This window comes from uncultured Mailhella sp. (assembly GCF_944324995.1).
Taxonomy (GTDB): Bacteria; Desulfobacterota; Desulfovibrionia; order Desulfovibrionales; family Desulfovibrionaceae; genus Mailhella.
Window position 1 is genome coordinate 344,520 of record NZ_CALUYL010000001.1, and the last position, 56,561, is coordinate 401,080.

52 protein-coding genes and 1 other RNA gene (2 of these 53 cut by a window edge) are annotated in these 56,561 nt (G+C 62.6%); 20 read left to right on the forward strand and 33 right to left on the reverse strand.

The features are described from left to right. On the forward strand, window positions 1-1,065 hold the 3' portion of the coding sequence (gene secF / locus Q0K02_RS01450) for a protein translocase subunit SecF (protein WP_294484271.1). 51 nt of this gene lie to the left of the window's left edge; the window shows 1,065 of its 1,116 coding nt (coding positions 52-1,116); the start codon falls outside the window, past its left edge; the stop codon is at window positions 1,063-1,065. A 434-nt stretch (window positions 1,066-1,499) separates the two neighbouring features. Here secF and Q0K02_RS01455 read toward each other — a convergent pair whose 3' ends face one another. Together Q0K02_RS01455 and Q0K02_RS01460 are read right to left on the reverse strand one after the other, a co-directional pair. After that, window positions 1,500-2,648, reverse strand: a complete 1,149-nt coding sequence (locus Q0K02_RS01455; protein WP_294484272.1) for an ATP-grasp domain-containing protein — start codon at window positions 2,646-2,648, stop codon at window positions 1,500-1,502. 7 nt (window positions 2,649-2,655) lie between these two features. After that, complete coding sequence (locus Q0K02_RS01460) at window positions 2,656-3,627, reverse strand: oligopeptide/dipeptide ABC transporter ATP-binding protein (protein ID WP_294484273.1); 972 nt, start codon at window positions 3,625-3,627, stop codon at window positions 2,656-2,658. Between the two features lie 277 nt (window positions 3,628-3,904). On the opposite strand from Q0K02_RS01460, the gene Q0K02_RS01465 reads away from it, so the two are divergent. Both Q0K02_RS01465 and mdoH read left to right on the forward strand, forming a co-directional pair. Continuing rightward, window positions 3,905-5,515 carry a glucan biosynthesis protein G gene (locus Q0K02_RS01465; protein ID WP_294484274.1) on the forward strand — a complete coding sequence of 537 codons (1,611 nt, stop codon included), beginning with the start codon at window positions 3,905-3,907 and terminating at the stop codon, window positions 5,513-5,515. 99 nt (window positions 5,516-5,614) lie between these two features. Next, window positions 5,615-8,080: a glucans biosynthesis glucosyltransferase MdoH gene (gene mdoH, locus Q0K02_RS01470; protein ID WP_294484275.1), complete on the forward strand. Its 2,466-nt coding sequence runs from the start codon at window positions 5,615-5,617 to the stop codon at window positions 8,078-8,080. 617 nt (window positions 8,081-8,697) lie between these two features. Here mdoH and infB read toward each other — a convergent pair. Genes infB through Q0K02_RS01490 form a run of 4 tightly spaced genes read right to left on the reverse strand, consistent with a single transcriptional unit; the run spans window position 8,698 to window position 13,932 of the window. Then, window positions 8,698-11,784 (reverse strand): translation initiation factor IF-2, encoded by a 3,087-nt coding sequence (gene infB, locus Q0K02_RS01475; protein WP_294484277.1) that lies wholly within the window; start codon window positions 11,782-11,784, stop codon window positions 8,698-8,700. Further along, on the reverse strand, window positions 11,777-12,019 hold the full coding sequence (locus Q0K02_RS01480; RefSeq protein WP_294484278.1) for a DUF448 domain-containing protein: 243 nt from the start codon (window positions 12,017-12,019) through the stop codon (window positions 11,777-11,779). The genes infB and Q0K02_RS01480 overlap by 8 nt, the downstream gene beginning before the upstream one ends. 3 nt (window positions 12,020-12,022) lie before the next feature. Continuing rightward, window positions 12,023-13,303, reverse strand: coding sequence for a transcription termination factor NusA (gene nusA / locus Q0K02_RS01485; RefSeq protein WP_294484279.1), 1,281 nt, complete (start codon window positions 13,301-13,303; stop codon window positions 12,023-12,025). Continuing rightward, window positions 13,300-13,932, reverse strand: a complete 633-nt coding sequence (locus Q0K02_RS01490) for a ribosome maturation factor (protein WP_363315654.1) — start codon at window positions 13,930-13,932, stop codon at window positions 13,300-13,302. Before Q0K02_RS01490 ends, nusA begins: the two co-directional genes overlap by 4 nt. Window positions 13,933-14,433: 501 nt before the next feature. On the opposite strand from Q0K02_RS01490, the gene Q0K02_RS01495 reads away from it, so the two are divergent. Together Q0K02_RS01495 and nrdD are read left to right on the forward strand one after the other, a co-directional pair. Continuing rightward, complete coding sequence (locus Q0K02_RS01495) at window positions 14,434-16,722, forward strand: anaerobic ribonucleoside triphosphate reductase (RefSeq protein ID WP_294484280.1); 2,289 nt, start codon at window positions 14,434-14,436, stop codon at window positions 16,720-16,722. Between the two features lie 11 nt (window positions 16,723-16,733). Then, entirely contained in the window at window positions 16,734-16,919 is a 186-nt protein-coding gene (gene nrdD / locus Q0K02_RS01500; RefSeq protein ID WP_294484282.1) for an anaerobic ribonucleoside-triphosphate reductase, read from the forward strand. An 867-nt stretch (window positions 16,920-17,786) separates the two neighbouring features. On the opposite strand, the gene nrdG is transcribed toward nrdD, so the two are convergent. From nrdG to Q0K02_RS01560, 12 genes are all read right to left on the reverse strand, one after another. After that, window positions 17,787-18,317, reverse strand: coding sequence for an anaerobic ribonucleoside-triphosphate reductase activating protein (gene nrdG / locus Q0K02_RS01505; protein ID WP_294484283.1), 531 nt, complete (start codon window positions 18,315-18,317; stop codon window positions 17,787-17,789). A 1-nt stretch (window position 18,318) separates the two neighbouring features. Next, window positions 18,319-19,203 (reverse strand): hypothetical protein, encoded by an 885-nt coding sequence (locus Q0K02_RS01510; RefSeq protein WP_294484285.1) that lies wholly within the window; start codon window positions 19,201-19,203, stop codon window positions 18,319-18,321. A 169-nt stretch (window positions 19,204-19,372) separates the two neighbouring features. Beyond that, complete coding sequence (locus Q0K02_RS01515) at window positions 19,373-19,642, reverse strand: hypothetical protein (protein ID WP_294484286.1); 270 nt, start codon at window positions 19,640-19,642, stop codon at window positions 19,373-19,375. Window positions 19,643-19,704: 62 nt separating this feature from the next. Then, complete coding sequence (locus tag Q0K02_RS01520) at window positions 19,705-21,411, reverse strand: putative sulfate exporter family transporter (protein WP_294484287.1); 1,707 nt, start codon at window positions 21,409-21,411, stop codon at window positions 19,705-19,707. Between the two features lie 242 nt (window positions 21,412-21,653). Then, window positions 21,654-22,313, reverse strand: a complete 660-nt coding sequence (locus Q0K02_RS01525) for a tetratricopeptide repeat protein (protein WP_294484290.1) — start codon at window positions 22,311-22,313, stop codon at window positions 21,654-21,656. Further along, entirely contained in the window at window positions 22,310-22,714 is a 405-nt protein-coding gene (locus Q0K02_RS01530; protein WP_294484291.1) for a hypothetical protein, read from the reverse strand. The genes Q0K02_RS01525 and Q0K02_RS01530 overlap by 4 nt, the downstream gene beginning before the upstream one ends. A 2-nt stretch (window positions 22,715-22,716) precedes the next feature. Next, window positions 22,717-23,385 carry a YkgJ family cysteine cluster protein gene (locus Q0K02_RS01535; RefSeq protein ID WP_294484293.1) on the reverse strand — a complete coding sequence of 223 codons (669 nt, stop codon included), beginning with the start codon at window positions 23,383-23,385 and terminating at the stop codon, window positions 22,717-22,719. A 196-nt stretch (window positions 23,386-23,581) separates the two neighbouring features. Next, entirely contained in the window at window positions 23,582-23,905 is a 324-nt protein-coding gene (locus Q0K02_RS12350) for a 4Fe-4S dicluster domain-containing protein (RefSeq protein ID WP_346665535.1), read from the reverse strand. A gap of 18 nt (window positions 23,906-23,923) precedes the next feature. Then, window positions 23,924-25,363, reverse strand: coding sequence for a threonine synthase (thrC, locus tag Q0K02_RS01545; protein WP_294484297.1), 1,440 nt, complete (start codon window positions 25,361-25,363; stop codon window positions 23,924-23,926). A 103-nt stretch (window positions 25,364-25,466) separates the two neighbouring features. Next, window positions 25,467-26,249 carry an imidazole glycerol phosphate synthase subunit HisF gene (hisF, locus tag Q0K02_RS01550; protein ID WP_294484510.1) on the reverse strand — a complete coding sequence of 261 codons (783 nt, stop codon included), beginning with the start codon at window positions 26,247-26,249 and terminating at the stop codon, window positions 25,467-25,469. A gap of 1 nt (window position 26,250) precedes the next feature. Then, entirely contained in the window at window positions 26,251-26,886 is a 636-nt protein-coding gene (gene hisH, locus Q0K02_RS01555; protein WP_294484299.1) for an imidazole glycerol phosphate synthase subunit HisH, read from the reverse strand. 38 nt (window positions 26,887-26,924) lie between these two features. Beyond that, a complete protein-coding gene (locus Q0K02_RS01560) occupies window positions 26,925-27,104 on the reverse strand; it encodes a hypothetical protein (protein WP_294484301.1) in 180 nt (59 codons plus the stop codon). Window positions 27,105-27,341: 237 nt separating this feature from the next. On the opposite strand from Q0K02_RS01560, the gene Q0K02_RS01565 reads away from it, so the two are divergent. Further along, entirely contained in the window at window positions 27,342-28,382 is a 1,041-nt protein-coding gene (locus Q0K02_RS01565; RefSeq protein WP_294484304.1) for an aspartate-semialdehyde dehydrogenase, read from the forward strand. 849 nt (window positions 28,383-29,231) lie between these two features. Here Q0K02_RS01565 and hisG read toward each other — a convergent pair. The 6 genes from hisG to Q0K02_RS01595 form a co-directional block, all read right to left on the reverse strand. Continuing rightward, entirely contained in the window at window positions 29,232-30,137 is a 906-nt protein-coding gene (gene hisG, locus Q0K02_RS01570) for an ATP phosphoribosyltransferase (RefSeq protein WP_294484306.1), read from the reverse strand. A gap of 10 nt (window positions 30,138-30,147) precedes the next feature. Then, window positions 30,148-30,552 carry a phosphoribosyl-AMP cyclohydrolase gene (gene hisI / locus Q0K02_RS01575; protein WP_294484307.1) on the reverse strand — a complete coding sequence of 135 codons (405 nt, stop codon included), beginning with the start codon at window positions 30,550-30,552 and terminating at the stop codon, window positions 30,148-30,150. 72 nt (window positions 30,553-30,624) lie between these two features. Next, window positions 30,625-32,187, reverse strand: coding sequence for a ribonuclease Y (rny, locus tag Q0K02_RS01580; protein WP_294484308.1), 1,563 nt, complete (start codon window positions 32,185-32,187; stop codon window positions 30,625-30,627). 147 nt (window positions 32,188-32,334) lie between these two features. Next, window positions 32,335-32,516: non-coding RNA, 6S RNA (gene ssrS / locus Q0K02_RS01585), on the reverse strand. 28 nt (window positions 32,517-32,544) lie between these two features. After that, entirely contained in the window at window positions 32,545-32,832 is a 288-nt protein-coding gene (locus Q0K02_RS01590; RefSeq protein WP_294484309.1) for a cell division protein ZapA, read from the reverse strand. Between the two features lie 14 nt (window positions 32,833-32,846). Continuing rightward, on the reverse strand, window positions 32,847-33,110 hold the full coding sequence (locus Q0K02_RS01595) for a cell division protein ZapB (protein ID WP_294445633.1): 264 nt from the start codon (window positions 33,108-33,110) through the stop codon (window positions 32,847-32,849). A 270-nt stretch (window positions 33,111-33,380) separates the two neighbouring features. Here Q0K02_RS01595 and Q0K02_RS01600 point away from each other — a divergent pair, with 270 nt between their 5' ends. Beyond that, on the forward strand, window positions 33,381-34,079 hold the full coding sequence (locus Q0K02_RS01600; RefSeq protein WP_294484311.1) for a hypothetical protein: 699 nt from the start codon (window positions 33,381-33,383) through the stop codon (window positions 34,077-34,079). Window positions 34,080-34,747: 668 nt separating this feature from the next. On the opposite strand, the gene Q0K02_RS01605 is transcribed toward Q0K02_RS01600, so the two are convergent. The 5 genes from Q0K02_RS01605 to Q0K02_RS01625 form a co-directional block, all read right to left on the reverse strand. Next, the gene (locus Q0K02_RS01605) at window positions 34,748-35,392 is read right to left on the reverse strand and encodes a redox-sensing transcriptional repressor Rex (protein WP_077074016.1); all 645 of its coding nucleotides are present in this window, start codon (window positions 35,390-35,392) and stop codon (window positions 34,748-34,750) included. 68 nt (window positions 35,393-35,460) lie between these two features. Next, window positions 35,461-35,778: an ATP synthase F0 subunit C gene (atpE, locus tag Q0K02_RS01610; protein WP_294484313.1), complete on the reverse strand. Its 318-nt coding sequence runs from the start codon at window positions 35,776-35,778 to the stop codon at window positions 35,461-35,463. 65 nt (window positions 35,779-35,843) lie between these two features. Beyond that, window positions 35,844-36,569: a F0F1 ATP synthase subunit A gene (gene atpB / locus Q0K02_RS01615; RefSeq protein ID WP_294484316.1), complete on the reverse strand. Its 726-nt coding sequence runs from the start codon at window positions 36,567-36,569 to the stop codon at window positions 35,844-35,846. A 28-nt stretch (window positions 36,570-36,597) separates the two neighbouring features. Then, complete coding sequence (locus tag Q0K02_RS01620; protein ID WP_294484318.1) at window positions 36,598-37,032, reverse strand: hypothetical protein; 435 nt, start codon at window positions 37,030-37,032, stop codon at window positions 36,598-36,600. Next, complete coding sequence (locus Q0K02_RS01625) at window positions 37,019-37,558, reverse strand: AtpZ/AtpI family protein (RefSeq protein WP_294484321.1); 540 nt, start codon at window positions 37,556-37,558, stop codon at window positions 37,019-37,021. The genes Q0K02_RS01620 and Q0K02_RS01625 overlap by 14 nt, the downstream gene beginning before the upstream one ends. Window positions 37,559-37,738: 180 nt before the next feature. Between Q0K02_RS01625 and Q0K02_RS01630 the strand changes: the two genes are divergently transcribed. From Q0K02_RS01630 to priA, 11 genes are all read left to right on the forward strand, one after another. After that, on the forward strand, window positions 37,739-38,161 hold the full coding sequence (locus Q0K02_RS01630) for a peptidylprolyl isomerase (protein ID WP_294484323.1): 423 nt from the start codon (window positions 37,739-37,741) through the stop codon (window positions 38,159-38,161). Between the two features lie 76 nt (window positions 38,162-38,237). After that, complete coding sequence (locus Q0K02_RS01635; RefSeq protein WP_294484326.1) at window positions 38,238-40,457, forward strand: glutamine synthetase III; 2,220 nt, start codon at window positions 38,238-38,240, stop codon at window positions 40,455-40,457. A 13-nt stretch (window positions 40,458-40,470) separates the two neighbouring features. Then, entirely contained in the window at window positions 40,471-41,754 is a 1,284-nt protein-coding gene (purD, locus tag Q0K02_RS01640; RefSeq protein ID WP_294484328.1) for a phosphoribosylamine--glycine ligase, read from the forward strand. Between the two features lie 74 nt (window positions 41,755-41,828). Further along, on the forward strand, window positions 41,829-42,323 hold the full coding sequence (gene purE / locus Q0K02_RS01645) for a 5-(carboxyamino)imidazole ribonucleotide mutase (RefSeq protein WP_294484330.1): 495 nt from the start codon (window positions 41,829-41,831) through the stop codon (window positions 42,321-42,323). Between the two features lie 207 nt (window positions 42,324-42,530). After that, entirely contained in the window at window positions 42,531-43,562 is a 1,032-nt protein-coding gene (locus Q0K02_RS01650) for an alpha-hydroxy-acid oxidizing protein (protein ID WP_294484332.1), read from the forward strand. Between the two features lie 234 nt (window positions 43,563-43,796). Further along, the gene (gene acpS, locus Q0K02_RS01655) at window positions 43,797-44,177 is read left to right on the forward strand and encodes a holo-ACP synthase (protein ID WP_294484333.1); all 381 of its coding nucleotides are present in this window, start codon (window positions 43,797-43,799) and stop codon (window positions 44,175-44,177) included. Window positions 44,178-44,288: 111 nt separating this feature from the next. Continuing rightward, window positions 44,289-45,953 (forward strand): NAD(P)H-hydrate dehydratase, encoded by a 1,665-nt coding sequence (locus tag Q0K02_RS01660; protein WP_294484336.1) that lies wholly within the window; start codon window positions 44,289-44,291, stop codon window positions 45,951-45,953. Next, window positions 45,938-46,483 (forward strand): tRNA (adenosine(37)-N6)-threonylcarbamoyltransferase complex ATPase subunit type 1 TsaE, encoded by a 546-nt coding sequence (gene tsaE, locus Q0K02_RS01665; protein WP_294484339.1) that lies wholly within the window; start codon window positions 45,938-45,940, stop codon window positions 46,481-46,483. The genes Q0K02_RS01660 and tsaE overlap by 16 nt, the downstream gene beginning before the upstream one ends. Window positions 46,484-46,515: 32 nt before the next feature. After that, entirely contained in the window at window positions 46,516-47,721 is a 1,206-nt protein-coding gene (locus Q0K02_RS01670; RefSeq protein WP_294484342.1) for an aspartate kinase, read from the forward strand. Between the two features lie 97 nt (window positions 47,722-47,818). Further along, the gene (locus Q0K02_RS01675; protein WP_294484344.1) at window positions 47,819-48,169 is read left to right on the forward strand and encodes a DMT family protein; all 351 of its coding nucleotides are present in this window, start codon (window positions 47,819-47,821) and stop codon (window positions 48,167-48,169) included. 45 nt (window positions 48,170-48,214) lie between these two features. Then, window positions 48,215-50,668, forward strand: coding sequence for a primosomal protein N' (gene priA, locus Q0K02_RS01680; RefSeq protein ID WP_294484346.1), 2,454 nt, complete (start codon window positions 48,215-48,217; stop codon window positions 50,666-50,668). 179 nt (window positions 50,669-50,847) lie between these two features. On the opposite strand, the gene Q0K02_RS01685 is transcribed toward priA, so the two are convergent. The 4 genes from Q0K02_RS01685 to Q0K02_RS01700 form a co-directional block, all read right to left on the reverse strand. Beyond that, window positions 50,848-51,276, reverse strand: coding sequence for a hypothetical protein (locus Q0K02_RS01685; protein ID WP_294484349.1), 429 nt, complete (start codon window positions 51,274-51,276; stop codon window positions 50,848-50,850). Between the two features lie 18 nt (window positions 51,277-51,294). Beyond that, the gene (locus Q0K02_RS01690; protein WP_294484352.1) at window positions 51,295-52,245 is read right to left on the reverse strand and encodes an aminotransferase class IV; all 951 of its coding nucleotides are present in this window, start codon (window positions 52,243-52,245) and stop codon (window positions 51,295-51,297) included. 192 nt (window positions 52,246-52,437) lie between these two features. Continuing rightward, the gene (locus tag Q0K02_RS01695) at window positions 52,438-52,743 is read right to left on the reverse strand and encodes an integration host factor subunit alpha (RefSeq protein ID WP_294484361.1); all 306 of its coding nucleotides are present in this window, start codon (window positions 52,741-52,743) and stop codon (window positions 52,438-52,440) included. Further along, on the reverse strand, window positions 52,718-53,191 hold the full coding sequence (locus tag Q0K02_RS01700) for an HIT family protein (RefSeq protein ID WP_294484364.1): 474 nt from the start codon (window positions 53,189-53,191) through the stop codon (window positions 52,718-52,720). The genes Q0K02_RS01695 and Q0K02_RS01700 overlap by 26 nt, the downstream gene beginning before the upstream one ends. Window positions 53,192-53,300: 109 nt before the next feature. Between Q0K02_RS01700 and Q0K02_RS01705 the strand changes: the two genes are divergently transcribed. Continuing rightward, window positions 53,301-54,371 (forward strand): radical SAM protein, encoded by a 1,071-nt coding sequence (locus Q0K02_RS01705; RefSeq protein WP_294484367.1) that lies wholly within the window; start codon window positions 53,301-53,303, stop codon window positions 54,369-54,371. A 169-nt stretch (window positions 54,372-54,540) separates the two neighbouring features. Continuing rightward, a protein-coding gene (gene topA, locus Q0K02_RS01710; protein ID WP_294484372.1) for a type I DNA topoisomerase crosses the window boundary here: on the forward strand, window positions 54,541-56,561 show its 5' portion. It continues 295 nt past the right edge of the window; only the first 2,021 of its 2,316 coding nucleotides appear in the window; its start codon is at window positions 54,541-54,543; its stop codon lies off the right edge, out of view.

Here is a 56,561-nt window from a genome sequence, read left to right on the forward strand (position 1 = left end):
CGCCGCATAGCCTACAGCATCTCCGGCTTCTTCATCATTCTCGGCCTGATCGCCATCTTCTGGAACGGCGGTCTGCGCTACGGCGTGGACTTCGCCGGCGGCGTCATGGTGCAGATTGAATTCGCCCAGCCCATTCCCGACGAACAGGTGAAAACCGCCCTGAAGGACGTCGATCTGCCCGGCCTCACCGTACAGCAGGTCGATACCGAAGACCGCGACTATCTGCTGCGCTTCTCCATGCCCGCGGCGGAAAATCAGGACCTGCGCGAGCAGGTGTCCTCCGCGCTGAAGTCCAGCATTCCCGACAACCCCTCCACCATCCAGCGCCTGGAATCCGTGGGCCCCAAGGTGGGCAACGATCTGCGCAACATGGCCATCGAGGCCCTGTTCTACGCCGTGCTGCTCATCACCGTGTACATCTCCGGCCGCTTTGAATACAGCTGGTTCATGGCCGGAGCCATGGCCATCGTGCTCTGGGCCGCCGTGTACGGCGCTTCCTACCTCGGATTCAACCGGCTGTGGGGCGTGGCCATCGGCATGATCATCACGCTCCTCTGCTGCTGGAAACTCAAGCTCAACTTCGCCCTGGGCGCCATTCTGGCCCTCATTCACGACGTGATCGTCACGCTCGGCCTGCTCACCCTGCTCGGCGTGGAAATAGACCTCAACGTCATTGCGGCTCTGCTCACCCTCGTGGGCTACTCCATCAACGACACCATCGTCGTGTACGACCGCATCCGTGAAAACCTGCGCGCCGTGCCCGCAGACGCCCATCCGAAGCCCACCATGGGGCAGATCATCAACAAGTCCGTGAACCAGACGCTCTCGCGCACCATCATGACCTCCGCCACCACGCTGGTGGCCAGCCTGGCCCTGTACCTGCTCGGCGGCAACGTCATTCACGACTTCGCCCTCACCATCACGCTCGGCATCGTGTTCGGCACCTTCTCCTCCATCTTCGTGGCCTCGCCCATCCTCATCGCCTTCGGCGACGTGGATCTCTACCACTCCAAGACGAAGCAGAAGGACGACTACGAACGCCCCGGCGAACACGGCATCGTGTAGCGCCGCCGCGCCCGCAGCGCTTTTTCCTCCGCTTTCCCCCGGGAAGGCGGAGGATTTTTTATGCCGAAACGTCGGGAGAAAACGGACGCGAGAGACTCCGGCCGACGGGATGCGCCGTCTCCCGCGCGAGCTCCGGCCACCCGCAGCCAGCCTGAACGCCCGCGTATCGTGTCTGCCCGTCAGGGCGTCGCGCGTGAACCTCGATCTGAACTTCCGCTGTGCCTCGCTCCTTCGCCGTGCTGTACACTCGCCGACTGACGCGCCATTTCTCCCAAAGCTCGACCGGCCGCTCCCCTTCCGGCTCTGCCTTCCTAGCCGTGCTCACGCGCCCGCAACTCTCCTTCCGACACCTTAAAAAACATACGACGCAGCAGACGCAAAAAAAAGAGCGGCATTCCGTGGGAAAGCCGCCCTTTTCTTTGCGTTTACCGCAATCAGTCGAGATACTCGGTCAGATCGCTGCGCAGAATGTGATCCAGTTCCGCGCGGTCGGAAGCGAGCGTCTCGGTGAACAGGAAGCCGAACACCGGGCCGGTATGATAGTCGATGGGACGAAGCTCCATCACGTTGCGGAAAGAGGCGCGGAGCTTCTCGTAGTTGAACACGTCGGAAGGCTTGAGGCTCGCCGGCGGATTCAGCACGATGAAGGAATAGATCTTGTCTTCCTTGCCCTTCAGCAGAGTGTCCCAGTCGGGACGGACGTTCCGCAGAAAATAGTCGTAGGTGCGGAAGCCGTAGGCGTGCAGGGAAAGATCGGTAAGGCACCAGCCCGCAAAGCGCAGCGGATTGGCCTCGATGGGAATGATGCGGCCGTTGTCCACGCGCAGTTCCAGATGAATGGGCAGATTGCGCGCGCCCATTTCCTCGTTCATGCGGTTGAAGAACTCAGTGAACGGCTCAAGATGCTCCCGGATGATGGACGCGCCGGAGCAGTACAGTCTGTCGCTCACGTCGTCCGCCGAAGCGAATTCGTGATGGAAGATGTTCACGATGACGGCCCGGCCTTCGTCGTCGTAGTAGAAATCGACCGCATATTCCTCGCCGCCGATGTACTGCTCAAGGATGAAGCGGCTGCTCGCCACCACGCTTTCGTCGTAGTGCTTCTTCCAGTCGTCGGAGTGCAGACGGATGTCTTCCAGCGCCTTCTTCCAGTCGTCCTCGCTGAATATGGTGTACACGCCCACGCTGAAAAAGCCCACGGAAGGCTTGAGAATGAAGGGCGTCTTCAGTTCGCTGAAGTCGATCTTGTCGAGATCGGCCGTCTCGACTTCGCGGAACAGGAAGTCGGGATAGATTTTCGCAAGCATGCGGCGAAAGGCGGCCTTGTCCTTGCACAGGGCTATGCCCTTCTGCAGGCCCTTGTCGGGCGAATGCTTCAGCACCCAGGAAAGGGAATTTTCGCAGGTGGTGTAGATGCGGTCGCCCTGCGCGAGCAGCGCGTCGGCCTCTTCGTCGGAAACGAGACGGAACGCGCCTTCGGGCGCGGCGGCCAGCGCGGCTTCGTTGCGGAGCACGGGCGTGCGGCTTTCAACAAGATAATCCCGAAGTTCCCGGGACACGTACTGTTTGTCAAGAATGATCATGCAGTCCTCACAGAGGGAAGTGGCAGCGCACGGCATGCCCTTGGTTGACGGCAACAAGCGGAGGCTCTTCTTCCCGGCACTGCGGCCTTGCGTGCGGGCAGCGGGGATGAAAGGCGCATCCGGCAGGCGGAGAAAGCGGACTCGGCATTTCTCCGGAAAGAATTGCGCCCCGGCCGCGGCGGGACGGATCCCGCGACGGCGCGGCGGCCATGAGCGCTTCCGTGTAGGGATGCGCGGCATGGGAAAAAAGTTCGTCGCAGGAAGCCATTTCCACAAGACGCCCGAGGTACATGACGGCCACCCGGTCGCTCATGAAGCCGATGACGCCGAGATCGTGGGAAATGAACAGGTAGCCGAGGCCCATGTTCTGCTGCATGTCCTTCAGAAGATTCAGCACCTGCGCCTGCACCGAGGCGTCCAGCGCGGAAACGGGCTCGTCGCACACCACCGCGCCGGGCCGCGCCACAATGGCTCTGGCCACGGCCACGCGCTGACGCTGTCCGCCGGAAAACTCGTGCGGATACCTGTCGATGTGCTCGGGCTGAAGCCCCACCTGCACAAGAATCTCCTGCACCTTTTCCCGCCATTCGGCCCGCGACAGGGGCCGTCCGGCGGCCTGCGCGGCGAGGCGCAGCGGTTCGGCAATGCTGGCTCCCACGCTCTGGCGCGGATCGAGCGAGGAAAACGGATCCTGAAAAATCATCTGAATGCGGCTTGCGCGCTCCAGAGGCGACCATTCGCCGATGGGACGCCCCGAAAGCAGCACCTCGCCGGAAGTGGGCGAAAGCAGCCCCACGGCCATGCGGGCGAGCGTGGACTTGCCGCAGCCCGATTCTCCCACAAGACCCAGGGTTTCTCCGGCGGAAAGCTGGAAGCTTACCTCGTTCACGGCCTTCACGCTTGCCGGACGGGGATCGAAAAAGCCCCGCCGCACGGCAAATTCCCGGCTCACCCGTTTCAGTTCCAGCAACGCATCCATAGAAATTCCCGTGTAGTTCCTGTTCGTCGAGGGGCGAACGTTCCGCCCGGGCGACATCCTATCTTAGCCTTCCCCGTGCCGCAAGGGGATAAAATCTCTGGACATGGAGCCGTTCCGGCTTTAAGTAGGGAGGAAGGAGAGGAACCGCTGAGACATTTTGTGCTTCATGCCGACAAGCCGACCGCCGCTGCGGCCATGTCCACGCGGCTCCTTTTGCATTCCAGGCTCCACACTCATTGACGGACAGCAAATCCCAATACTCAGGGAGTTACTTCCTATGTTTCACCGCATGATTTCTTCTTTCTGCCTGCTTGCGGCTCTTTTTGCGGCTCCTCTTTCCGCCGGAGCCGCGGCGCCCTTCGGCTTTGCCGACGTGCAGGCCAAGGCGCAGGATCTCGCCGGAACAAAGTACGTTCCCACCACGCCCGTGCCGGAATTTCTCACCAAGCTCAATTACGGCGAATGGAGCGGCATACGCTACCTGCCGGAAAAGGCGCTCTGGGCCGAGGAGAATCTGCCCTTCACGGTGCAGTTCTTCCACCCCGGACTGTACTACGACAGAACGGTGCGCGTACACATCGTCAACGACGAAGGCGTGGAAGACGTGGCCTTCGATCCTTCGCTGTTCCAGTACGGCAGCGAAGATCTGGCAAAGCAGGTCGCCCAGACCAAGGACATGAACTTTGCCGGATTCCGTCTGCACTATCCGCTGAACAAGCCCGAATACAAGGACGAAGTGGCCATTTTCCTCGGCGCGTCCTACTTCCGCGCGCTGGCCGCGGATACGCACTACGGCATCTATTCCCGCGGGCTCGCCCTGGACACCGCCACGGCGCAGGGCGAAGAGTTCCCCTACTTCAAGGAATTCTGGATCGTGAAGCCCGCCGCCGACGCCAAGGACATCACCATCTACGCGCTCATGGACAGCGAAAGCATGGCCGGAGCCTATCGCTTCGTCATCACGCCCGGCTCTCCCACGGTCATGGACGTGAAATGCGCGCTCTTCACCCGCAAGGACGCCAAAAACATTCAGAAAATCGGCCTCGCTCCCCTCACGAGCATGTTCTTCTACGGCGAAGAGAAAAACGGCCGCCCCGGCGACTACCGTCCCGAAGTCCACAATTCCGACGGCCTGCTCTTCGTGAACGGCGACAAACACTGGTTCTGGAGCCCGCTCGCCAACTTCAAGCGCCTCAGCGTGAACACCTTCCCGCTTCAGAATCCGCGCGGCTTCGGCCTTCTGCAGCGCGACAGCGACTTCAAGAGCTATCAGGACATCGAGGCCGCCTATGAACGCCGTCCCTCCCTGTGGGTGGAACCCCTGGGCGACTGGGGCCCCGGCACGCTGAACCTGGTGGAAATTCCCACGGAAGACGAAATGCACGACAACATCGTGGCCTTCTGGACGCCCGACAAGCCCCGCGACAAGAACAATCCCGATCAGCCGGAAGCGGAACTGCGCTATCCCGACACGCAGATGTACAGCTGGAAGCTCTACTGGATGCAGCCCCAGACCCAGCAGCACGACCGCGGACAGGTGACCTCCACCCGCGTTTCCCGCAACGGCGACACCATGACCTTCCATGTGGATTTCGCCGGCGGCGAACTGGCCACGCTCCCCGCGGACACCGGCCTTTCGAGCATCGTGGAAACGCCCGAACCCATTCCGCTGCTGGAAAAGAAGCTGCTGCGCAATCCGGCCACGGGCGGCTGGCGGCTCACCTTCACCGTGCGTCTTCCCAAGGAGGAAGGCGTCATTCAGAGCCTCATGGCCGCGCGCAAGGGGCCCGTCATGCTGCGCTTCCGCGCCCTGCTCAAGAAGGGTGAAAACCTGCCCGATCCTCTGACCGAAACCTGGATCTACGACTGGCAGCTGCAGCAGCAGTAATCCGCCTCTGCGGGAACACGCCCGTTCCCGGAGCGCGGAGTGCAGGGAGAGGTTTTTCCTGCCGCCCCGCCTCCGTCAACCTCTTCAAAAGGTCTTCGCATGAACGCCTATCAGGATATGGATTTCCGGGTCCGCGACCGCATTCTGCTCTATGCGCGCGGGCTGAACCTCTCGCCGAAGGCCAGCGTGGAACTCGCGCTGGAAAGCCTGAAACGCTGCGAATCCGATCATCCGAGCTACCATGAGGCCCTCGCCTGCCTCCACGCCATTCTGGCGGAAAAAGGCCGTGAACTCATTCCCGGCGACGAAGCGCCGCACCTCGTGTCCGCCCCGGGCATGACCCGCAGCTCCATGCTGGCCGAAGAACTCGACCGCACGCCGTGGCTGAGCATCTTCAAAAAAACGCTGAGCAGACTGTTTCGCATCTTCCGCCCCTCGGGCATGGCCGCCCGCGCCTCCTGGAAGGACAGCGCCGACAGGCAGCGCCAGCAGCTGGAATGGGAACGCGTGGCTGGCCGCCGCCGCACCCTGCTCATGACGCTGATTCTCGTGCCCGCCGTCATCGGCGCGTACCTCATGTACAGCATTCTGCCGCAGCAGGGCATTGAAGCCGTCAAAATCATGACGGCCGTGCTGTTCGCCATCCTGTTCGGATGGATTTCCATCGGCTTCTGGATGTGCGTGGCGGGCTGCTGGGTGCTCTCCCACAAGGTGGACCGCTTCACCCCCACGCGCGGATGCGACGCCGTGAACATTCCCGACACGACCCGCACCGCCATTCTCTTCCCCGTGTACAACGAGGACACCCGCAAATACATGGCGGGCATTGCCGCCACCTGGCATTCCCTGGTGCAGACCGGCGAAAGCGACAAGTTCGACATCTTCATTCTCAGCGACTCCACCAGTCCCGACTCCTGGGTGGCCGAAGAGGAAGCCTGGTACGAATTCTGCCAGAGAGAAAACGTGTTCAACCACATTTTCTACCGTCGCCGCCGCAACAACACCAAGCGCAAGAGCGGCAACGTGGCCGACTTCTGCCGCCGCTGGGGCGCGCAGTACAAGTACATGATCGTGTTCGACGCCGACAGCGTCATGAGCGGCCGCACCATGGTGCGCATGGTGAAGTCCATGGAACTGCATCCCGAAATGGGCATGATCCAGACGCCGCCGCTCGCCGTGAACATGAACAGCCTCGTGGCCCGCGTGCAGCAGTTTGCGAACCATCTCTACGGCCCCGTGTTCGCCACGGGCCTGCACTTCTGGCTGCTCGGCGACGCCCAGTACTGGGGACACAACGCCATCATACGCGTGGAGCCTTTCATCAAGCACTGTCAGCTGCCCACCCTGCCCGGACGCGGCCCCCTCGCCGGCGACATTCTGAGCCACGACTTCGTGGAATCCGCCCTCATGCGGCGCGCAGGCTACGGCGTGTGGCTCGCCTACGACCTCGACGGCTCCTGGGAAGAAAGTCCGCCCTCGCTCATCGACGAACTCATACGCGACCGCCGCTGGTGTCAGGGCAACCTGCAGCACAGCCGTCTCATCTTCTCGGGCGGCATCTTCCCCACGCATCGCGCGCTGTTCATCAACGGCATCATGTCCTATGCCTCGGCCCTGCTGTGGCTGTTCTTCCTGGTGTTCAGCTCCATTCAGGCCGTCACGGAAGCCTTCATTCCGCCTTCCTACTTCCCGAACGGCCCCACGCTGTTCCCCGTGTGGCCCACCTGGTATCCCAAATGGGCCCTGCTGCTGCTCGTGAGCACCTGCATCATGCTGTTCATGCCCAAGATTTTCGCCATCATTCTCACGCTGCGCAAAGGCGGAGCCAAAAACTTCGGCGGAGCCTTCAGCATGTGCATGAGCGTGCTCGGCGAAGTGCTCATTTCCACGCTGCTCGCCCCCGTGCGCATGCTCTTCCACAGCTTCTTCGTGGTCACCACCCTGCTCGGCTGGAAGGTCTCGTGGAACACCCAGAACCGCAGCGACACCGGCACAAGCTGGAGCGACGCCATCCGCTTCCACTGGTGGGGCACGCTCATCGGCCTTTTGTGGGGCGGCGTCATGTGGCTCATCAATCCGGGCTTTTTCATCTGGTTCTCGCCCATCGCCGTCGGCCTCGTGTTCTCCATTCCGCTTTCGGTGTTCACCAGCCGCGTGAGCTGGGGCCTGGCCGCCAAACGCATGGGCCTCTTCATCACCTCCTCCGAGCTCAAGGCCGAGCCCGAACAGGCCGACATGCACAAAGAACTCGAACGGCCCGACCGCTATTCGCCCTTCACCATCGCGCGCGACAAGGGCTTCACGCGCGCCGTGGTCATTCCCCGCGTCCACGCGCTGCACATCGCCCTCATCCGTCGCCGCAAGTGGGAACGCCCCATCGGCGAAGAACGCGAAAAGACGCGCCGCGCCCTGCTGGCCAAGGCTCTGGAAACCGGGCCGCGCGGCCTTTCCAAGCAGGAGAAGTCGGCGCTGCTCATGGATCCTCGCCTCTTGAACGAACTGCACAGGAACGTCTGGCAGCTGGATCCGGAAAAGGGGCACGACTGGGGCGTGGCGCAGAACTGACGCCGCTTCCCTCGGCAAGCCTCGGCAAAAACGCCGACGACATCCGCTTCACCATCATGGCCGATCCCGCAACGGGGTCGGCCTTTTTTCGTCTTCGAGGCCGCGCACGAACGACGCGCCGGAAAAGCAGCGCCGCAGGACGCCGGACTCACGGCAGATGCGCGCAGAAGGCGGGGCCAGCCTGCCGGGAAAGCGTTCGGACACAAGAACGCCGCGCTGACCACCGGACACGCGCAGGTCTTGCCGGAAACCGGGAAAGCTTCGGGAATTTGCGCCGGAAATTTCTCCGCTCCCTCAGCACGCTTTCTCCCCCGTGCGCCGCGCCGAAGAACTCGGAACGGGAGGCAAGCGGTCCCCATCGACTCCGGCGCCGACGCGCCTTCCAGAGCCCCTCTCCGCCGCTCTCCCGCGCTCTGCGCTTCCCTGAGTCTCTTTGCTCAGGTCTTTCGGCTCCGCGCCGCGCAGGGCGCTCCACGGCCCGCAGATTTTTGCAGGCGGATTTTCTCGCGCAAATGCCGAGCGACAAAAAAGGGCGGAAAGATCGCTCCTTCCGCCCTTCAGGGTATGTCATTGTCAGACGGCAGACGCCGCCCGTTCAACGCGTGTGTTTAGGATCATCAGTCCAGAGAGGCCGCTTCCTCCACCACTTCAAAGGCTTCGATGACGTCGCCGACCTTGATGTCGTGGAAGTTGTCGAGGCCCACGCCGCATTCAAGGTTGCGCACGACTTCGCGGGCGTCGTCCTTGAGGCGCTTGAGGGAAGCGATCTTGCCGGTGTACACCACCACGCCGTCGCGCAGCAGGCGCACGTTGGCGGTGCGGGTGAGCTTGCCGTCCGTAACCATACAGCCCGCAATGAGGCCGACCTTGGGCACGGAGAAGGTCTGACGCACTTCGGCCTGACCGAGATACACTTCCTTGGACACGGGAGCCAGCAGGCCGGCCATGGCGCTCTTGATCTCGTCCACCAGCTTGTAGATGATGTCGTAGAAGCGGATGTCCACCTGTTCCTGCTCGGCCACTTCCTTGACCTTGGCCGTGGGACGGACGTTGAAGCCGATGATGATGGCGTTGGACGCCGCAGCCAGCATGACGTCGGATTCCGAAATCGCGCCCGCGCCTCCGTGGATGATGTCGATGCGCACCTTGTCGGTGCTGAGCTTGCGCAGCGACTCGGTAATGGCTTCCAGAGAGCCCTGCACGTCGGCCTTGAGCACCACGTTGAGCACCTGCGTTTCCTGCGCGTCCGCGCTCTGCTTGAGGAAGTTTTCAAGGGTCACGCGGGACACCTTGGCCAGTTCCTTTTCGCGCAGCTTGGTGGCGCGGGATTCGGCAATGCGGCGGGCCGTCTTTTCGTCTTCAAGACACACGAACTCGTCGCCGGCTTCCGGCACGCCTTCAAAGCCCTGAATTTCCACAGGCATGGAAGGTCCGGCTTCCTTGATCTTGCGGCCCTGATCGTTGAAGAGCGCGCGCACGCGGCCGGAGAACACGCCGCACACGAACACGTCGCCCTGATGCAGCGTGCCTTCCTGCACCAGCACGGTGGCCACGGGGCCGCGGCCCTTGTCGAGCTTGGCTTCCACCACGTGACCGCGGGCGGGCTTGTCGGGATTGGCCTTGAGTTCCAGAATTTCGGCCTGAAGGGCGATGAGTTCCAGAAGATCGTCGAGGCCCTTGCCCGTCTTGGCGGAAACCATGGCCACCACGGTGTCGCCGCCCCAGGCTTCGGGCTGCAGGCCGAGTTCGGAGAGCTCGCGGAGCACGCGGTCGGGGTTGGCGGTTTCCTTGTCTATCTTGTTCACGGCCACCAGAATGGGCACGCCGGCGGCGCGGGAGTGGTTGATGGCTTCGCGGGTCTGTTCCATGACGCCGTCGTCGGCGGCAACCACGAGCACCACGAGGTCGGTCACCTGCGCGCCGCGGGCGCGCATGGCGGTGAAGGCCGCGTGACCGGGCGTGTCGAGGAACACGATGTCGCCGCGCTTGGTCTTCACGAGATACGCGCCGATGTGCTGCGTAATGCCGCCCGCTTCGCCGCTGGTCACGCTGGTCTTGCGGATGGCGTCGAGCAGCGAGGTCTTGCCGTGGTCGACGTGGCCCATGATGGTCACCACCGGAGGACGGGGCTTGAGCATTTCGGGCGTATCCACCACGGTGGGCACGAGGTAATCTTCTTCGGAGAAGCCCACCTTTTCCACTTCGTAGCCGAATTCCGAAGCCACGAGGGTGGCGGTGTCGATGTCGAGGGCGTTGTTGATGGTGGCCATCACGCCGAGACCGAACAGAATCTTGATGACTTCGCTGGACTTCACGCCCATCTGATGGGCCAGTTCCGACACGCGGATGGATTCTTCCACGCGGATCTTGCGCTTGGTGGCCTTCATGGGCTGGGTGGACTGGCTCACCGCCTGATGCTGCTGCTTCTTGGGCTTGTGCGAGCGGCGGGTGCGGACCATGCCCTCGTCGTCGTCCATGTCCGGGCCGCCGTGACGACGGCTGAAATCGTCGGCGTCCTGCGGGAAGTCGGTGGAACGACGGCTCTTGCTGTTGCGCTTCTTGCGGCTCTGCTCGTTCTCCATGGGAGGCTGCTGGCCGAAGGGAGGCGTGAAGGAACCGCCGGAAGAGCGGCCGCCCGCCGGACGATTGCCGGAAGGACGATTGCCGCCGGAGCGGCGGTTGTCGCGATTGTCTCCGTCGCGGCCGTCACGGCCGTCGCGACCGTCGCGGGCGTCGGGACGGGAGGAACGCGCGTCGCGGCGGCCTCCGTCGCGGCGATTGTCGCCGTCGCGGGAAGAGCGGTTCTCCGAGGGAGACGCGGGACGAATGATGCGGGCCTGCGTGGGATCGGGGCGGGAAATGACGCGCACGCGGGGCGTGCCGTCGGCGGCGGGCTGAGCCTTCTTGCGGGCGTCTTCGCCTTCATGTTCTTCGGAGGCGTGACGGCGTTCCTGCACGGGAGGCAGCAGGCTGGGCTGGGAAGAGCCTTCCGGCTCGGCGGAAGCCGCGGGAGCTCTGCGGGCGCGTTCGGGCTTCGCCGGTTCGGCCGAAGCGGCGGGACGCGCTTCCGGGTTTTCCTCCTTCGCGGGAGCCGGGGCGGGGCGGGGCGTCACGATGCGGGCCGCGGGAGCCTCCGTCCTGCGGGCGGGGGCCGTCTTTTCCGCAGCCTCGGCGGGCTTTTCCACCACCTTGGCCGCAACGGGCTTTTCCGCCGCGCTCTTTTCCGCAGCGGGCTTTTCGACCACAGGCTTCTCCACCACCTTGGCGGCGGGAGCAGGCGCGGCGGGCGCGGGCTCCGGAGTCACCACGCGGGCGGGGCGCACAATGCGCGCCACAGGCGCGGCTTCGCGGGGCGTTCTGGCCTTTTTCGGGGCCTTTTCCGCGGCGGGCGCGGCCTTTTCCGCAGCTTCGGCTTCGGGAGCGGCGGGAGTCTGGGCGGCGGCGGGCGCCGCGGCCTTCTCTTCGACTACGGGAGCGGCAGGAGCTTGCGCCGCTGCCGGCTTGGAACGACGACGTATAATAACGTCCTTGCGGACAACTTCCACAGAGGCCTCCGACTTTTTAACCTTGACTTTTTCGTATTCTTCCGGGGAGATGGACCCTTTCACCGTCTTTTCTATCCCGGCCTCGCGCAGGCGGGCAACAAGCTCTTCGGGCTTCATGCCCTGTTCGAGCGCGGCATCTTTTATCTTTATCTTATCCATGCTTTCTCCCCTTGTGAGATTTGCGCCTGAATTTCATACCCGCAAAACGCTCCCGGCAGACCGGATCATCGCACACGTACCAGCCTCGTCCGGGCCTGGTCTGCGCGTGATCTGCTTCAAGGCCGTTGCCGGCGGCAGCGCCTTCCGGGGCAGACACATGACGCAGGAGCCGCGACTTGGCAAAACGCCGTCGGCATACGACACACATGCGCACGGGCTCCTGCCTGTTCTCCATGCTCTATTCCTCTCCGGCTTCCGCCTTTTCCTCTTCGGCGCCTTCGCCTTCCACCACGGGGCTGAGGAAGTTCACGGCGGCGCGCAGATCGGCAATGCGCGCGGCGGAAAGCTCAAGCTTTTCGGCAAGCTCGTCGTCCGAAGCGGCGCGCAGGGCGTCGAGAGAACGGAAACCGGCGTCCATCAGTCTGTCCACGGGAATCTCGGCCACGCTGGCCACCTGTTCCAGACCGCGACCGGCGGCGTTGGCTTCGTGGTAGCGGGACTCGGTGAAGATGTCGATCTTCCAGCCGAGGAGCTTGGCCGCGAGCTTCACGTTCTGACCCTTGCGGCCGATGGCGTTGGTGAGCTGATCGTCCGGCACGGTGACTTCCAGAAGGTTGGAAGCCTCGTCCACGTTGATGCGCGACACCAGAGCCGGAGCCAGCGCGTTGCGGGCGTAGGTGGCGATATCGGGGCTCCACACCACGATGTCGATGCGCTCGCCGTGCAGCTCCTGCACGATGTTCTGAATGCGGGATCCGCGCACGCCCACGCAGGCGCCCACGGGATCGATGTCGCGCTCGCGGGAGAGCACGGCCACCTTGGCGCGGGAACCGGGATCGCGGGCCACGCCCATGATCTGCACGCTGCCGTCGTCCACTTCGGGCACTTCGCGGCGGAAGAGCGCGGCCATGTAGTCGCGGTGCGCGCGGGAAATGATGACCTGCGGGCCGCGTCCTTCGCGGCGCACGTCGATGATGAGCGCCTGAATGCGGTCGTTGCGCTTGTAATGTTCTCTGGGAATCTGTTCCTCGCGGGGCAGCAGAGCCTCGGTGCGGCCCAGATTGATGACCCAGCCGCCCTTGTCGCGGCGCTGCACCATGCCGCTCACGATTTCGCCCACGCGGTCCTTGAATTCCTCATAAATGAGTTCCTGCTCGGCGTCGCGCATGCGCTGGATGATGACCTGCTTGGCGGACTGGGCGGCAATGCGGCCGAGATCCTCCACCTTGAGGCGGAAGCCCATTTCGTCGTCGATCTGAATGGAAGGATCGTGCTGACGGGCCTCTTCCAGGGAAATCTGAGTGAGCGGATCCTCCACCTCGTCCACGACGAACTTGAACTGGAACACCTCGATGTCGCCGGTGTCGTCGCTGTAATGCACTTCCACGTCCAGATCATCGCCGTACTTGCGGGTCACCGACGTGCGCACGGCTTCCTCAAGAGTGCTGATGAGCATATCGCGATCCAGCCCTCTGTCCTTGCTGATCTGTTCAATGGCTTTCTTCAGTTCCAGGCTCATGCTTGCTTACCTCCGCCTTTGCCGGCAGCTTTTTTCGCGTTCTTTCCGGCTCCGGGCTTGCTGGTGTCAGGAAAAACAGGGACGAGGCGCGCCTTTCTTACCCAGTCCCATCGAATGGAAACATTGGAGGGAACGGGCTTTTCGCCCGCAACGGGCGCAAGAAGCACCTCCACGACGAAGGCGTTTTCCGAAGCGCTCACGAGCGGTCCCCGGAACTTGCGCCGACCGGCGATCTCGGGATGGGGATCCGCAAGAGTCACGTCTATCTCCTGCCCGACGTAGGGAGAAAGCTGCGCGGGCTCAAAGAACAGCCGATCCATGCCCGGGGAGGACACTTCCAGCACCCAGGCGTCGGCAAACACCTCGTCGACCTCAAGGGCCAGACCCACCATACGGGAAATTTCCGCGCACTGATCCACGGACACGCCTTCCAGCATGCCGTCCTCACCGTTGTTGCCGTCCTCGGCAACGTCGCCGCCGGCGGGGGCGTCCACATACACGCGCACCACGGTGCGCCCGCCCGCCACAACCTCGATGCCCCAGAGCATCAGGCCGAACGACGCGACGACAGGTTCCGCCGCCTCGCGGACGCGGCGGACGATCTGTTCAGGAGAAAGTCCTTTTCCCATGTATCATACCTTATATAATAAAAAAAGGGAGGCCGTCGTCAGGCCACCCCTACCAGACCGCCTTGCGCGGTGCATCAGGATGTAGAAAGACAGGGCTGAATCAGACCCCGCCTTCCACTGCGTGAAGACGTTTTACCCATGACGACGGCCCTTGTCAAGAGCTCCTCCGCGCCCCCCCGCTGCACAAAAATTTTTTTGGGCCGCCCGGGAGCCGCGCCCCGAGACGAATCTCATCATGAGAGTATCGGATAACCGTCAGTTCTTTTCCGAACGACGCTTGACCCACTCCCCTCGGCAGGCTAGGCTCTTCTTCTCGGGTCGGAAAACATGCCTTTTCATCCTGACTCGGCGCAGTAAAAAACCTTGCGCCGCAAGGCATGAGTCCCGAGTATTTTTGTCTTTATATCCGCGCAGTTGCCACAAAAGCCGGGTGACTGCGTCTTTTCCCGGACTCTCCGGGATTCCCCAGGCTTCACAAGGAATACACAGGACACACAGGTTATGATTCGCTTCATCAAAAAACGCGATTCTCGAGTGGTTCCCTTTGACATCGCCAAGATAGATGAGGCGATCTTCCGAGCGGCGAAGGCTCAGGGCGGCACCGATCGCGCCATGTCCCGCAACCTCGCCGATCAGGTGCTCGACATGCTCGAGGCCGAAGGCGGCGACACGCCCGACGTGGAACACGTGCAGGATCTCGTGGAAAAGGTGCTCATCGAAGCCGGTCATGCCCGCACCGCCAAGGCGTATATTCTCTACCGCAACGAACGCACCCGCGTGCGCGAAATGAAGACCAGACTCATGAACACGCTGAAGGATCTCTCCTTCACCGACGCCAAGGAGCTGGACCTCAAGCGCGAGAACGCCAACATCGACGGCGACACGCCCATGGGCACCATGCTGCGCTACGGCAGCGAGGCCGCCAAGGCCTTCTACAAGAACTATCTGCTCTCGCCCGAATACAGCCGCGCGCACGAGGAAGGCGACATTCACATTCACGACCTCGACTTCCTCTCCCTCACCACCACCTGCTGCCAGATCGACATCAAGAAGCTGTTCAACGGCGGTTTCAACACCGGTCACGGCTTCCTGCGCGAACCCAACAGCATTCAGTGCGCGAGCGCCCTCGCCTGCATCGCCATCCAGTCCAACCAGAACGATCAGCACGGCGGCCAGAGCATTCCCAATTTTGAATACGGTCTCGCTCCCGGCGTGGCCCGCAGCTTCATCAAGAACATCGACCTCGCCCTCGACATGCGCGACGCGCCCGAAGACTTCCGCAACGAAGTGAAGACCGCGCTGCGTTCCCGCGCCTTCCCCACGGGCGAATACGCCTCCTTCCGGTCCATCCTCAACGAGGAAGGCCTCGACTTCGTGAAGCAGCAGCTCATGACCCGCCTTTCCGAAAAGGAAGCCGCCCACGTCATCGACAAGGCCCTCGCCAAGACCGACAAGGACACCTATCAGGCCATGGAAGGACTGATCCACAACCTGAACACCATGCACAGCCGCGCCGGCGCTCAGGTTCCCTTCAGCTCCATCAACTACGGCACCGACACCACGCCCGAAGGCCGCATGGTCATCAAGAACACCCTGCTGGCCGAAGACGCGGGTCTCGGCAACGGCGAAACGCCCATTTTCCCCATCCACATCTTCAAGGTGCGCGACGGCTACAGCTTCAACCCCGGCGATCCCAACTACGATCTGTTCAAGCTCGCCTGCCGCGTGTCCGCCAAGCGCCTGTTCCCCAACTTCTCCTTCATGGACGCGCCCTTCAACGCCCCCTATCTCAGGGGCGACGATCCCAACCATGAAGTAGCCTACATGGGCTGCCGCACCCGCGTCATGGCCAACCGCTACGACCCCGAACGCGAAACCACCTTCGGCCGCGGCAACCTCTCGTTCACGTCCATCAACCTGCCCCGCCTCGGCCTCAAGCACCGCGGCGACGTGGAAGGCTTCTTCGAGGAACTCAACGAAAAGATCGATCTCGTGTTCGGTCAGCTTCTCGAACGCCTCGAAATTCAGAGCCACAAGCGCTGCCGCAACTATCCCTTCCTCATGGGACAGGGCATCTGGCTGGATTCCGAAAGCCTGGCCCCCGGCGACGAAGTGGGCGAAGTGCTCAAGCACGGCACCCTGACCACCGGCTTCATCGGCCTCGCCGAATGCCTGAAGGCGCTCATCGGCGTGCATCACGGCGAATCCGAGGAAGCGCAGGAACTGGGTCTGCGCATCGTGCGCACCCTGCGCGAGCGCTCCGACGCCAAGGGCGAGGAAACCGGACTGAACTTCACCGTGATCGCCACCCCCGCCGAAGGCCTCGCCGGCCGCTTCGTCAAGTACGACCGCAAGCTCTTCGGCAGCATTCCCGGCATCACCGACAGAGACTACTACACCAACTCGTTCCACGTTCCGGTGTACTTCCCCATCAACGCATTCAACAAGATACGCCTTGAAGCCCCCTACCACGCCCTGACCAACGGCGGCCACATCAGCTATGTGGAAGTGGACGGCGATCCGCTCAACAACCTTGAGGCCTTTGAAGACATCGTCAAGGCCATGAAGGAAATGGGCATCGGCTACGGATCCATCAACCATCCCGTTGACCGCGATCCCGTATGCGGCTATACCGGCATCATCGGCGACGTCTGCCCCCGCTGCGGCAGACACGACGGCGAAGGCATTCCTCTTTCCGTTCTGAAACAGATCAAGGGCTACATCCGCGACAGCCGCACCAGCGACGAACGCAGCGAAGCCCATGACAAAATTCCGAATATCAAACTCTAAGGAGCGTTCTCATGATCCATTGCAAGTCCGATGTGGCTGCCACCACCGATCAGATTCTCGTCGGTTCCAATGTCAAGTTCGAGCGTATCCGCCGCATCACCGGTTACCTCGTAGGCACCCTCGACCGCTTCAACGACGGCAAGGCCGCGGAAGAGCGTGATCGCGTCAAGCACTGCAGCATGGACAACTGGAAGTAATCCGGTCCTGCAGCTGAAAAACATGCGGGGACGGGCCTTTTGGGGCCCGTCCCTTTTTTCATGCCAAAAGCGTGAGGAACTCTCGCCGCCTTTCCAAAGCGCCTTGCCTGAGCCCTTCCGCGGCGCCGGAGCCTCGCTCCGGCGCGACTTCCCCGATTTTCCGGTTCCCCAGAATTTCTCTGGATCTCCACGGGGCCGCACGCGCCGTCTGAGGCGCAGAAAGCTCCGGCCCGACTTCCTTATGAAAAAAGCGAACACTGCGCCGCAGACGGGCCCGTGAGCGCGGAAAACGGCCATGCCTGACGCCCCCGCGGACAGACTGCCCGCGAGACATCCGCCCGCCACGCCTTCAGGCGTCCCGTCTTCCCCGTCCGACATTTCAAGCACGACGGATCGCCCGTTCCGCCGCATGGGATGCACGTTCCATCGCACGCGCCGCGCCCCCAACCTTTCCGACATTCCAGGCACGGCAGGCTGCGCTTTTTTGCTCCGCGCCTCCCCCTTCGTCTGCCGTTCCAGAGCAGCGGACTGCGCCTTCCGTCATGTTCCACTAGGGGTCTGCTCATCTGCCGAATCCCTCCCGCAGCCCCGGCTCCGCCGGATACGGCACAGAAGCCCCCGAAACGTCTTGCCGACGCCGGGCCGTCTCCCGACCTCCGCGCCGACTCCGAAACGTTCCGCCTCAGCCCGCCAGCGCCTCCGTTCCGCGCCCAAAAGCCTGACGCTTCACTGGCAACGCCGCCAAAAGCGCCTGTGCGCCGAACGAACGCGTCCGCCCGCGGACAAAAGACCATGAAAAAACGCGGGAAAAAGCCGCCCCCGAAAGGGCAACTCTTCCCCGCGTCATACGTCAAAAGGCAAAAATGCCTAGCGCTCGATGCTGCCGTTCAGCGCGTCCAGCACGGGCGTCCACCCGGCCTCTCTGGACGCGGCCAGATTCAGAATGCGCTGATTGCGCGAACCGCGGAAGCGCAGCTCCAGCGATTTTTCCTCCTCAATGAACGGCCCGTCCACAAGAAGATCCAGAAGGGAAAGCAGTTCGCGGCAGCCGGGCTTCGGCAGAAGCTGCTCGAAGGTGTAGCCGCTGAACGCCATGAGATGATAGCCGCGCCGCTTCAGTTCGGCGGCCAGAGGCAGCAGCGCCTGCGCCTGCTCAAAGGGCTCGCCGCCGCTGAAGGTGATGCCGTGAACCAGGGGATCGCCCTGAATGCGGGCCAGAACGTCCTCAGCCGAAACCAGCGTGCCTCCGTTGAAGTCCCAGGTCTGGGGATTCTGGCAGCCCTTGCAGTGCGTGCGGCAGCCCTGAAGAAAAAGCACGAAGCGGAGCCCCGGTCCATCGACGATGGACTCCTCGATGACGCCCGCCACGCGCAGCATGATGTCCTTCAGAGCTTCCATGTTATTCCTTGTTCGGTTCGGGAATGACGCTTTCTTCCGTTGCCGGAGCCACCTTGCCTTCGGTGTCGTCCACGCGGCCCTGCATCCAGAAAATCATGTCCACGTCGTCGCCTTCCTTGGGCTCGTAGCCCTTGTAGCAGATACGCTCGGGCGCGTAGATGATGGCATAGACCGGCTTTTCGGGATTGCCGAAGCCCACGCCGAAACGATAAATCTTCATCTGCGACTTTTCCGGCCCGAACATGAAGCTGTCCACATCAAAGATTCTGGCGCGGCACTGATACTCGCAGCAGTGATCGGTGATGTCGATGATCGTTTTGCCCTTGAGCGGAATCTTGAGCGCAGGCACGTCGAGACGGGTCTTGTCGGGATGCTGCTTCATCCATTCCAGGGCGTGCTTTTCATAGGCGGGGCCCTGGGTCACGGTCAGTTCGTCGAGAAGGGCGCGGCGGATGCCGTAGCACAGGCCGGAAAGGAGAAAGTTGAAGCTCTTGTCCTTCACGTCTCCGGCTCCGTCGCGGAAAAACAGCGGCGCGTAGAACCAGAACGGCGGAAAATCGTCGGTTCCGGCAAGAATTTCGCCGGCGTGCTCGCCCTTCCAGGGATAGACGTCCCTGACGGTGAGCGTGTTGGAGAAGCCTTCCATGAGAGGAGCCACGGCCACGGCGGAGAGCTTGCCGTCCGGCTTGCCCGCCATGAGCACCGACGAGCGCAGAAGCGACTCGCTCGGCCAGGCCATGAGCATGCGCTCCACCTGTTCGTCCTTCATGCCCCACACGGGGCGGCTGCCGCCGAGCTCCAGAGTGGTGGCCATCACGCCGACAACCTGCCTGGCATCAACTCCGAGGACAAACCACTTGTCCCCCATGCTTTCAATATGCTGCATATGACTTTCCATGGTAATTGAGATTCCGACGCGCTTTCCCTGCCGGAAAACGGCGTCGAGGGAGAGAATAGCACAGGGGACGCCGGCAGAACAATAGAAACCTGCCCCCTAAAAAAAATGCCGAAGGCAACCGCCTGCGGCATTTTACATTTTCCGAACAGGAAAAAAACTACAAGGAAGAGGCCCGAAGCTCTATGGCCTTCTGCACAGCCTCGCGGGAGGCCATTTCGCTGTCAAGCGATACAGGCACGTCCGTATAGTAAATGGCTCCCGCCGAGATGTCGAACCTGGCCTGCTGATCCCTCGAGTGCCGGAGCGGCGGCACCACGTCGTACACCCAGGGGAGGAACTCCCCCAGAAACAGCCATGTGACTATGCTGAGCGCCACAAGCTTGAGCCATGCGACCTTTCTGCTGGAAGAAGAGGAGAGAGAAATCATTTTCAAAAAATCCAGTGTCCGCACCGCCTTTCGACGGTGCGGACCGAGTTCAACGGTTCAGGTTAGATGCTGGCGGTGATTTCCGGGAACACCTTGTAGAACATGATCCAGGCCATCAGCAGGGTCAGAGCCAGGTTGAAGGACTGACCGCAGACGTACAGGATGATGGGCTTGCCGCCCTTGAAGTAGCCGGCGAGTTCCTTGAAGTTGGTGGCCAGACCGATGGAGATGAAGGCCAGGGCGAAGAACCAGCCGCGCAGAGGCACGGTGATCTTGTTGGTGCCGTTGGAGATCAGGGCGTTGCCGAGATCAGCGCCGAGGTTGCCGGCGATGGTGGACAGCACGATGGAGGCAGCGAGGAAGCCGATGACGAACTTGGGGAAGCGGTTCCAGATTTCCATGGGACCGACCTTCGTGCCTTCTTCATGGGCTTCGACCTTGGTGGCGAAGTAGATGGCCACGCAGAAGGCGCTCACGCCGATGAGCACGTTCTGGATCATCTTGATGGTAGCGGCGACCTGCAGAGCCTTGGGACCGATGAAGGCGCCAGCGGCGGCCACGGAGCCCGTGGCGTCGATGGTACCGCCGATCCAGGCGCCGCCGAGCACTTCAGGCATGCCCACGGCCTTGATGAAGGCAGGCATGACGATCATCATGATGGCGGTGAACACCATGGAGAGGCCGACGGAGAGGGTCAGTTCTTCCTTCTTGGCGCGGCAGGCGGCGGCCACGGCGATGGCGGCGGAGGTGCCGCACACGGACATGTCGGCCGAAATGGTGATGTTCAGGGTCTTGGAGGGCATCTTCAGCACGGTCTGGCCGAAGATGTAGGTGGAGATGAGCACGATGGGCGTCACCACCCAGGCCACGAAGATGCCGGGGATGCCGATGGCGAGAATCTTGTTGAAGAGCACTTCGGCGCCGAGCAGCACGAGGCCGGCCTTGATGAAGTATTCCACCTGCACGGCGGGCTTCATCCACTTGGGCGTGCCGATGGTGTTGGCCACCACCATACCGACGATGATGGACCAGATTTCGGCGTTGAGGCCGTAGGTGGCCGTGGGCTTGTAGCCGCCGAGGAAGTTAGCGAACACGCACAGCACATACACGCCGATGAAGCCGATGAAGTACTGAACGACGTTGGCGCCCATGACGCCCATGCCGACGGCGGTGATCACGCCCAGGCTGATGCCGAGAATGATGAGGCCGGGAATGAGGTTGGTGTCGGAGCCGATCTTGGCCTTGGCCTTGGAAGCGGCGCTGTCGGCCTTCTGCCAGTCGGCGATGGCGGTTTCGGCGGCCTTGTTCAGGTCGGCGTTCTGGAAGGAGGCGGCGGAAGCGGCGTCCTGCGCGGCCTTGGCGACGGTGAGAGCTTCGGCGGCAGCCTTGGCGGCGGCTTCAGCGGCGGGCTTGGCCGATTCGTCCGCGTGCGTCACGAAGGAGTTCATCGGATTGCCGGACCACTTCGCGGGAGTCTTGAGGTAGCCGATGATGGTCTTGGCGGCGGGCAGCTTGTTGCCGGCCACGGCCTTCTTGCCGGCCTGGGCCTGAATCAGTTCGATGGTTTTGATGGGCTTGGCCTTCTCAGCGGCGATAACGGCGTCGTACTTGCTGAGCTGGGCTTCGATGTCGGCACGGCCGTTCATCATGATGAGACCGGAAATGATCAGGATGAAGAAACCGATCCAGATCGCCCAATAGTCTTCCTTCAGCCAGAGGTCAGACCATTTTGCACGGCCATCGTCAACGACAATGTTCTCATTAGCCATAAAAAGTCCCCTGCTTAAAAAATTAGAAACAAACTCTCCTCAGGCCCATTTGTACCTTCAATAACAAACTCATGCCCCATTGACAAGTATTTGTCTGATAGTTGCCGCTTTTCGAGCAAAGAACTCATGCGCCCACCGGGCGTCTTCGTCACGAGTCCGACATAAAAAAAACCGGCGACAAAGCCCTGTTATGCAGACTTTGCGCCGGCAGGAAGGCGGCTTGCCGCCCCGAAAAAAAATTGTTACGCAGTTTCGCCGGAAGCCTTTTCTTCGGCCTTGGCGCAGGCTTCCGTCAGCAGCTTCCAGTAGTCGTCGGCGACATCGTAACCGAATTCACACGCTTTTTCCGCGTATTCCTTGGCTTTTTCCACTTCGCCGAGTTCAAAGCAGGCCAGCGAGAGGTTGTTCCACGCGGGAGCGAAGGACGGTTCCTGCTGAATGACCATGCGGCTCATTTCGGCGCTTTTTTCGTATTCGCCCTTCATGTACAGGGCGGAAGCGAAGGTGGCGCGGGCCTGCAGGTACTTGGGATCCCAGGTCAGGGCCTTGTGCAGGGCGGCAATGGCCTCGTCCACTTCGCCCTTCTGCAGATGCACGAAGCCGATGTTGCCCCAGGCGACAGGGAACTTGGCGCGGCACTGGGCCGCTTCCTTGTTGTACTGCATGCAGCCGTCGAGATCGCCGCGGCGCAGGCAGAGGCCGCCGAGCTGCACGAACGCTTCGGCCATGTGACCGGAGTTGCGAACGGCGTTCAGAAAGCATTCCTCAGCCTCGGCGTAGTCGCCGAGAGAGAGCATGGCCACCCCGAGATTGTAGTGGTGGATGGCGCACTTGGGATCTTTTTCGATTTCTGCCTGAAGATCGTGAATATACTCGTGAATATCGGTATAACGGTCTTTCATTGAACGTGACCTTCCTTCTTTAGGAGTTCATGGTACCAGGCGGCGAATTCATAAGCGCCCAGGAACTTGTCCTGCTTGTTCACCACGCCGATGGCGGCTTCCATGGCGCCCTGAATGAACGCTTCGCTGGATTCTTCCGATTCGCCGGAGAGCTGCGCCTCACATTTCTTGGCGCGCATAAATTCCTTCATGAGCTGCTGCGCCGTGCGCTTGGTGACGTCGGTGCGAATTTCCACAGGATCGTTGGGCTCGGGGAAAGGATCCCACTTGTCGTAGCCTATGCGGTCGATGAACTTGCGCCGACGGGGCGAAATTCTCTCGTACAGATCGCGCTTGAGCTTTTCCTCTTCGGCGGTAAGCTCGCGGGGCTTTTCGCTGCGCAGAATGGAAGCAATGGACATGGCTACTCCTTGGGAACGGGACCGACGCCGAGATAGGCGTCATCGTACTTGGTGATGAGCGCCATGGACACCGGAACGTACACGCGGTGCAGTTCGCGGAAACGCGAGCCTATGGCCGCGCCGATGCGGCGGCTCATGTCGGCCAGACGATCCTGAATGCGGTCGAGGGCCACGGTGGGATAGGCCTGTCCTTTTTTGAAGCGGCATTCTCCGCACACATGCGCCTTGCCGTGTATGGAGGTGGGAATGCCGTAGAGCCGGCAGGTGATGGGCCGGTGCTCATAAAGCAGGCAGGTGTCGTCGAGGCCGAGAAGAGGGCAGCGCACCCGTTCCCTGGCGGCTTCCACCATGATTTCCTCGTCGGACATGCCCTGTCTGGCCTGCTGGAAATAGTGATGCTTCAGCCGGGCAAGCTGCCGGTCGGCGTCGCCCGCGGCCTGAAGCACGGCGGAACGACGAATGCCGAAGTCAAATTCCTTGTTGAACGCCCGGTTCAGCGCCATGGCCTCCACAAGGGAAAGATCGAAGGCCGCATGGCAGCAGCTGCTGCAGCCCGAGGCGCAGGCCACCTCTTCAGGATACTGGTTCTTCACTCGCTCGAAAAGCTGATCGGCCTGCGCGGCAAGCTGATCATATTCCTGAAAAATAGCGTCCAATTCCGGGTTGGTCATCATAGTTCCCACTGAAAAACGGTTAAAAAACCGCCGGATGAGCAACGCCCATCCGGCGGCAACAGGCTCACATGGGCCGCTGCAGGGCAGCGGTTCAGTCAGCGTTGCGGATGACTCCGATCATCCGCCGGCCTTCGGCGCAAGCGCGTCGGGCCCGGACGGCCTGAGCCGCCCTCGCCGAGGAATTCCTCAGGCGTTAGTCTTCTTCGATGGTGATGGCGTCGTGTTCGCAAACGCCGGTGCAGGATTCGCAGCCAAGGCATTCTTCAGCGTTCACGGGATCGCTCTTGCCGTCGTGCATTTCCCAGACGGAAACGGGGCAGATGTCCACGCACTGGCCGCAGCCGACGCACTTGTCCGCATCAAAAGTAATCTTGTAGCCCATAACAGCCTCCAGTGTTCGGCCGAACAAGGTTCGGCGCAAGTTAATAATTCCGAGTTGAGCGGATACGCCGTCCGGAGTATCCGATGCATGAGGGATAGCCTGTGCGACACACGCTGTCAAGCGGCATCTCCTCAAAACGCCGGGTCTTCCGGCTCATTCCGCGGCCTTGAGTCCGGCGGCCTTCGCCACCGCCAGCGCCGCGGCTCTGGTGAACTCTCCGGCGGGCAGCGCGGCGCGCTCTTCGGCCGTGAGCAGCAGCTTCGGATGATTCACGAGTTCCGGCCGGGCCTTCACGCCGTATTCGGCGGGGAAGGAATCTTCAAAATACATGTTCTGGAATCCGGCGAACTTCAGGGCGTGGGCCGTGGAGTCGAGCACGCAGAATTCGTTCCCGCCGAGCAGGCCGAGTTCCTGCGCCTTCAGCATGCCGGCAAAGCTCTCGCCGCCCTGCGTGCAGGCGATGTGACCGTGACGGTTGGCCAGAATCATGGAGTCCATGATGGCCTGTTCGGTCACCTGCACCACGTCGAAGCGGCCGCCGAGCGCCTCGAACTTCTCCACGAGATTGCGCACCCGGGGGAAAGACACCGGATTGCCTATCATGGCGGCCTGCGCCACGCTGGGCTGCACCGTCACGGCATGGTATTCGCGCTTTTCCCTAGGCTGGCTGTAGTATCTCCACACCGGATCGGCGTGTTCGGACTGCACGCCCACAATGTGCGGAAGTTCTTCAATGATGCCGAGGCGGTACATCTTGAGGCAGGCGGAAATCATGGACGTGATGTTGCCCGCGTTGCCTATGGGCATGAAGAGCGCCTTGTCCTTCATGTTCCAGGCGTACCACTGAGCCACTTCGTAGGCGTAGGATTCCTGACCAAGCACGCGCCAGCTGTTCTTGGAATTGAGAAGGGCCACGCGGTAGTGTTCGGCGAGGTATTCGACCACCTTCATGCAGTCGTCGAACACGCCGGGCACTTCCAGCACCTGCGCGCCGGAGCCGAGCGGCTGGGAAAGCTGGGCGGGGGTCACCTTGCCGTGGGGCAGCAGCACCACGGTGCGGATGGGCGCGCCCACATAGGCCCCGTACATGGCCGCCGCGGCCGAGGTGTCGCCCGTGGAGGCGCAGATGGTGAGCACTTCCTTCCAGCCGTTTCTGCGCACGAGCGACTTGAGATAGCTGTACGCGCCGGCCATGCCGCGGTCCTTGAACGAGGCGCTGGGATTCATGCCGTCGTTCTTGTAGGCGAAGCGGCGTCCCACCTTTGCCTGAAGCTCCGCCGACGCCTCGACGATGGGCGTGTCGCCTTCGCCGAGATACACGATGTCTTCTTCTTCCAGCACGGGAGCCATGAGCTCGTAGAAGCGGAACACGCCGCGCAGGGCCGTGGTTCGGGTGGCGCGGCGGGCGTCGAACAGATCGCGCCAGTACTGCGCGCCCTTTGCCTTCATGTCGTCGAAGTCGAGATCCTCAAGAAGAAGGACTCCTCCGCAGTCGGGGCAGGTGTAGAGCAGGGCGTCCACCGGATGGCGATGGCCGCAGTTCATGCATACGTATTCCATGCGCGCGCGGCGCGTGGGGAAATCCTGTGACATATCATACTCCTGAGTGATGGTCGAATCTGAGGCGCAAGCATAGAATGTTTGCCGCCCGGCCGCAACAACTTCCGGGCCGGACGACAAAAAACGACGCGTCCGGTTAGATCCGGCGCACCGGCACGCCGGCCTTTTCCATATAGTCCTTCAGTTCGGCGATGGTGTACTGGCCGTAATGAACAATGGAGGCCACGAGCGCCGCGGAAGCGCCGCCGCGGGTGACGGCGTCCACGAGATGCTGCGGAGCGCCCGCGCCGCCGGAAGCGATGACGGGAATGGTCACGGCGTCGCAGATTTTGCGGGTCAGGTTGAGCTCGTAGCCGTCGAGGGTGCCGTCGGCGTCGATGGAGTTCACGCACAGCTCGCCCGCGCCGAGCTCTTCGCAGCGGCGCGCCCAGGCTATGGCGTCGATCCCCATGGGCTTGCGGCCGCCGTGAATGACGATTTCATAGCCGGAAGGGCAGGCTTCGCTCACGGGAACCTGCTTCACGTCCATGCCCACCACCACGGCCTGCGAACCGAAGGCGTCGGCGCCGCGGCTGATGAGGTAGGGATCCTTCACGGCCGCCGAGTTCACGGACACCTTTTCCGCGCCTGCGAGCAGCACGGCGCGCATGTCCTCCACGGAAGCGATGCCGCCGCCCACGGAAAACGGAATGAAAATGTTGCTCGCCACCTTTTCTACCACGTCGAGAAAGATGCCGCGCGCCTCGCAGGAGGCCGTAATGTCGTAGAAGACTATTTCGTCCGCGCCTTCCTCATAGTAGCGGCGGGCGGTTTCCACCGGATCGCCGATGTCCACGTTGCCCGCAAACTTGACGCCCTTGGTGAGGCGTCCGTTGCGCACGTCGAGGCAGGGAATGAGTCGTTTGCTCAGATGGCTGATTTCAGACACGGGCGGCCTCCTGACAATAGCGATAGAAGTTCGTCAGCAGCGCAAGCCCGGGGCGGCCGCTCTTTTCGGGGTGGAACTGCACGGCCCACAGGCCCGGACGTCCGTACATGGCCGTGAACTCCACGCCGTAGCGGCACGTGGCAATGACGAGCTCCGGCGCGGGAACGGTGTAGTAGCTGTGAACGAAATAGAAACGGGCGTCGGGAGACACGCCTTCCAGAAGCCGCGAGGGACGGCGCACCTCAAGGGTGTTCCAGCCCATGTGCGGAATGCGGATGGGTTCCCCGCCGTCGCGCCATTCCGGCTGGAAGCGACGGCATTCGCCGGGCACGATGCCGAGCGTTTCGGCGTTGTTTTCCTCGCTGCGTTCGAGCAGAATCTGGCAGCCGAGGCAGATGCCGAGCAGGGGCTTGCCTTTGGCGACCACCTCGCGCAGCACCTTGTCCATGCCCGTGGAGACGAGCTGATTCATGGCCTGACCGGCCGCGCCCACGCCGGGAAAGATCACGCCTTCCGCGGCAAGAATGACCGAAGGATCGGACGTAATTTCGGCGGGTATGTCCAGAGAACGCAGCGCCCTCAGAACGCTGGTCTGGTTCCCCGCCTTGTAATCGAGAATGGCAAGCATCGGGATGACCTGTGTTGTAAATGAACCGCTCCGGAGAGCTAGAAACTGATGCCGGTACGGGTCCGGCTCGACATGTGGGAAGGCGAACTTCCCGTTCTGAACACCGTGGTGATATCGCCATCGACCTTGACGCTGTCGAAGGTGTCTTCCTGCATGCAGCCCGTCAGAAAGAGCGTCGTCAGCATCAAAAGAGCGAGCGGCACAAGAAACGTTTTCATGTCGCATCCTCCTGCGGTCATCATAACCAAGACGTAAAACAGCGCAAGCCCTTCCCCAGCGGCGGAACAAAAAAGAAGTCGTATTTTCAATACACTGATTTTATTGGTATTATTTTGTAAGATTAAAGAAAAAGCACGCATGACTTGACAGTTCTTCATCTCGGGTGCAAACATGCGTTTTACAATAATGAAAAACTTGCCCCTTATGCAGGTTTTGCAACAGGAGAATTGCCCGCCATGAAGAAGTCCCTGAACGTTGCTGTGTGCGGCGCTACCGGCGCCGTCGGCCGCGAAATGCTTAAAACCCTTGCCGAACGCCATTTTCCCTGCGCTTCCATCACCGCTCTCGCCTCCGCCCGTTCCGCCGGAACCCGCGTTCCCTTCGGAGACGACGAAATTACGGTCAAGGAACTGACGAAGGACTCCTTCAAGGGCATTGATCTGGCCATCTTTTCCGCCGGCGGCAGCGTATCCACCGAATTTGCGCCCTATGCCGTGGCTTCCGGCTGCGTGGTGGTGGACAATTCCAGCGCCTGGCGCATGGACGAACGCTGCCCCCTCGTCATTCCCGAAGTGAACCCCGACGATCTGGAAAAGCACAACGGCATCATCGCCAACCCCAACTGCTCCACCATTCAGATGCTGGTGGCCCTCAAGCCCCTGCACGACGCTGCCAAGATCAAGCGCATCATCGTGACCACCATGCAGGCCGTGAGCGGCACGGGCAAGAAGGGCATCGACGAACTCGAAACCCAGGTGCGCCGCCTCTTCAACATGCAGGACGTCGAACCCAAGGCCTACCCCCATCAGATCGCCTTCAACTGCCTGCCCCACATCGACGTCTTCCAGGCCAACGACTACACCAAGGAAGAAATGAAGATGGTGAACGAAACGCACAAGATGCTCGATCCGAACATCCGCGTCACCGCCACGTGCGTCCGCGTTCCCGTGTTCTACGGCCATTCCGAATCCGTGAACATTGAAACGGAAAAGAAGCTCACCGCCGCCGAAGCCCGTGTCATTCTTTCCCAGGCTCCCGGCGTGCAGGTGGTGGACAACCCCCGCGCCAATCTCTATCCGCTCGCCATCGACGCCGCCGGCGAAGACGACGTGTTCGTGGGCCGCATTCGTGAAGACGAAAGCTGCGACAACTCCCTGAACATGTGGATCGTGGCCGACAACGTGCGCAAGGGCGCGGCCCTCAACGCCGTGCAGATCGGCGAAGAACTGCTCAAGCGCGACCTCGTTTCCGTGGTCAATCCCAAGATGTTCCTGTAGTCCTCCAACCGACAGGAAAAAGGCCGCCGTTCCCGCAAAGGACGGCGGCCTTCTTTTTTGCCCTCGCGCAGAGCCGATGTTCCGACAGGCCATCCGCACCGGGAGGGAAATCTGTGCCGAACCGGAGGGGAAAACGGCTCCCAAAGGGGAAAAGCGCGCCGGGAGGGACCATCGCCGACGGGCGCGGCCGCAAACGGCGAAGTCGCCATCCACGCCGAGGAAAAGATGAGCCCAAGAAAGAGGTTCGGATGCGCGGAAGAGCCCCGGAGTCGAGAGAGTCGGGGATGGAGACGGGAGACATCTCCCAGAGGCGCGTGAGGTGTCTAAGGGCAGGAAGCCGAAAGGGCAAGAGGCGAAGAGAGGCGCGAGGATAAGGAAGGAGGGAACGCCCGGAAGGACGTGACGTTGAAAAGGTCTTGCGCCGCAAGCAAGCGCCGCTGATCTCCGCATCCGGCGCTTCCGCCAGTGAAGACCGCATGTTTCCGCCCTGCGTGCTCACGCGCAAATCCGCATCCGATGCCCGCGCAGGAGAGCGCCTTCGGCTCGTTTGTGCGTCGTTCCGCGAAAGCACGCCTTCGCACGGCAGATTCCCTTTCGCGGCCAGCGGCACACGCCGTCACGTTCAAGCCCTTCCGCACACAGTGTTCCGAGCATGCGATCGCGCCGCACAGATGTCGCTCGAAAGACGCCGCCCGGATGGCTCTCGAAAACCGTTGCTCCGCCGCGCGCCGGCGGCAACCCGCCGTCGACAACGCTCCGCTTTTCCGCGCGCCCCCGCACAGACGAAAAAGCCGGAAGCAACCATCGTCGCTTCCGGCCGTTCATCGTTGTCGGGACAACGTCAGAAAACTAGATAACCTTGTTCAGGCTGTATTCCAGAATGCCTTCCGCGCCCAGCGCATGCAGCTGAGGAATCAGATCACGCACCACGTGAGTGTCCACCACGGTTTCCAGCGACACCCAGGCCGGATCGCGCAGCGAGGCCACGGTGGGGGAGTTCAGGGCGGGCAGCAGGCCGAGAATGGCGTCAAGACGGGCGGTGGGCGCGTTCATCTTGAGGCACACGAAGCTTTCCGCGCGCAGCGCGCCCTGCAGCAGCAGATCAATCTGCTCGATCTTGCGGCGGCTGTCGGGGTCGTTCCACACGTCGCGGTTGGCGATGAGCACGGTGTTGCTGGCCATCACTTCGTCGATGACGCGCAGGCCGTGCGCGCGAATGGTGGTTTCGGTTTCCGTCACTTCCACGATGGCGTCGGCCAGGCCTTCCACAACCTTGGCTTCGGTCGCGCCCCAGGAATAATTGATCTGAACCGGCACGCCCTTCTTCTCGAAATAGCGGGTGCTCACGCCCACAAGTTCCGTGGAAATGCGCTTGCCTTCCAGGTCGGCAGCGCACTGATAGGGGGAATCGCCGGCCACGGCGAGCACCCAGCGGGCCTTGCGGTTCGACACCTTGGAATACACGAGGTCGGAAATCACCACCACGGGGGCGTCGCTGTCGTCCTTGCCGCCGTAGGCAACGCCGCGCTCTTCCAGCCAGTCCTTGCCGGTGAGGGCCACGTCGAGAATGCCGTTCTGAATGTATTCGGGAATTTCCTGCACGCGGCACAGACGGGCCGTCAGTTCAGGATCGTCGATATCGGGAAAATAGTTGCGGACATGTTTATGAATCTTCCAACCGGCCCTGTCGAAAAGGGCGATGGTGGCTTCTTCCAGAGAACCTTTGGGAATGCCGAGCTTGAGCTGAGCTTTCATGAGATGAGCCTCACTTCTTGTACACTTCTGCAGGGTCAAACACCTGCGGGCAGCAGATGGTCGCTTCGGAGCTGCCGGGCGTGAGCCGCCGATAAAAACAGCTGCTTCTGCCGGTGTGGCAGGCGGAACCGCCCACCTGCTCGATTTCCAGCACCACGGCGTCGGAATCGCAGTCGAGGCGGATGGCCTTGACTATCTGAACGTTGCCGGAACTCTCTCCCTTGTGCCACAGCTTCTGACGGCTGCGGCTCCAGTAATGGGCCTCGCCGGTGGCGAGCGTGGCTTCCCAGGCTTCCCGGTTCATCCAGGCAAGCATGAGCACTTCGCCGGTGGCGGCGTCCTGCGCCACGGCGGCGATGAGGCCTCCGGACTTGGAAAAATCGGGAACGAAGTCGGACGGAGCTTGAAACTTCATGGAACGATATCCTTCTGTAACGTGCGTTGTGAACGCCGTTATACGCTGCAATGATGACGCCAGTGTGATGATTTACTTGGCAAAGCCCACGGCGCGGCGCTCGCGGATGACCGTGACGCGTATCTGACCGGGGTAGGTGAGGTTTTCCTCGATCTTGGCGGAAATGTCCTTGCAGAGCAGATAGGTGCTGTCGTCGTCCACGTTGTCGGAATTGACGATGACGCGCAGCTCGCGGCCCGCCTGAATGGCGTAGGACTTGGCCACGCCCTCGAAGGAATCGGCAATGTTTTCCAGATCCTCAAGGCGCTTGACGTAGTTCTCCAAAAGTTCCTTGCGCGCGCCGGGCCTTGCGCCGGAAAGAGAATCCGCCGCCTGCACGAGCACGGCGAGCGCCGTTTCGGGATGCACGTCCTCATGATGCGCGGCGATGGCGTGAACGATGTCCTTGCCTTCGCCGTACTTCTTGGCGATGTCCGCGCCGATGAGCGCATGGGAGCCTTCCACTTCATGATCCACGGCCTTGCCGATGTCGTGCAGGAGACCTGCGCGCTTGGCGCGCTTGATGTCCATGCCGAGTTCGGCGGCCATCATGCCGCAGAGGGCGGAGACTTCCAGAGAATGCTGAAGCACGTTCTGCGTGAAGCTCGTGCGGTACTTGAGCTGTCCGAGCAGACGGATGATGTCGGGATGAATGCCGTGAACGCCGGCGTCGAAGGTGGCCTGTTCGCCCACTTCGCGGATCTGCACTTCGAGTTCCTGCTCGCACTTGTGAACCACGTCCTCGATGCGGGCGGGATGGATGCGGCCGTCCTGAATGAGGCGTTCGAGGGCCATGCGGGCCACCTGACGGCGGATGGGGCTGTAGGCGGAAAGAATCACGGTTTCCGGCGTGTCGTCGATGATGAGATCCACGCCGGTGGCGGCTTCGAGCGCGCGGATGTTGCGGCCTTCGCGGCCGATGATGCGGCCCTTCATGTCTTCGCTCGGCAGGGTGACGGCCGTGACGGTCTGTTCGCCCACGTAGTCGCCGGCGTAGCGCTGAATGGCGCAGGCCAGAATTTCCTTGGCCTTTCTGTCGGCGGTTTCCTTGGCCTCGGTTTCGATGACGCGCATCATCTTGGCGGCTTCGTGGCGGGTACGCGATTCAATTTCCTCGAACAGGCGGGTCTTGGCCTCTTCGGCCGTCAGACCGGAAACTTCCTGAAGGCGGCGTTCCTGCTCGTCGAGCTTGGCCTCCACCTGCGTTTCCTTTTCGGCGAGCACGCGCTCGCGCTGGGTCTGTTCCTTTTCCTGCGCCAGAATGTCGTGTTCCTTCTGCGTGATGCGCTCCATCTTCTCTTCCATGCGGTCGCTGATGTCCTGGAGCTTTTTCTCACGGTTCTTGAGGGCGCGTTCCTGATCCTTGCACTCCATCTCGAAGGCGTGCTTCTGGCTGAAAATTTCGTTCTGTCCCTGAAGAAGAATTTCCTTCTTCTGAGCCTGCGCTTCCTTGCGGGCTTCTTCCACAATGCGGCTGGCCAGATCGTTGGCCTCGCCGATGCGCTTGGTGGTCATATGCCGCTGTATGCAGACGCCCAGCAGCGCGCCGGCCACAAGACTGACCAGCGCGAAGGCGTAAATAACGATATCATCCATGATAATTCCTGTAATATGCTGACGGGCAAAACCCGATATGTCCGAAACGGCCGGAAGGCGCGCCGGATTGTCGCGGACTCGCCGCGCTCCGAAAGGGGAGGGAGAATATTCCGCCTCAGGGGGCGAACAAGTGCGGAAGAAGGAAAAAAGGAACCCGGGATGCCGTGAAAAGCTGCTGGCACGAGACCTTGTGGTCTCCAAGTGGGCGCCTGTCCGAGACTTCAGGCTGCCCGCCTTGGGCGGGTATGCACACCATCTCGGAGACTGGCTCCCTGCTAACGCTAGTGAGGCCGGCGCAAGCCAGCTCCTCACGCACATCCCAGGGAATATGGGCTGCCGGAACGCTGCCGGATCGGCTCAGGAAGCCGTATCCGTCTTCTCCGGCGTGTTTTCCTTCAAACTCTGCAGCAGCTCGTCGAGCCGGGCGTCTTCCCGGCTGCGGCGCTCCTGCAGTTCCAGCAGGTCGTCCGCCATGCTGATGAGCAGCATGACCAGCAACCTGTCTCTGCCGAACTGGCCGCCCTGCGCCTTGACCCTGCTATATCTTTCCTCCACGTACTTTCTGGCTCTTTCCACCCGTTCGGGATCGGCCTCGGTACGGAACGCGACCTGCAGGTCGCAAAGGTCAAGATGATAGCTGTGCATGCGGCCGCCCGCCATTAACCGTTCTGCTGCGGTTCAGCGGCAGGCAACGTATCCTGAATACGGCTGATGAGCGCATCGACCCTGTTGCAGGCCTCGTCGCGAACGCTGCGTTCGCGGTTGAGCTGCTCCTGAAGCTCCTCGGAAGCCATCTGCCCGAGCTCCAGGTCTTCACGAAGACGCTTGCCTTCCTCACGGAGCTGATGATTTTCCTCCCGGAGTCGGTCCAGTTCCTGGATGAGACTATCGATACGCTGCGCCAGCAGTTCCAACTTTTCCATAACTCTTCTATCTCCTTGAGAACCGGCGGGAAACAATCAGCGCCGATTCCGAGCATTTTTGTACATGCCGGGCGTTTTCCGGCTTTTTTGCAAGTGCGCAGAGAACATGGAATGACGGCAATGTTTCTTCTTGCGCTCTTTCCTTATTGATAAACTATGGAGGCCGGATGAGCAAGTAGATAAAGCGCTCACTATCGGCAAACTTCGCAGAAAAAACAAAAAAGACGCGGCCGAAGTTCCGGTTCCGAAAGTACGGGCTCGGGACCGGCCGTGATTTCAGAGAAAAAGCCGGACGAGCGCTTGGAAAACGCGCTCCGCGGCGGAAAATTCGGGAGCGCGGAGGGCATTCTCAGCGCCCGGAGCGCCGAACGCCGCCTCTCGCGCCGCGACGGCCTTGCGGCGCACCCGCAAACGGAACCAAGCGCATCCGAAAAGGACGCTTCGGCGGCAAGCAGAAGCAGGCTCGCCGAGCCTGAGACGAGGGCAGAAGTGCTGCCCCGGGCAAAGCGCAGCAAGGAGGCGTTTCCAGGAGCGGGAAAAACGAAGGATGCGCAGCAGCGCACAGACGGCGTGCCTGCCGCCGGAGCCGAAGGCAGACGGGGAAACCGCGCTGAAAAGGGGCGCGACGGCAGCAAGAAGGGCGGCAGGCTTTCGGCAAAACATCGCCCGTCAGAAACAACGCCCGCAGACGGGGAAGGGCCTCATGTCCGAAAACCCCTTCATCCGACGGCAGGACGGCGGACATCAGGGCAGGAAAAACGCTCCGGCAATCCGGGGACGGCCTGGAAGGACAAGCGATCCGCGGCGAACGCGGTTTCTCATCGTCAACGGCAACGTGCGCCGGAAAACGCCTTCGGCCACCGAATCGACGTCCCATGCCCGACGACGCCGCATCACCGCCGAACGCGCGGCAAGCAAAGAATATCCCTCGCGTGCCGTGCAAAGAAGTCGTACGGAAAGAGAAGATGACGACGCCGTCGGCAAGGAGCCCGGCCCGCGCGGCGAGGGAGAGAGCCCCCGGCAGCAGCGTGAATGCGCTGAAGACGCCCCGGGCCTTCGTCAAAGCACTGTCGCCGTTCCGCAACATTGCGGAGCTTGTGATAAAGATATCGAAATATAATACATTATCATCTTAAATACGTTTTTGTTTCACTCTTGTTCCAACAGGACCTTCGGCTCCGCACCCCCGCGCCCGAAGCGCCTTTTTTCAAGGTGTCCGGCCTTCTTTCCGGCTTTCCCGACCGCTCCCAGCCGAGACGCCGAGACCGTTCTGGAACTTCCTGCCGAGCGACTTCAAACGCAGCGGCAAAACACTGCGCCGGTTTTCGCCATGTTCCGAAAGGCCCGAAGTTTTGTCTGCGGCGCAAGGACTGCGCCGACGCGCGCCGCTCAGAGAAAGGCAAGCCCCGGTAAGCCTGCGGCACAGCGCCGTCCCGGCGGCAAGCCGCTGGAGACAAAAACACGCAAACAGCATGCTCCCAAAAGCTGCGCTCCTGCGCGGCAAGGCCGCCCGCAACCGAAAACACGGTCGAAGCCGCGTTGTCGGCGTTCAATGCGACCGCTGGCTTCCGGCGTTCAAACGAAAAAGCCCGCCGAAAGTCGGGCTTCCGGCGGGCGAAAATGCAGAGAGAAAAAAATCAGCGCTGCTTCGTGGAGATGTTGAACGTCAGCGAGTAAATCTGATGGAAGAAGTTGACGTATTCCACGAACACGTGATCCGGCACGGTGATGCGGGCGGCGGAGTAGTTCAGAATGCCCTTGATGCCGGCGTCCACCAGCTGCGTGGCCGCGCGCTGAGCGCGTTCCGGCGGCACGGTGATGATGCCGATTTCAATGCCCAGTTCGGGCACTTTTTCCATAAGGGTCTTGGTGCAGTACACTTCCAGACCGTAGAGCTTTTCACCGATCTTGAAGGGGTCGCAGTCGAACGCGCCCACGATGGTGAAGCCGTGACGGCGAAATTCCTGATAGTTGAGCAGAGCTCTGCCCATGTTGCCCACGCCCACGAGGGCGGCGCGCCATTCGCGGTTGGCGTTGAGGCAGGCCTTGATGACCTCCAGAAGATACGAGACATAATAGCCTACGCCGCGAACGCCGAATTCGCCGAAGTAGGCGAGATCCTTACGAACCTGCGAGGCGTTGACGTCGCACGCCCGGGAAAGGGGTTCGGAAGAAATGACCTGAACGCCATCCTTGTCCATGGCTTCGAGAACCTGGAGATAGGTGGCGAGACGCTGGATGGTTGCGCGAGGGATATGTTCGTATTTAGGAGTCTGGTTCATCGTCTTGGTTGGCCTGTTAAAAGAATAGGGGCGGAAAGAAATATATCCTTCCCGCCCGATAAATGCAACTACATCTTCACGAAGAGCAGGATGAGCGCCACGAGAAGGGCATAGATGACGAGGGATTCGATGAAGGCGAGGCCCAGGATGAGGGACTGGGAGATCTTGCCGGAAGCGTCGGGATTGCGGGCGATGCCTTCGCAGGCGGCCTTGATGGCCGCGCCCTGGCCGCAGGCGCCGCCGGTGGCGGCAAGGCCGATGCCCAGAGCGATGCCGGCGGCGGCAAGGCCGAAGCTGCCGGCAACGCCGCCGTCAGCGGCGAAGGCCACGGTGGCCATGGAAACGAGCATGAGGGTGGTCAGGGTCGTAAGAACGATCTTGCGCATGGTAAAACTCCATTACAATTATGAGTGTTGAGGCCGAAAGGCCATTCCCCCGAAGGTAGGTCGGCTTAGTGGGCGTGTTCCACGGAGCCCTGAATGTAGATCATGGACAGGATGAACAGGATGAAGGCCTGCAGCACCTTGCCGAGCAGGAACAGGAAGTACATGGGCACCGTGCCGAGCAGCACGCCCACGTAGATGCTGGCGCCGAAGCCGAAGAAGATGATGAGCGTCATTTCTTCAGCGAAGATGTTGCCGAAAAGACGGAGCGACATGGAAAGCGGACGGGCCAGATGGGAAATGATTTCGATGGGGAACATCAGCGGAATCAGCGGCTTGCTGGAACCGGTGAAGTGATGGATGTACCCGAAGCCCCAGGTGCGGATGCCCACGTAGTTGTAATAGATGAACACGCACAGCGCGATGGAAATGGTGGTGTTCAGGTTGGCGGTAGGCGCGTCGCAGCCGGGCACGAGGCCCAGCAGGTTCATGGTGAGAACGTAGATGAAGATGGAGGCGAGCAGCGGCACGAAGCGGCGGCCCTTTTCCTCGCCGAGGTTGTTCAGCACGAACTTTTCCAGGCCGTCCACCAGAGCTTCAAAGAAGATCTGGAACTTGCCGGGCACGATGCTGAGCTTCCTGCGCAGCACGAGGCCGGCGATGAGCAGAACGAGCATGCCGAGCCAGGTGAAGAACACATACTTGGTTTCAATGGTCATGCCCGCGACCGTGATCTGATCCATGTGGAAAACGGTCGACAAGAGCAGCGGGTGAGCCAGTCCAGATGCAGCCATGGAAATCCTCCTGTATGTGCCAGGCCTTTCAACCCCGGAAAATCAGCGAGACCGGAATGATTATCAGCGCCGAGGAAAGACCGACCGCAAGCGCGATCGGATTCGCCTGAAAAAAGACTAATGCTATATACACGAAAATTCCGGTAATGAAAAGCCTCAATTGCGTTCTGATGAGCAAACCTTTTTTCACAATGCGCGCCTGCGTGGCCCCGTTTTTGTCGCCGCCGGGAATGGACAGGGGCAGAGCATGCTGAATAAAAAGGGCAAGAGTATAAAAATTCCAGCATGATAGCACCGCAGCTACCCCTGTCCAGAAAAGCTCCGTGCGCCACCAGAAGGCCGCGGTTCCCGCCACAAAAATCAGCAGGGAAAAGATAAAAAGATTCCTCGTCGCCCGGCGCAGAGGCGCATGGATGAATCCCCGTCTCCACAGCAGACGATCCACTTGTTCAATTATGCTCATGCTCGTCCTTTTTCCGCTCTTCCTCGGCGTATTCGCGCAGTTCACGGCGTATGGCCTCCAGCGATTCGCCGAGCCTGTCGAGATCCCGTTCCGAGGGATCGGCCGTGCCCGCGAGTATGGACGCCGTCACGTCGTCCTGCCTCCCGGCGCGTCCTTCCTCGGCCGCCAGGGATTCCGGCGTGTCGGCCACGATGGCCGCCCTTGCCGGATCCGGAGCCGCGGGTCTGCGCGTTTTTTCCTGCGCCTGACGCTCCGCCTCGCGGCGGGCCTTTTCCTCGGCGTCGCGCTCGGCGTTGCGCCTGGCAAGATAGCGGGCGTCTATCCACACGTTGCGGAAGCCCGCGGCAAGGCCGAGAAGCAGGCCTATGCCCGCGCCCGCAGGCCAGGTGCCGAGCCACTTGTCCGCCAGCCAGCCGAGCACGCCCCCCACGATGGGGCCGGAAACCATGTGCAGTCCCATGGTGCTCGCCGTGCCGAGCAGACTTATCTGCCCGCCGCCTTTGTTCTCTTTCCTTTCCTCGCTCATCTACGGGCCTCCATCCATTAAATGCTCTTGGAGTTGGACGCTGTCTGTGTTAGGTATCGTCCTGTGCCGACGCCGTCAATCGGAAAGCCCGCAAGCCTTCCGGCACAGTCCGTCCGCGGCAGGCGTCGGTTCCGCGCTCGTCTTTTTTGCACCCTTCAACGCTCTTCCACAGAGGTTCTCATGCCCATTAAACCCGGCGACACTGTTTCTGTCCATTATGTTGGCACTCTGAACGACGGCTCCGAATTCGACCGCTCCCGCGAAGGCAGCCCCCTGCGCTTCAAGGTGGGCTCCGGTCAGGTCATTCCCGGCTTCGACAAGGCCGTGACCGGCCACGAAGTCGGCGACAAGTTCTCCGTGACCATTCCTGCCGCGGAAGCCTACGGTGAAAGGCAGCAGCAGCTTCTCTTCTCCGTTCCGCTGGAACAGGTGCCGCCTTCCATCAAGCCGCAGCCGGGCATGATGCTCCACGTTTCCACCGATCAGGGCGAACTCGAAGTCGCCGTACACGAAGTCACCGACACCCACATCGTGCTCGACGCCAATCACCCCATGGCCGGCAAGGATCTCACCTTCGCGCTGGAAGTGGTTGCCATCGACTGATGTTCCGGGGCGTCGCCCCTTTCTTCGACACAAGGCCCGCTCGACGGGCCGCTTATCTTTTCTTCAAGGAGTTCGCATGAGTTCTGCCAACGCCAGCCGCAGTCATGCCGTACTTTCCGTCGCCACGCGGCGTCATGACGCGGAATACATCGCGGGGGGACATCCCGCCTCGGCCGAAGCCCATACCGATCCCACCGAATACTACGGGTGCAACGTCTTCGACGACAAGGCCATGCGGCGCTATCTGCCCAAGGCCGTGTACAAGTCGCTGCGCACCACCATCGACCTCGGTCGTCGTCTCGATCCCAACGTGGCCGACGTGGTGGCCAACGCCATGAAGTCCTGGGCCATGGAACGCGGCGCGGATCACTACACCCACGTGTTCTATCCGCTCACCGGCCTCACCGCCGAAAAGCACGACAGCTTCCTCGAACCCGACGGCAAGGGCGGCGCCCTGGCCCAGTTCAGCGGCAGCGCCCTCGTGCAGGGCGAGGCCGACGGCTCGAGCTTCCCCTCCGGCGGCCTCCGTTCCACCTTCGAGGCCCGCGGCTACACCGCCTGGGACGTGACCAGCCCCGCCTATCTCATGGAAAGCCCCGCCGGCATGGTGCTGTGCATTCCCACGGTCTTCCTTTCCTGGACGGGCATCGCCCTCGACAAGAAGACCCCGGTGCTGCGTTCCGGTCAGGCCCTCAGCCAGCAGGCCGCCCGCGTGCTGCGCCTGTTCGGCGTGAACCCCACCATGCCCATCACCTCCAACGGCGGCCTTGAACAGGAATACTTCCTCATCGACGGCACCTTCGTTTCCGCGCGCCCCGATCTGCTCATCGCCGGTCGCGCCCTCTACGGCGCGCGTCCGCCCAAGGGCCAGGAATTCGAGGATCAGTACTACGGCGTCATTCCGAGCCGCGTGCTCGGCTTCATGGCCGACGTGGAACGCCAGCTCTACCGCCTCGGCATTCCGGTGAAGACCCGTCACAACGAAGTCGCGCCCAGCCAGTACGAAATCGCTCCCACCTTTGAATCCGGCAACCTCGCCTGCGATCATAACCAGCTCATCATGACGGTGCTGCGCAAGACCGCCCGCCGTCACGGCATGTCCTGCCTGCTGCACGAAAAGCCCTTCGACTGCATCAACGGCTCGGGCAAGCATCTCAACTACTCCATCGGCAGCCCCGAGGTGGGCAATCTCTTCGCTCCCGGCGACAATCCGCATGAAAACGCCCAGTTCCTGGTGTTCCTGTGCGCCGTCATCCGCGCCCTGCACCGCCACGGCGGATTCCTGCGCGCCGTGGTGGCTTCCGCTTCCAACGACCGCCGCCTCGGCGCCAACGAAGCGCCGCCCGCCATCATGTCCCTGTTCCTCGGCGATCAGCTCACCGACGTGCTGGAACAGTTCCGCGTGGGTCAGGTGACCGGCTCCGCGCACAAGCGCATCATGAACGTGGGCGTGGACACCCTGCCCCCCCTGCCCGCCGATCCCGGCGACCGCAACCGCACCAGCCCCTTCGCCTTCGTGGGCAACCGCTTCGAGTTCCGCGCCCTGGGCTCCTCCATGTCCGCGGCCGACTCTCTCGTGGTGCTCAACACCATGATGGCCGAATCGCTGGACTACGCCGCCACCTTCCTCGAAAACGCCATGCACGACGAACGTCTCAGCCTGGGCGAAGCCGTGCAGAAGCTCATCGAAAACGTGATGGAGGAAAACAGCGCCGTCATCTTCAACGGCAACGGCTATTCCGAAATCTGGCAGCGCGAGGCCGAACGCCGCGGTCTGCCGAACTATCCGGCCACGCCCGACGCCGTGCCCGTGTTCTCCTCGCCCGAAGTGGTGGAGCTCTGCGAGCGCTATCAGGTCTTCTCCCGCCAGGAACTCAAGGCCCGCGAAGACATTCTGCTTGAGCAGTACATCAAGAGCATTCACACCGAGTGCAGCCTCGCCGTGCGCATGGCCCGCACCCAGATTTATCCCGCGGCCGTCCGCTACCGTCAGGAGCTCTCCTCGTCGGCATCCTCCTGCGCCGCGCTCGGCGTGCCCGCGTCTCTGGATTCGCTCAAGGAGCTCTCCGAAGTCATCGCCGGCTTTGAAGCCTCGCTCCGCACGCTGGAAGCCAACGCGGCAAACCTCAACTGGACTCCCGAAGAGAGTCAGCTGCTGTCCGTCGCGCAGACCTGCCTCCACTCCGTGCTGCCCGCCATGGAAGAGCTGCGCCGCTGGGCCGACAGAATCGAAACGCTGGTGGCCGACGATCTCTGGCCTCTGCCCAGCTATCAGGAAATGCTGTTCATGAAATAAGGGAGGAATACCCATGCGCATACTCATCATCGGATCCGGCGGACGCGAACACGCCCTGGCCTGGAAGCTCCGTCAGAGCCCCGACGTGACCGAACTCTTTGTGGCTCCCGGCAACGGCGGCACGGCGGGAATCGCCACCAACGTCGCCATCAAGGACAGCGACGTTCCCGCTCTGGTGGCCTTTGCCAAAGAGCACGGCGTGGATCTCGTGGTGCCCGGTCCGGAACTGCCGCTCACGCTCGGCGTGGTGGACGCCATGAAGGAAGCGGGCATTCCCTGCTTCGGCCCCGTGGCCGCCTGCGCAAGGCTGGAAGGCAGCAAGGCCTTTGCCAAGGAAGTCATGCAGGCGGCGGGCGTGCCCACCGCTGCGGCGGGCGTGTTCACGAACCGCGCCGACGCCGACGCCTTTGTGGCCGCCCACGGCGCGCCGCTCGTGGTCAAGGCCGACGGCCTGGCCGCGGGCAAGGGCGTTGTGGTGGCCATGACCGACGAGGAAGTGAAGGCAGCGCTCGACCTCATGTTCGACGACCACGCCTTCGGCGACGCCTCCAGCACGGTGCTCATCGAAGAATTCCTCAAGGGCGAGGAAGTGTCGCTGCTGTGCTTCTGCGACGGCAAGACCGCCCTGCCGCTGCCTTCCGCGCAGGATCACAAGGCCGTGTTCGACGGCGACAAGGGCCCCAACACCGGCGGCATGGGCGCGTACAGCCCTGCCCCCGTGCTGCCCGACGAAAAGCTCGACGCCATGGCCGACATCGTGGCGCGCCCCATTCTCGCCGAAATGGCGCGTCGCGGCACGCCCTTCACCGGCATTCTGTACGCCGGCCTCATGATGACCGAAACCGGCCCCAAGGTGCTGGAATACAACGTGCGCTTCGGCGATCCCGAATGTCAGCCGCTGCTCATGCGCCTCAAGAACAATCTTGTGGACGTCATCAAGGCCTGTCTGGAAGGACGCCTCAACGAGATCACGCTCGACATCGAGCCTCGTTCGGCCCTCGGCGTAGTGCTCACCGCGGCGGGCTATCCCGGCTCCTACCCCAAGGGCATGCCCATTTCCGGCATTGAAAGCGCCGAAGAACTGGACGACGTGCAGGTCTTTCAGGCGGGCACCCGCCGCGAAGGCGACCGCGTGCTCTCAAACGGCGGCCGCGTGCTCTGCGTGACCGCGCTCGGCAAGGACCTCAAGGACGCGCAGAAGCGCGCCTACGAAGGCCTCGACCGTCTGTCCATGGAGCACAGCCAGTTCCGCAGCGACATCGGCCTGAAGGGCCTGAAGCGCCTCGGCCTCGCCTGATCTTTGTTTTTTCCGCGGGCGTCCCGGCAAGTCCGGGGCGTCCGCTTCCCCGACAAACGCTCAAGGATTTTCCCATGACTCAAGTCGCCATATTCATCGGCTCCGCTTCCGACGATCCCGTCGTCGGGGCCTGCGCCGACGTGCTGAAGAAACTCGGCATTTCCTACCGCTACACCATCACCTCGGCTCATCGCACCCCCGAACGCACCGTCGAGCTCATGAACGAACTCGAAGCCGACGGCTGCCAGGTCTATATCTGCGCTGCGGGCATGGCCGCCCATCTGGCCGGAGCCGTGGCCGCCCGCACCATCAAGCCCGTCATCGGCATTCCGGTGGCCGGTTCGCCCATCGGCGGCCTCGACGCCCTCTACGCCACGGTGCAGATGCCCTCCGGCTTCCCCGTGGCCACCGTGGCCCTGAACGGCGCCAAGAACGCCGCCTGGCTCGCCGCTGAAATCATTGCGCTGCACGACGAGCGCGTGGCCGGTCTCATCCGCGCCGAACGCGAAGGCTACAAGGTTTCCATAAGCAAGGCCGCCGCCGAGCTGGAAGCCAGGCATCAGGCCTGACCATATTTCGCGCGCCCGCCTGCGCGGCGCTCTCCCGGCTTTGCCTAAAGCCGTTCCGGCCTCGGCCGCGAACCGTTCTTTCGGCCCGGCAACGCCCGCGATTGAGGTTCCGCGCGCGAATTTCGGGCGGACACGACCGCCCCTCAGTTTTCCGACGCTCCTTCCCGGCTCGCCGGAAATGTCCTTTTACCGAACAGGAGAATGACCATGGACGCATCCATCAAACAGCTGGCCCGCGAACGCATGAAGGGCCATTGCCGCGTCTGCCCCCAGTGCGACGGCCGGGTCTGCGCCGGCGAAGTGCCCGGCATGGGCGGTCTCGGCACCGGTTCGTCCTTCCGCGCCAACGTGGAAGCGCTCGCGAACGTGAAACTCGCCATGCGCTGCCTCCACACCGCGGCCCAGCCCGACACCTCCACCGAAATTCTCGGCCTCAAGCTCGCTCTGCCTCTTCTTGCCGCTCCCATCGGCGGCGTGGCCTTCAACATGGGCGACGCCTCTCAGAACCCCGTGGACGAAGCCGCCTATGCCGAAGCCATCATCTGCGGCTCCAAGCAGGCGGGCATCATCGGCTGCGGCGGCGACGGCGTGGGTTCCCTCATTCCCGACTGCGCCTTTGCGGCCATCCGCAAGGCGGAAGGCTGGGGCATTCCCTTCATCAAGCCCTGGGAAGGCGACTTCCTCTGGAACCGACTGGAATCGGCCACGGCCACGGGCTGCCCGGTGGTGGGCATGGACGTGGACGCCGCAGGTCTTGTGACCCTGCGCCTGCAGGGCCGCCCCGTGTCTCCCAAGAGCGCGGAAGAGCTCGCGGAAATCGCCCGCTTCGTTCACGAACGCGGCGCGAAGTTCATGATTAAGGGCGTGATGACCGTGGCCGACGCGCGCGTGGCCATCGACGCCGGCGTGGACGCCCTGGTGGTTTCCAACCACGGCGGCCGCGTGCTCGACGGCACGCCCGGCAGCGCCTCCGTTCTTCCCGGCATTGCCGCAGCCGTAGGCGACAGAATTCCCGTTCTGGCCGACGGCGGCGTGCGTTCCGGCACCGACGTGCTCAAAATGCTGGCCCTCGGCGCCAGAGCCGTGCTCATCGGCCGTCCGTTCTCCGTGGCGGCCGTGGGCGGTCAGACCGACGGCGTGGCCGCCTACGTGGCGGACATCAAGGGGCAGCTCACCTCGGCCATGGCCCTCACCGGCTGCGCCGACATCGCCTCCATCAGCTCCGACATTCTGGCCTGATCTTCCGGCCGGTCCGGTTCGCCGGACCGGCCATGCCGAAGACGCGCTTTCCCCTAAGCCGCGCGGCTCCCCCTTTGCGGCAGACGCCGGCGAAGCGCGATTTTCCGTTGCCGGGAGAGCGCGTCGCGGCAAAGACCCGTCGCGCGTCTTTCGCGCCTTCCCATGTTACGCCGCAGGGCGCAACCTGCATTTCTCACCCCTTCCGCAGCCGCGCGGCCCCCGGAACCATCTCTCATGATACAAGGCACAGGATTCGATCTTGCGGCGCTGCCGCGCATCAGAACGCTGCTGGAGCGCTACGGCGAGCGCTTTCTCTGCCGCGTGCTCACGGAAAAGGAGCGCGAAGGCATGCCCGCCGTGCTCTCCGCCCGCACGGCCTACGTGGCCGGACGCTTCGCCGCCAAGGAAGCCGCGGTCAAGGCGCTCGGCACCGGCTTTGCGCAGGGCGTGGGCATGCACGACGTGGAAATTCTCTCCCTCGCCTCGGGCAGGCCGGAACTTTTTCTGCACGGCGAGGCGGCCGCAAAAGCCCACGCCATGAACGTGCAGAAAACCCACGTGTCCATTTCCCACGAACGCGACATGGCAGGAGCCGTGGTCATTCTCGAATCCTGACCGAAAAATTTTTGCCCTGACAGGCACTTCTCCGCCGAGGCCTTACCTTCGCCCTGCGGAGAATTTTTCGGAACGCGGCGGCCCGTCCGGCCGCAGACTGGAGGAAAAGCAATGTTCGTTCCCGTTCCCACTCCGGAGGAAATGAGCCGCTGGGACGCCGCGGCCGCTTCTTCCGGCATTTCCGAAGAAACCCTCATGGAAAGCGCCGCGCGCGCCGCCATGGACTGCCTGCGCGAAGAGGCCGGAAAACGGCGTCTGTCTCCGGCCGGAGCCTCCGTGCTTCTGCTTGCGGGCGGCGGCAACAACGGCGGCGACGCCTTCTGCATGGCCCGTCATCTTCTGGACGCCGGAGCCGCGCCCGTGCTCGTGTGCGCCAAGGAGCCCGACGCCTATCACGGCGCGGCGCTGCACTGGCTGCGCGTGGCCATGAGCCTCGGCGTGCCCGTCGTGCCTGCCGACGACTGGGTGAAGGGCGACACCCGCGCGCCCGCAGCGCCCGACATCGTGGTGGACGCGCTGCTCGGCACCGGGTTTCACGGTAAGCTGCGCGAACGGGAAACATCCTTTGTGGAAAAGCTGAACGCCCTTTCCGCGCCCTTCGTGCTTGCCGTGGACGTGCCTTCCGGGCTTTCCGCCCGCAGCGGCCGTCCTTCGCCCACGGCCGTGCGCGCCCACGTCACGGTCACGTTTCAGGCGGCCAAGCCCGGTCTGCTGCTGCCCGAAGCGCAGGATTACACCGGCTCTCTCATCGTGCGCCCCATAGGCATGCCGCGCGCCGTGCAGGAAGCCGATCCCCCGTCCTTCCGCACCTGGCTGTGCACGCGCCGCCTCGACAGGGGCGCGCCCTACACCGTGGAACACGGTCTTTCGCCCCGGCTTGAGGAGATCTTCGACGCGCCCTCTGTGCCGGAAGGCCGCGGCCCGGCCCACAAGGGCGCGGCCGGAAGAGTGCTTGTGGCCGGAGGCTGCCCGTCCTACACCGGCGCGCCGTGCCTTTCCGCCTGGGCCGCCCTGCGCTCCGGCGCGGGCCTCGTCATGCTGGCCGCTCCCGAACCCGTGCTCAACGCCGCGCGCATTTCCATGCCCGCCCTGACGCTGCACGCGCTCTCCGGCAAGGCTCCGGACAACGCCTGGTGCGCCGAAGACGCGCAGACGCTGGCCGAAACCCTGCCCACCTTCGGAGCTCTGGTGTTCGGCCCGGGCCTCGGACGCAGCAGCGGAGCCGCGGACATGACCGAAGCGCTGCTTCAGCTTCCCCATCGCCCGCCCATGGTGATCGACGCCGACGCGCTCTTTGCCCTGGCGCAGCGGCCGAAACTCCTTTCCCTGCTGCGCCCCTGCGACGTGCTCACTCCGCATCCTGGCGAAGCCGCCACGCTTCTCGGCGTCGGCGTCCGCGACGTGCAGGCCGACCGCTTCGGAGCTCTTCGCAGCCTTGCCGCGCTCGCGCCCGCCGTGTGGGTGCTGAAGGGCGAAGGCACGCTCATCAGCGCGCCGGACGAGCCTTCCGTCATCTCGCCGTGGCAGGTGCCGCAGCTGGCCGTGGCCGGTTCCGGCGACGTGCTTGCGGGCGTCATCGGCGCGCTGCTCGCCCGAGGCCATGCGGCTCCGCTTGCCGCCACGCTCGGCGTGTGGCTGCACGCCCTCGCCGGGCTTCGCCTCGCCGGAGAATTTCCCCTGCGCGGCAACGGCCCGCACGACATTGCCAACATCCTGCCCCGAGTGCTCGGCGCGGCAGGCGAACCCAGCAGAGAAGACTCATGCCCATCCTTCTGACATCCCCCGAAGACACCATGGAATTCGGCGCCATGCTCGCGCAGGCCATGCTCGACTCGCCCCTGCGCACGATCTACCTGTTCGCCGATCTCGGCGGCGGCAAGACCACCTTCACCCGCGGCTTCACGGCGGCGCTGCCCGGCGGCGATCAGGCCGAAGTGGCCAGCCCCAGCTTCACCCTGTGCAACGTGTACCCCACAAGGCCGGAAGTGCTCCACGCCGACCTCTATCGCCTTTCCGAAAACGCCTCGCTCCCCGAAGAAATGGAAGAAATGCTCGACGAGGGCGACCCCTTCCTCATTCTCGAATGGCCGCAATACCTGGCTCCCGAGCGCCGCGCCGCCGAGCGCCTCGACATTTATCTTGACCCGGTACAGGGCAACGACGCAAAAGCTCTGGACAAGACTGCGGAATCATGCCAGACTTTCCGGCTGGCAACGATGAAAGCCCACGGCGATGCAGCCGACGCTCTTCTGCGGAATCTGAAGACCCGGCTCGAACGGCGCTTTGCGCCTGCCGACAAGGCATAAGCGTTCCATATCCCCTTTTTTCAGGATGTCCTATGCGTATTCTTGTGCAGAAATTCGGAGGATCCTCCGTCGCCGACCTGGAGTGCATGAAAAAAGTGCGCACCAAAGTGCTTGCCGCGCTTGAGGAAGGCTACAAGGTTGTGGTGGTTCTCTCCGCCCGCTACGGCCAGACCAACAGCCTGCTGGAAAGAGCCTATCAGTGGTCGGACGAACCCGATCCCGCAGAACTCGACGTTCTGCTCACCACCGGCGAACAGGAATCTGTGGCGCTGTTTTCCATGCTCCTGCGCGACGCAGGCGTGAAAGCCCGCTCCTTCCTCGGTTTTCAGGTGCCCGTCATCACCGACGACGCCTACGGCAACGCCCGCATCGACACCATCAATGCCGACGCCATCCGCGAAGCCTTCCAGACCTACGACGTCGTGGTCATGGCCGGATTCCAGGGCCGCACGCCCGACATGCGCCTCACTACGCTGGGCCGCGGAGGCTCGGACACCTCCGCCGTGGCCGTGGCCGCCGCTCTCGGCGACGAGACCCGCTGCGACATCTATACCGACGTGGACGGCGTGTACACCACCGATCCGCGCATGTGCAAGGACGCCCACAAAATGGACCGCATCAGCTATGACGAAATGCTGGAAATGGCTTCCATGGGCGCCAAGGTTCTGCAAATCCGTTCCGTAGAAATCGCCGAAAAATATAATGTTCCCGTCCGGGTGCGTTCCACCTTCTCGAACGATCCGGGCACGCTGGTCACCAAGGAGGACATCATGATGGAGTCCGTGCTCGTTTCGGGCATCGCTTTTGATAAGGATCAAGCCAGAGTCACGCTCCGCGACGTACACGACAGACCCGGTTCGGCGGCCAGCATCTTCAGCCCGCTCGGCAAGGCCGGCATCGTGGTGGACATGATCATTCAGACCGCCAGCCGCGACGGCGTCACCGACATGGCCTTCACCGTGTCCCGCAAGGATCTCAAGCGCACCCTCGACGTGCTCCAGAAGGCCGAGCCCGCCTGCAGCAGCATCGAACACTCCTCCAACATCGCCAAGGTGTCCGTGGTGGGCGTGGGCATGCGCAATCACAGCGGCGCGGCCAGCCGGGCCTTCGACGCCCTGTACAAGGCCGGCATCAACCTCATCATGATCAGCACCTCGGAAGTGAAGATTTCCTGCCTGGTGGACGAGGCCGACCTCGAACTCGCGGTCAACGTTCTGCACAAGGAATTCGATCTGTAGTCCGTCGGACTCCGGTCCGTTTCATATCGTCACTGGGAAAGGGGAGCGCGCTCCCCTTTCTTGTTCCTTCCGCAGCGAAGCATACGACGAGGCCGTCATGACTCTGCATCTGCCCATTCCCGTCATCACCGTGCTGCTTCTCATAGGCTCCAACATCTTCATGACCTATGCCTGGTACGGACATCTGCGCCATCACTCCCTCACCTTCGTGGGAGCCATTCTCGTGAGCTGGGGCATCGCCTTCTTTGAATACTGCCTTCAGGTGCCCGCCAACCGCGTGGGCTACGGCTATTTTTCCGCCGCCGAGCTCAAGACCATTCAGGAAGTCATTTCCCTGACCATCTTCGGCATCTTCTCCACGCTCTATCTCGGCGAAAGCCTCACCTGGAATCACGCCGTCGGCTTTGCGCTCATCGTGGCGGGGGCCTTCTTCGTGTTCAAGGGCTAGAGGCGGAGTGCGCCTCCGCTTCCGGGCTTCCCCAGGACCGCATTCATGATCTGCCACGTCGCCCTCTGCACGCCGCCCTACGCCACGCTGAGCTATCTGACGCCTGAGGAGTTCCCGGACTTCCCCTGGCAGGCCGGACTGCGCGTGGCCGTGCCGCTCGGCAACGGAGCCGTCCGCGCGGGCGTCGTCACGGCCGTGTTCGCCGACGACGATCCGAGCGCCCTCCGGGAAAGCGCCGCCGGTCAGCACAGCATGAAGAAAAGCGGCGACATCACGCTGCGCCCCCTGACGTGGCCGCTGGAGCTTGCGCCGCTGCTTCCGCGCGACTACATGGAAACCGTGGAACAGCTCGCCGCGCGTCAGTATTCCTCGCCCGGCCGCGTGCTCGGCAATCTTCTGCCGCAGGGGCTGAGAGTCACCGCGCGCATCCGCGTGCGGCAGTACCTGCCGGACGTGAACGGCAAAGGACAAAAGCCCAGGCTCTTCGCCCTGCGCGACATTCCCGCCATGCCCGCCGCCGAACGCGCCGCTCTGGCGCAGGACTTCACGCACGGTCGGGCCGAAATTCTCATGCTGGCCGAAGACGCCGCCGACGGAGAGCTCTGCGCGCTGGCCTGCGATCCGCCGTGGCCGGTGCGGCCCAACGCCGTGAAGCAGCGCGAACTGCTCGACTGGCTGCTCAGAAACGGCACGGTGACGCGCAGAAAGCTGCGCGAAGCCCTGCCCGACAGCTCACAGACGCTCACGGCGCTCGTGAAGAACAAGCTGGTGGAACTTCGCCCAGCCACGCCCGAAGAGGACGAGCCGGAACCCGAGGAAGCGCTGCTGCCGCCGCCCGAGCCACCCTTCCAGCTCACGGAGGAACAGCAGGCCGCGCTCAGGGAATACTGCGAGCAGATGGACGCCCTCGCCCGCGGAGAAAAGCGGCCCTTCGCTCACCTTCTTTTCGGCATCACGGGAAGCGGCAAGACGGCCGTGTATCTGGAACTCGCCCACGCCTGCCTTACGAGGGGCCGTTCCGCGCTTCTTCTCGCCCCGGAAGTGGCCATCGCCCTCAAACTGCGCAGAGACGCCGAACAGCGTTTTCCCGGCGCGCCCATTTTCTTCTATCACGGCTACCAGAGCCAGCAGCAGCGGGAACGCACCTTCCGCCGCCTCGCCGTGCGCAAAGAACCCTGCCTCGTCATCGGCACGCGTTCGGCGCTGTTTCTGCCTCTGCCGCCGCTGGGAGCCATCGTGCTCGACGAGGAACACGACGGTTCCTTCAAGCAGGAAGACCGTCTGCCCTATCAGGCCAAGGAAGTGGCCTGGGAGAGGGCGGGCAGGCATCGGGCGCTGCTGATTCTCGGCTCGGCCACGCCGGACATCAAGACCTTTCATGCGGCAAAGGAAGGGCTCTTTCCCGTCTCCCGGCTGACGCATCGCACGGGTGGCGGCACGCTGCCCGCCATCGAGCTTGTGGACATCAAGAATCAGCCGGCCTCCAAACTGCTTTCCGACCGCGCCGTGGAGGCGCTGCGGGAAACCGTGCAGCGCGGCGAACAGGCCGTGGTGCTGCTCAACCGCCGAGGCTACGCGCCGCTCATGTACTGCCTGAACTGCGGCACCGTGGCCAAGTGCCCCAACTGCGACATCGCCCTCACCTATCACAAGAAGCGCGAGCAGCTCGTGTGCCACTACTGCGGCCACACGCGCCCCTTTCCCTCGCCCTGCGAAAAATGCGGCGGTCTCAACTTCCTGCCCATGGGCGAAGGCACGGAAAAGCTGGAGGAAACTCTGGCCGGAGAAGAGCTTGCCGGAGCCCTGCCGCCCGGCGGCCGCGTGCTCAGGCTCGACCGCGACAGCACGAGCCGCCCCGGACGCATGGAAGAAATTCTCGCCGCCTTCGCCCGGCAGGAAGCGCAGGTGCTGGTGGGCACGCAAATGCTCTCCAAGGGGCATCATTTTCCCAACGTCACGCTGGCCGTGGTGGCCGACGGCGACATGGGCCTGAACATGCCCGACTACCGCTCGGCCGAACGCACGTTTCAGCTTCTGGTGCAGTCCTCAGGACGCGCCGGACGCGGCGAAAAGCCCGGGCGCGTGCTCATTCAGACCAGAGACGTCAACCACTACTGCTGGCAGTTCGTGAAAACCGGCGACTACGAGGGCTTCTACGAACACGAAATAGCCCTGCGCAAGCAGCGCCGCTATCCGCCCTTCGTCAAGCTGGCGCTCATCCGCCTTTCCTACCCCTGGGACTGGAAGGAAGGACAAAGCCGCGTGAACGCCTTTGCCGCAGCTCTGCGCGCCCACGGCCGCTCCCTCGGCCTCACCGTGCTCGGCCCGGCTCCCGCGCCGCTGGCCCGCATTCAGGGCCGCATGCGCTTTCAGTGCCTCATGAAGGCCGATACCTGGCAGCACGTGCGTCAGGCCTACGCCATGGCCCTGCGCGACGTCGGCGCGCTGCCTCACGAGCTGCGCATCACGCTGGACCTCGACCCCGTGAACATGCTCTGAGGCTCCGCGCCCCGGGCACGGTGCGCTTTGCCTCCGCCGCGCCGTCCGTTCCGAACCTCCGGCCCCGGCCTTCTGCCGCCGCCGCGCCGCATGAAAAAGGCATAAAAAAAGCCGGGCCGCCCGCCATGCGGAACGACTCCGGCCTTCAAGACTTTCTGCGGAACATTCCGCAAACAAATTTAGAACTTGTACACATCCAGAGAAATGGCGGAGGCGGGCTGACCGTCGTCGCCGGGGAACACGCGGGCGCGGATCTTGTCGCCCTTCTTCAGGTCGCCGATGCCCTTCTTGCTCTCCCAGGTGAAGATGTCGGCGTACACGTTTTCAACCAGCGTGTTGTCCGTCACCTTGATGGTGGAAGTTTCACCCTGCTTGTCCTTGATGGTGAAGGTGCCGTTCTTGGCGTCCACACTCTCCACCACGCCGCGTTCCACGACGAACAGCGGGAAGGTGACCACGATTTCCTCGCTGGGGGCCACGATCACGAAAGGCGTGTCGGCCACGGTCTGCTTGGCCTTGGGCGCGGGAGCGGTATCGGCGGCAAGGGCCATTGCGGGAGCCAGAATGATACCACAGCAAAAACCGGTGAACAGAGTCTTGATGCGCATAAGTTCCTCACTTGTTAATCATTTGAGGAACGGCACGCCTCCGGTCACAAGAGCGTCATGCAGCAGATGGCGCAGCCTGTCCGCCATGGGACCGGGACGGCCGTCGCCTACGGGCTTGCCGTTGTAGTGCGTGACCGCCACGCACTCGCATGTAGTACCAAGTACCAGAATCTCGGAAGCCTGTTCCACTATTTCTTCTGTGATATCAGTGATAACTACGGGCATGAACGCCTTGGCGAGCTCCATGGCCCGGATGGACGTCGTGCCCGGAAGCGCATGCCGGAACTCGGGCATGAGCATGCGGCCCTGCCTGTCCACCAGCGCCACGTTGGCAATGGCCGCCTCGGCGAGAAAACCGTCTTCATCGAAGGAAAAGGTGAGATCCACGCCCTTCTCGCGGGCTTCCTTGGCCATGAGCGCGTTGGCGAGATAGTTGGTGGACTTGATCTGCGCAAGCCATTCCTGCTTGGCCGGAACGGCGCTTCTTGCCGCCGTCAGCCCCTTCTGCCAGAACGATTCCGGCAGCGGACGCCCCTTGGTGGCCACGATGTACAGACTGGACTGCGGGCATTCGGCCGGATCCACGCCCAGCCCTCCGCAGCCGCGGCCGAGCAGCACCTTGAGCCCGCCGTACGGCGCACCGCCTTCCCGGGCCACGTCCAGCATGATGGAACGCACCTCATCCCACGGGCACGGAGGCTCAAGCTCCAGACGCGCGGCGGAGTGCTTCATGCGTTCAAGATGGGCGTCGAGCTGCACGATGCGCCCTTCCAGAAACGTGAGGCTTTCAAAAATGGCGTCGCCGCGATGCACCATGTGATCGTCCAGAGGCACCAGCAGCAGACGGGCGTCCTTGCAGATGGCTCCCATGCGATGTTCGTAAAAGGCCGTGACGTTGGCCGCGCCCTCGCGCGGCAGCTCCATGAGTCTTGCCGTCCACCCGGCGGCATCGAGGACAGGAACAGACATGATATTCTCTCCAGGCTGGCCGAAACGGCCAGGATTTGCGTGCCCCGGAAACCGGAACAGCCACGGGCACGCCACCGCTATAGCGCAAAAAACAGGGGGAGTACAGACGACCCCTCTTGCCGCCCCGCTCTTCGGATACGAAAAAAGGCCTGCCGAAGCAGGCCCTTCTTGCAGGGAACACCGCCCTTCAGACTACGCCTCTTCGCCGCCGTTGAGCTCCATGCGGAACTTGCGGGAAAGACGGAACACCACCACTTTGCGCGGAGGCAGCGTGATGGATTCATCGGTCTGGGGGTTGCGTCCCTTGCGGGCGTTTTTGTCGTAGGCCTCGAACTTGCCGAAGCCGCTGATGAGAAGCGCGTCATCCTTCTTGATGGCCTGCTTCATGAGGGCAAGCAGATTTTCAACGATATTCTTCACTTCCGCACGGTTGCGGCCGAGATTCTTGTCATTGTACACCGCTTCCACAATGTCAGCCTTCGTCAGAGCCTTGTTCATGTTTTCCTCCTGCCATTTCCTTCCGGATACTTTCCAGGCACGCGGCCACGTTGTCAGCCATGGCCTGCATGGCTGCGGCGTCAGGATATTTCCCCTGCTCCCACACGCCGAGCCCGTCCCCGTCGAAACGGGGGATGATGTGCCAGTGAATATGGAACATAGTCTGCCCTGCGGACAATCCGTTGTTCTGCATGACATTGAACCCCGAAGCTCCGGTGGCCTTCATCACGGCCGCGCCGACCTTCTTCAGCGCCGCAAACACCGCAGGCGCGATATCGCAGGAGACTTCAAGCATATCCTTGTAATGCGTCTTGGGTATCACCAGCGTATGACCGGGATGCACAGGCGACAGATCAAGAAACGCCAGAACGCAATCATCCTCGTACACCTTTGCGCAGGGAATCTCTCCCTTGGCAATAAGGCAGAAAATACATTTTTCTTCAGACATAACAGTACAGACCTCCAAAGCCTCTCCCGTATTTTTAACACGGGAGACACCTTGTCATCCTAAGCGCAATCGATTAGAACATCAAGAGCTTTTCTGCCGAGGAAAAAAAATGTCACGTCTCCCTCAACCGTTGGGCCGCACCGGGTCCGGGCGCATCCTTTTCTTCACCGGAGCCCGTCAGAACCGCTCCAGCCGCATCCTGCCGGTTTTTCTCCCTTTTCTCGGCTGTCCCGGGCACTGCGTGTACTGCGCGCAGGACAAGCAGACCGGTCACACGGACTCGGAAGGCCTGCGCGCCATTCTCGCCGAAGCCGCAAAAAACGCGGCCGATCTCCCTCCCTGCGGGCCGCAGGAGCGCCGCGAGCTGGCCTTTTACGGCGGAACCTTCACGGCGCTGCCCGCTGCGGACCGCGCGTCCTGCTTTGAACTTCTCGACGCTCTGCGATGCGAAGGCCGCATCCGTCTCGCCCGCTGCTCCACCAGACCCGACGCCCTTTCGCCCGCCGTGCTGGACGAACTTCTGCGCCACGGCGTGGATCTCGTGGAGCTCGGCATACAGAGCTTCGAGAGCGAGGCTCTCTCGCTCTCCCGCCGCGGCTACGACCGCAGCGCCGCCCTCGCCGGATGCCGGGCCGTAACGGACGCCGGACTCAGCCTCGGCATTCAGCTGCTTCCGGGCATGCCGGGCAGCACGCCCGACGTGTTTCTCGACGACGTGCGCACGGCGCTTTCCCTTTCGCCCGCCTGCCTCCGCTTCTATCCCTGCCTCGTGCCCGAAGGCACAACGCTGGCGCGCTGGTTCCGCGAAGGCCGCTTTGCGCCGTGGACCGTGGAACAGACCGTGCGCACCCTGGGCGAGGCGCTGAACATGGCCTGGCAGGCGCAGGTTCCGGTCATCCGGCTGTCGGTGGCGCCGGAGAGCGCCTTCGACGCCGCGCTGCTCGCCGGCCCGCGGCATCCGGCCCTCGGCGCGCTCATTCAGGCCGAAGCGCTGCTTCGCGCCGCCGAAAACGCCGTGAACGCCCTCGGCCGCGCGCCGGAAAGGCTTACGCTGCCGCAGTCATGTCAGGGCTTCATGTACGGCGATCGCGGAGCGCTCAAGCCGCGCTGGCAGGCTCTCGGCCTGGGGCCGGAACGCATTGCCTTTGCGCGCGACGCCTCGGCCGCCGAGCTCGTCTGACACTTTTGCCGCGCAAAAAAAAACGCCGATCCCCCGAAAAAGCCCGCAGGAACGGGCCAAATGCGTCTTTTGCGCCGCGCGGGACTTGACGCTCCCCCCTTTTAACGTATGTTGCTTGACGACGGAGGAGGCTCGTCCTCTCTTTGAAATTCCTACTTGTGAGCGAAATATGGGCAAGGATCTGATTATCGTGGAATCACCGGCCAAGGTGAAGACCATCAAGAAATTTCTGGGAAACAAATACATGGTGCAGGCCAGCGTAGGTCACATACGCGATCTGCCCACCAGAGAAATCGGCGTGGATGAAGCCCACGACTTTGCCCCGCACTACGAAATCATCAAGGGCAAGGAAAAGGTGGTGCGCGATCTGCAGGAAGCGGCCTCCAAGGCCGACACCGTGTACCTTGCGCCCGACCCGGACCGCGAAGGGGAAGCCATTGCCTGGCACATCGCCGAGGTCATCAAGAACAAGGCGAAGAACATCAAGCGCATTCAGTTCAACGAAATCACGGCCCGCGCCGTGAAGAACGCCCTGGAACATCCGCACGACATCAATCCCAATCTCTTCGACGCCCAGCAGGCCCGCCGCGTGCTCGACCGTCTCGTGGGCTACAAGATTTCGCCGCTGCTGTGGAAAACCGTGAAGCGCGGCATTTCCGCCGGACGAGTGCAGTCGGTGGCGCTGCGCCTCATCGTGGAACGCGAAGAGGAACGGCTCGCCTTCGTGCCCGAAGAATTCTGGACCTTCCGCGCGCTGCTTGCCGGAGCCACGCCCCCGCCGTTCAAGGCGGAGCTTGCCAAGATTGAAACGAACTTCGCCAAAAAGCTGAAGGAACTTTCCGGCTCCGACGAAAGCAAGGAAAAAAGCGCGCGCAAAATTCTCATCGCCAGCAAGGCCGCGGCCGACGCCCTCGAACAGGCCATGGCCGGTCAGCCCTTCGTGGTGACGCAGGTGGAGGAAAAGGAACGCTCGCGCAATCCGCTGCCGCCCTTCACCACGTCCACGCTCCAGCAGACGGCCAACCAGCGCATCGGCTTCACCTCCAAGCGCACCATGGCCACGGCGCAGCGGCTCTACGAAGGCATCGAGCTCGGCGAACGCGGCACCACGGCCCTCATCACCTACATGCGAACCGACTCCGTGCGCATTGCCGAAGAGGCGAAGAAAAGCGCCGCCGACTACATCGAACAACGCTTCGGCAAGGACTACATGGCTCCCGGCGGCAAGGGCCGCTCCTTCAAGGGCAAGACCTCCGCGCAGGACGCCCACGAAGCCATCCGCCCCGTGGACATCACGCTGACGCCCCAGGACGTGAAGGAATTTCTCTCCTCCGATCAGTACCGCCTGTACAATCTCATCTGGTGCCGCTTCGTGGCCTCGCAGATGGCCGCGGCCACCTATCACGACACCGCCGTCAGCCTGACCTGCGGCCCGGGCCTGTGGAAGGCCAAGGGCGAACGCCTGCTCTTCCCCGGCTTCCTTGCGGTGATGCCGCGCTCCACCGAGGAAGAGGAAGCCGCGCTTCCGGCCCTGCGCGAAGGCGAAACCGTCACGCTCCAGAAGCTCGAAAAGGAACAGAAATTCACGCAGCCCGCCCCGCGCTACACCGAAGCCTCGCTGGTGCGCGAACTGGAAGAACGCGGCATAGGCCGCCCCTCCACCTACGCGACCATCATTTCCACCATTGAGGACCGCGAGTACGTCCGTCTGGAAGACAAGCACTTCGCCCCCACGGATCTCGGCAAGGTGGTGTGCTCGCAGCTGCGCGACCACTTCGCCAAGCTCATGGACGTGGGCTTCACCGCCGAGATGGAAAACAATCTCGACAAGGTGGCCGACGGCGAACTCGGCTGGGTGGATCTCATGAAGGGCTTTTCCAAGGACTTCAATCCCACGCTGGAAGCGGCCGCCAAGAACATGGCCCCCGTCAAGGGCGGCCTCACCACCGACGTGCCCTGCCCGGAATGCGGCAAGCCGCTGGTGGTGAAGTTCGGCAAGAGCGGCGAATTTCTGGCCTGCACGGGCTACCCCGAATGCCGCTACACCACCAACTTCACCCGCGATGAAAAGGGACGCATCATTCCGCAGGAACGCCCGAAGGAAGAACACAAGAAGATGGGCGTCTGCCCCAAGTGCGGCGGCGACGTGATTCTCAAGCAGTCGCGCACGGGCAGCCGCTTCCTGAGCTG

What these genes read in the sequence shown, in the direction of transcription:
- Q0K02_RS01455 (WP_294484272.1), bottom strand. Translation starts at nt 2,648, where the DNA reads ATGATCATTCTTGACAAACAGTACGTGTCCCGGGAACTTCGGGATTAT.
- Q0K02_RS01460 (WP_294484273.1), bottom strand. Translation starts at nt 3,627, where the DNA reads ATGGATGCGTTGCTGGAACTGAAACGGGTGAGCCGGGAATTTGCCGTG.
- Q0K02_RS01465 (WP_294484274.1), top strand. Translation starts at nt 3,905, where the DNA reads ATGTTTCACCGCATGATTTCTTCTTTCTGCCTGCTTGCGGCTCTTTTT.
- mdoH (WP_294484275.1), top strand. Translation starts at nt 5,615, where the DNA reads ATGAACGCCTATCAGGATATGGATTTCCGGGTCCGCGACCGCATTCTG.
- infB (WP_294484277.1), bottom strand. Translation starts at nt 11,784, where the DNA reads ATGGATAAGATAAAGATAAAAGATGCCGCGCTCGAACAGGGCATGAAG.
- Q0K02_RS01480 (WP_294484278.1), bottom strand. Translation starts at nt 12,019, where the DNA reads ATGGAGAACAGGCAGGAGCCCGTGCGCATGTGTGTCGTATGCCGACGG.
- nusA (WP_294484279.1), bottom strand. Translation starts at nt 13,303, where the DNA reads ATGAGCCTGGAACTGAAGAAAGCCATTGAACAGATCAGCAAGGACAGA.
- Q0K02_RS01490 (WP_363315654.1), bottom strand. Translation starts at nt 13,932, where the DNA reads ATGGGAAAAGGACTTTCTCCTGAACAGATCGTCCGCCGCGTCCGCGAG.
- Q0K02_RS01495 (WP_294484280.1), top strand. Translation starts at nt 14,434, where the DNA reads ATGATTCGCTTCATCAAAAAACGCGATTCTCGAGTGGTTCCCTTTGAC.
- nrdD (WP_294484282.1), top strand. Translation starts at nt 16,734, where the DNA reads ATGATCCATTGCAAGTCCGATGTGGCTGCCACCACCGATCAGATTCTC.
- nrdG (WP_294484283.1), bottom strand. Translation starts at nt 18,317, where the DNA reads ATGGAAGCTCTGAAGGACATCATGCTGCGCGTGGCGGGCGTCATCGAG.
- Q0K02_RS01510 (WP_294484285.1), bottom strand. Translation starts at nt 19,203, where the DNA reads ATGCAGCATATTGAAAGCATGGGGGACAAGTGGTTTGTCCTCGGAGTT.
- Q0K02_RS01515 (WP_294484286.1), bottom strand. Translation starts at nt 19,642, where the DNA reads ATGATTTCTCTCTCCTCTTCTTCCAGCAGAAAGGTCGCATGGCTCAAG.
- Q0K02_RS01520 (WP_294484287.1), bottom strand. Translation starts at nt 21,411, where the DNA reads ATGGCTAATGAGAACATTGTCGTTGACGATGGCCGTGCAAAATGGTCT.
- Q0K02_RS01525 (WP_294484290.1), bottom strand. Translation starts at nt 22,313, where the DNA reads ATGAAAGACCGTTATACCGATATTCACGAGTATATTCACGATCTTCAG.
- Q0K02_RS01530 (WP_294484291.1), bottom strand. Translation starts at nt 22,714, where the DNA reads ATGTCCATTGCTTCCATTCTGCGCAGCGAAAAGCCCCGCGAGCTTACC.
- Q0K02_RS01535 (WP_294484293.1), bottom strand. Translation starts at nt 23,385, where the DNA reads ATGACCAACCCGGAATTGGACGCTATTTTTCAGGAATATGATCAGCTT.
- thrC (WP_294484297.1), bottom strand. Translation starts at nt 25,363, where the DNA reads ATGTCACAGGATTTCCCCACGCGCCGCGCGCGCATGGAATACGTATGC.
- hisH (WP_294484299.1), bottom strand. Translation starts at nt 26,886, where the DNA reads ATGCTTGCCATTCTCGATTACAAGGCGGGGAACCAGACCAGCGTTCTG.
- Q0K02_RS01560 (WP_294484301.1), bottom strand. Translation starts at nt 27,104, where the DNA reads ATGAAAACGTTTCTTGTGCCGCTCGCTCTTTTGATGCTGACGACGCTC.
- Q0K02_RS01565 (WP_294484304.1), top strand. Translation starts at nt 27,342, where the DNA reads ATGAAGAAGTCCCTGAACGTTGCTGTGTGCGGCGCTACCGGCGCCGTC.
- hisG (WP_294484306.1), bottom strand. Translation starts at nt 30,137, where the DNA reads ATGAAAGCTCAGCTCAAGCTCGGCATTCCCAAAGGTTCTCTGGAAGAA.
- hisI (WP_294484307.1), bottom strand. Translation starts at nt 30,552, where the DNA reads ATGAAGTTTCAAGCTCCGTCCGACTTCGTTCCCGATTTTTCCAAGTCC.
- rny (WP_294484308.1), bottom strand. Translation starts at nt 32,187, where the DNA reads ATGGATGATATCGTTATTTACGCCTTCGCGCTGGTCAGTCTTGTGGCC.
- Q0K02_RS01590 (WP_294484309.1), bottom strand. Translation starts at nt 32,832, where the DNA reads ATGCACAGCTATCATCTTGACCTTTGCGACCTGCAGGTCGCGTTCCGT.
- Q0K02_RS01595 (WP_294445633.1), bottom strand. Translation starts at nt 33,110, where the DNA reads ATGGAAAAGTTGGAACTGCTGGCGCAGCGTATCGATAGTCTCATCCAG.
- Q0K02_RS01605 (WP_077074016.1), bottom strand. Translation starts at nt 35,392, where the DNA reads ATGAACCAGACTCCTAAATACGAACATATCCCTCGCGCAACCATCCAG.
- atpE (WP_294484313.1), bottom strand. Translation starts at nt 35,778, where the DNA reads ATGCGCAAGATCGTTCTTACGACCCTGACCACCCTCATGCTCGTTTCC.
- atpB (WP_294484316.1), bottom strand. Translation starts at nt 36,569, where the DNA reads ATGGCTGCATCTGGACTGGCTCACCCGCTGCTCTTGTCGACCGTTTTC.
- Q0K02_RS01620 (WP_294484318.1), bottom strand. Translation starts at nt 37,032, where the DNA reads ATGAGCATAATTGAACAAGTGGATCGTCTGCTGTGGAGACGGGGATTC.
- Q0K02_RS01625 (WP_294484321.1), bottom strand. Translation starts at nt 37,558, where the DNA reads ATGAGCGAGGAAAGGAAAGAGAACAAAGGCGGCGGGCAGATAAGTCTG.
- Q0K02_RS01630 (WP_294484323.1), top strand. Translation starts at nt 37,739, where the DNA reads ATGCCCATTAAACCCGGCGACACTGTTTCTGTCCATTATGTTGGCACT.
- Q0K02_RS01635 (WP_294484326.1), top strand. Translation starts at nt 38,238, where the DNA reads ATGAGTTCTGCCAACGCCAGCCGCAGTCATGCCGTACTTTCCGTCGCC.
- purD (WP_294484328.1), top strand. Translation starts at nt 40,471, where the DNA reads ATGCGCATACTCATCATCGGATCCGGCGGACGCGAACACGCCCTGGCC.
- purE (WP_294484330.1), top strand. Translation starts at nt 41,829, where the DNA reads ATGACTCAAGTCGCCATATTCATCGGCTCCGCTTCCGACGATCCCGTC.
- Q0K02_RS01650 (WP_294484332.1), top strand. Translation starts at nt 42,531, where the DNA reads ATGGACGCATCCATCAAACAGCTGGCCCGCGAACGCATGAAGGGCCAT.
- acpS (WP_294484333.1), top strand. Translation starts at nt 43,797, where the DNA reads ATGATACAAGGCACAGGATTCGATCTTGCGGCGCTGCCGCGCATCAGA.
- Q0K02_RS01660 (WP_294484336.1), top strand. Translation starts at nt 44,289, where the DNA reads ATGTTCGTTCCCGTTCCCACTCCGGAGGAAATGAGCCGCTGGGACGCC.
- tsaE (WP_294484339.1), top strand. Translation starts at nt 45,938, where the DNA reads ATGCCCATCCTTCTGACATCCCCCGAAGACACCATGGAATTCGGCGCC.
- Q0K02_RS01670 (WP_294484342.1), top strand. Translation starts at nt 46,516, where the DNA reads ATGCGTATTCTTGTGCAGAAATTCGGAGGATCCTCCGTCGCCGACCTG.
- Q0K02_RS01675 (WP_294484344.1), top strand. Translation starts at nt 47,819, where the DNA reads ATGACTCTGCATCTGCCCATTCCCGTCATCACCGTGCTGCTTCTCATA.
- priA (WP_294484346.1), top strand. Translation starts at nt 48,215, where the DNA reads ATGATCTGCCACGTCGCCCTCTGCACGCCGCCCTACGCCACGCTGAGC.
- Q0K02_RS01685 (WP_294484349.1), bottom strand. Translation starts at nt 51,276, where the DNA reads ATGCGCATCAAGACTCTGTTCACCGGTTTTTGCTGTGGTATCATTCTG.
- Q0K02_RS01690 (WP_294484352.1), bottom strand. Translation starts at nt 52,245, where the DNA reads ATGTCTGTTCCTGTCCTCGATGCCGCCGGGTGGACGGCAAGACTCATG.
- Q0K02_RS01695 (WP_294484361.1), bottom strand. Translation starts at nt 52,743, where the DNA reads ATGAACAAGGCTCTGACGAAGGCTGACATTGTGGAAGCGGTGTACAAT.
- Q0K02_RS01700 (WP_294484364.1), bottom strand. Translation starts at nt 53,191, where the DNA reads ATGTCTGAAGAAAAATGTATTTTCTGCCTTATTGCCAAGGGAGAGATT.
- Q0K02_RS01705 (WP_294484367.1), top strand. Translation starts at nt 53,301, where the DNA reads ATGTCACGTCTCCCTCAACCGTTGGGCCGCACCGGGTCCGGGCGCATC.